This window comes from Staphylococcus chromogenes, from assembly GCF_029024625.1.
Classification (GTDB): domain Bacteria; phylum Bacillota; class Bacilli; order Staphylococcales; family Staphylococcaceae; genus Staphylococcus; species Staphylococcus chromogenes.
The window spans coordinates 1557131-1614801 of the sequence record NZ_CP118953.1; the positions used below are offsets into that span (position 1 = coordinate 1557131).

At 35.8% G+C, this 57671-nt stretch carries 58 protein-coding genes and 1 tRNA gene (1 of these 59 cut by a window edge); 11 read left to right on the forward strand and 48 right to left on the reverse strand.

The genetic code is table 11. From position 1 onward, the window contains the following. Positions 1–125: 125 nt before the first annotated feature. From PYW36_RS07620 to bshC, 20 genes are all read right to left on the reverse strand, one after another. Positions 126–1043, reverse strand: a complete 918-nt coding sequence (locus PYW36_RS07620; protein WP_037573189.1) for an RluA family pseudouridine synthase — start codon at positions 1041–1043, stop codon at positions 126–128. 9 nt (positions 1044–1052) lie between these two features. Then, the gene (gene lspA, locus PYW36_RS07625; protein ID WP_037573187.1) at positions 1053–1532 is read right to left on the reverse strand and encodes a signal peptidase II; all 480 of its coding nucleotides are present in this window, start codon (positions 1530–1532) and stop codon (positions 1053–1055) included. Between the two features lie 119 nt (positions 1533–1651). Beyond that, positions 1652–1858, reverse strand: a complete 207-nt coding sequence (locus tag PYW36_RS07630) for a hypothetical protein (RefSeq protein ID WP_037573185.1) — start codon at positions 1856–1858, stop codon at positions 1652–1654. Between the two features lie 291 nt (positions 1859–2149). Next, on the reverse strand, positions 2150–4897 hold the full coding sequence (ileS, locus tag PYW36_RS07635) for an isoleucine--tRNA ligase (protein ID WP_037573183.1): 2748 nt from the start codon (positions 4895–4897) through the stop codon (positions 2150–2152). Between the two features lie 189 nt (positions 4898–5086). Then, positions 5087–5722: a DivIVA domain-containing protein gene (locus PYW36_RS07640; protein ID WP_037573181.1), complete on the reverse strand. Its 636-nt coding sequence runs from the start codon at positions 5720–5722 to the stop codon at positions 5087–5089. A gap of 23 nt (positions 5723–5745) precedes the next feature. Continuing rightward, positions 5746–6516 carry a YlmH family RNA-binding protein gene (locus PYW36_RS07645; protein ID WP_037573180.1) on the reverse strand — a complete coding sequence of 257 codons (771 nt, stop codon included), beginning with the start codon at positions 6514–6516 and terminating at the stop codon, positions 5746–5748. Positions 6517–6686: 170 nt separating this feature from the next. Next, positions 6687–6980 carry a YggT family protein gene (locus PYW36_RS07650; protein WP_037573179.1) on the reverse strand — a complete coding sequence of 98 codons (294 nt, stop codon included), beginning with the start codon at positions 6978–6980 and terminating at the stop codon, positions 6687–6689. Positions 6981–6991: 11 nt separating this feature from the next. Beyond that, complete coding sequence (locus PYW36_RS07655; RefSeq protein ID WP_037573178.1) at positions 6992–7600, reverse strand: cell division protein SepF; 609 nt, start codon at positions 7598–7600, stop codon at positions 6992–6994. A gap of 5 nt (positions 7601–7605) precedes the next feature. After that, a complete protein-coding gene (locus tag PYW36_RS07660) occupies positions 7606–8280 on the reverse strand; it encodes a YggS family pyridoxal phosphate-dependent enzyme (protein ID WP_037573177.1) in 675 nt (224 codons plus the stop codon). Between the two features lie 25 nt (positions 8281–8305). Continuing rightward, positions 8306–9097 (reverse strand): peptidoglycan editing factor PgeF, encoded by a 792-nt coding sequence (gene pgeF, locus PYW36_RS07665; protein ID WP_037573175.1) that lies wholly within the window; start codon positions 9095–9097, stop codon positions 8306–8308. A gap of 160 nt (positions 9098–9257) precedes the next feature. Further along, positions 9258–10433 carry a cell division protein FtsZ gene (gene ftsZ / locus PYW36_RS07670; protein ID WP_037573172.1) on the reverse strand — a complete coding sequence of 392 codons (1176 nt, stop codon included), beginning with the start codon at positions 10431–10433 and terminating at the stop codon, positions 9258–9260. Positions 10434–10462: 29 nt separating this feature from the next. Then, positions 10463–11902, reverse strand: coding sequence for a cell division protein FtsA (gene ftsA / locus PYW36_RS07675; RefSeq protein ID WP_037573169.1), 1440 nt, complete (start codon positions 11900–11902; stop codon positions 10463–10465). Between the two features lie 106 nt (positions 11903–12008). Further along, positions 12009–12896 carry a cell division protein FtsQ/DivIB gene (locus PYW36_RS07680; protein ID WP_037573166.1) on the reverse strand — a complete coding sequence of 296 codons (888 nt, stop codon included), beginning with the start codon at positions 12894–12896 and terminating at the stop codon, positions 12009–12011. Between the two features lie 14 nt (positions 12897–12910). After that, on the reverse strand, positions 12911–14260 hold the full coding sequence (murD, locus tag PYW36_RS07685; RefSeq protein WP_037573164.1) for a UDP-N-acetylmuramoyl-L-alanine--D-glutamate ligase: 1350 nt from the start codon (positions 14258–14260) through the stop codon (positions 12911–12913). After that, positions 14261–15226 (reverse strand): phospho-N-acetylmuramoyl-pentapeptide-transferase, encoded by a 966-nt coding sequence (gene mraY / locus PYW36_RS07690; RefSeq protein ID WP_037573162.1) that lies wholly within the window; start codon positions 15224–15226, stop codon positions 14261–14263. It lies immediately after the preceding gene. 168 nt (positions 15227–15394) lie between these two features. Further along, positions 15395–17536: a penicillin-binding protein gene (locus PYW36_RS07695; protein ID WP_037573159.1), complete on the reverse strand. Its 2142-nt coding sequence runs from the start codon at positions 17534–17536 to the stop codon at positions 15395–15397. Next, positions 17517–17936 carry a cell division protein FtsL gene (gene ftsL / locus PYW36_RS07700; RefSeq protein WP_037573154.1) on the reverse strand — a complete coding sequence of 140 codons (420 nt, stop codon included), beginning with the start codon at positions 17934–17936 and terminating at the stop codon, positions 17517–17519. The genes PYW36_RS07695 and ftsL overlap by 20 nt, the downstream gene beginning before the upstream one ends. A gap of 17 nt (positions 17937–17953) precedes the next feature. Next, positions 17954–18889, reverse strand: coding sequence for a 16S rRNA (cytosine(1402)-N(4))-methyltransferase RsmH (gene rsmH / locus PYW36_RS07705; protein ID WP_037573944.1), 936 nt, complete (start codon positions 18887–18889; stop codon positions 17954–17956). A 31-nt stretch (positions 18890–18920) separates the two neighbouring features. Further along, positions 18921–19352, reverse strand: a complete 432-nt coding sequence (gene mraZ / locus PYW36_RS07710; RefSeq protein ID WP_037573151.1) for a division/cell wall cluster transcriptional repressor MraZ — start codon at positions 19350–19352, stop codon at positions 18921–18923. Positions 19353–19496: 144 nt separating this feature from the next. After that, positions 19497–21110: a bacillithiol biosynthesis cysteine-adding enzyme BshC gene (gene bshC, locus PYW36_RS07715; protein ID WP_037573149.1), complete on the reverse strand. Its 1614-nt coding sequence runs from the start codon at positions 21108–21110 to the stop codon at positions 19497–19499. A 423-nt stretch (positions 21111–21533) separates the two neighbouring features. Here bshC and PYW36_RS07720 point away from each other — a divergent pair, with 423 nt between their 5' ends. Then, positions 21534–21989, forward strand: a complete 456-nt coding sequence (locus PYW36_RS07720; protein ID WP_037573146.1) for an N-acetyltransferase — start codon at positions 21534–21536, stop codon at positions 21987–21989. Between the two features lie 244 nt (positions 21990–22233). Here PYW36_RS07720 and PYW36_RS07725 read toward each other — a convergent pair whose 3' ends face one another. The 3 genes from PYW36_RS07725 to PYW36_RS07735 all read right to left on the reverse strand — a co-directional run bounded on the left by PYW36_RS07725 (position 22234) and on the right by PYW36_RS07735 (position 22757). Beyond that, on the reverse strand, positions 22234–22365 hold the full coding sequence (locus PYW36_RS07725; RefSeq protein ID WP_103159265.1) for a beta-class phenol-soluble modulin: 132 nt from the start codon (positions 22363–22365) through the stop codon (positions 22234–22236). Between the two features lie 64 nt (positions 22366–22429). Further along, on the reverse strand, positions 22430–22561 hold the full coding sequence (locus PYW36_RS07730) for a beta-class phenol-soluble modulin (RefSeq protein WP_069191677.1): 132 nt from the start codon (positions 22559–22561) through the stop codon (positions 22430–22432). 64 nt (positions 22562–22625) lie between these two features. Then, positions 22626–22757 (reverse strand): beta-class phenol-soluble modulin, encoded by a 132-nt coding sequence (locus PYW36_RS07735; protein ID WP_069191677.1) that lies wholly within the window; start codon positions 22755–22757, stop codon positions 22626–22628. Between the two features lie 464 nt (positions 22758–23221). On the opposite strand from PYW36_RS07735, the gene PYW36_RS11375 reads away from it, so the two are divergent. Both PYW36_RS11375 and PYW36_RS07740 read left to right on the forward strand, forming a co-directional pair. Then, positions 23222–23296 carry an alpha-1/alpha-2 family phenol-soluble modulin gene (locus PYW36_RS11375; RefSeq protein ID WP_107359458.1) on the forward strand — a complete coding sequence of 25 codons (75 nt, stop codon included), beginning with the start codon at positions 23222–23224 and terminating at the stop codon, positions 23294–23296. Positions 23297–23499: 203 nt separating this feature from the next. Next, positions 23500–24804, forward strand: a complete 1305-nt coding sequence (locus PYW36_RS07740; RefSeq protein ID WP_037573144.1) for a TrkH family potassium uptake protein — start codon at positions 23500–23502, stop codon at positions 24802–24804. A gap of 48 nt (positions 24805–24852) precedes the next feature. Here PYW36_RS07740 and PYW36_RS07745 read toward each other — a convergent pair whose 3' ends face one another. Beyond that, a complete protein-coding gene (locus PYW36_RS07745; protein WP_103159264.1) occupies positions 24853–25299 on the reverse strand; it encodes a VOC family protein in 447 nt (148 codons plus the stop codon). A 186-nt stretch (positions 25300–25485) separates the two neighbouring features. Here PYW36_RS07745 and PYW36_RS07750 point away from each other — a divergent pair, with 186 nt between their 5' ends. Next, positions 25486–25932, forward strand: a complete 447-nt coding sequence (locus PYW36_RS07750) for a hypothetical protein (protein WP_103159263.1) — start codon at positions 25486–25488, stop codon at positions 25930–25932. A gap of 1800 nt (positions 25933–27732) precedes the next feature. On the opposite strand, the gene PYW36_RS07755 is transcribed toward PYW36_RS07750, so the two are convergent. Then, a tRNA-Arg gene (locus tag PYW36_RS07755) sits at positions 27733–27806 on the reverse strand. Between the two features lie 361 nt (positions 27807–28167). Here PYW36_RS07755 and PYW36_RS07760 point away from each other — a divergent pair. Continuing rightward, on the forward strand, positions 28168–29415 hold the full coding sequence (locus PYW36_RS07760) for an aminoacyltransferase (RefSeq protein ID WP_103159601.1): 1248 nt from the start codon (positions 28168–28170) through the stop codon (positions 29413–29415). Between the two features lie 153 nt (positions 29416–29568). On the opposite strand, the gene PYW36_RS07765 is transcribed toward PYW36_RS07760, so the two are convergent. Continuing rightward, complete coding sequence (locus PYW36_RS07765) at positions 29569–30426, reverse strand: M23 family metallopeptidase (RefSeq protein ID WP_103159602.1); 858 nt, start codon at positions 30424–30426, stop codon at positions 29569–29571. A gap of 298 nt (positions 30427–30724) precedes the next feature. Here PYW36_RS07765 and PYW36_RS07770 point away from each other — a divergent pair, with 298 nt between their 5' ends. After that, positions 30725–31087, forward strand: coding sequence for a complement inhibitor SCIN family protein (locus PYW36_RS07770; RefSeq protein ID WP_051604953.1), 363 nt, complete (start codon positions 30725–30727; stop codon positions 31085–31087). A 304-nt stretch (positions 31088–31391) separates the two neighbouring features. Further along, a complete protein-coding gene (locus PYW36_RS07775; protein ID WP_037571624.1) occupies positions 31392–31697 on the forward strand; it encodes a hypothetical protein in 306 nt (101 codons plus the stop codon). 237 nt (positions 31698–31934) lie between these two features. Here PYW36_RS07775 and PYW36_RS07780 read toward each other — a convergent pair whose 3' ends face one another. From PYW36_RS07780 to zapA, 12 genes are all read right to left on the reverse strand, one after another. Then, complete coding sequence (locus PYW36_RS07780; protein ID WP_037571627.1) at positions 31935–32438, reverse strand: YfcE family phosphodiesterase; 504 nt, start codon at positions 32436–32438, stop codon at positions 31935–31937. Beyond that, positions 32435–33019 carry an XTP/dITP diphosphatase gene (locus PYW36_RS07785; RefSeq protein WP_037571629.1) on the reverse strand — a complete coding sequence of 195 codons (585 nt, stop codon included), beginning with the start codon at positions 33017–33019 and terminating at the stop codon, positions 32435–32437. The genes PYW36_RS07780 and PYW36_RS07785 overlap by 4 nt, the downstream gene beginning before the upstream one ends. 3 nt (positions 33020–33022) lie before the next feature. Then, a complete protein-coding gene (gene racE / locus PYW36_RS07790) occupies positions 33023–33832 on the reverse strand; it encodes a glutamate racemase (protein ID WP_037571631.1) in 810 nt (269 codons plus the stop codon). A gap of 226 nt (positions 33833–34058) precedes the next feature. After that, a complete protein-coding gene (sdhB, locus tag PYW36_RS07795) occupies positions 34059–34898 on the reverse strand; it encodes a succinate dehydrogenase iron-sulfur subunit (RefSeq protein ID WP_103158731.1) in 840 nt (279 codons plus the stop codon). Further along, on the reverse strand, positions 34898–36664 hold the full coding sequence (sdhA, locus tag PYW36_RS07800; RefSeq protein ID WP_037571637.1) for a succinate dehydrogenase flavoprotein subunit: 1767 nt from the start codon (positions 36662–36664) through the stop codon (positions 34898–34900). Before sdhA ends, sdhB begins: the two co-directional genes overlap by 1 nt. Before the next feature lie 118 nt (positions 36665–36782). Beyond that, the gene (locus PYW36_RS07805) at positions 36783–37394 is read right to left on the reverse strand and encodes a succinate dehydrogenase cytochrome b558 subunit (protein WP_037571652.1); all 612 of its coding nucleotides are present in this window, start codon (positions 37392–37394) and stop codon (positions 36783–36785) included. A gap of 157 nt (positions 37395–37551) precedes the next feature. Next, complete coding sequence (uvrC, locus tag PYW36_RS07810) at positions 37552–39342, reverse strand: excinuclease ABC subunit UvrC (RefSeq protein ID WP_037571654.1); 1791 nt, start codon at positions 39340–39342, stop codon at positions 37552–37554. 125 nt (positions 39343–39467) lie between these two features. Next, positions 39468–39782 (reverse strand): thioredoxin, encoded by a 315-nt coding sequence (gene trxA, locus PYW36_RS07815; protein WP_037571657.1) that lies wholly within the window; start codon positions 39780–39782, stop codon positions 39468–39470. Positions 39783–39857: 75 nt separating this feature from the next. After that, positions 39858–42206, reverse strand: coding sequence for an endonuclease MutS2 (locus PYW36_RS07820; RefSeq protein ID WP_103158730.1), 2349 nt, complete (start codon positions 42204–42206; stop codon positions 39858–39860). Between the two features lie 176 nt (positions 42207–42382). Continuing rightward, positions 42383–44086, reverse strand: coding sequence for a DNA polymerase/3'-5' exonuclease PolX (gene polX / locus PYW36_RS07825; RefSeq protein ID WP_103158729.1), 1704 nt, complete (start codon positions 44084–44086; stop codon positions 42383–42385). A gap of 73 nt (positions 44087–44159) precedes the next feature. Further along, entirely contained in the window at positions 44160–44681 is a 522-nt protein-coding gene (locus PYW36_RS07830) for a CvpA family protein (protein ID WP_037571662.1), read from the reverse strand. Between the two features lies 1 nt (position 44682). Then, positions 44683–44949 carry a cell division protein ZapA gene (gene zapA, locus PYW36_RS07835; protein ID WP_037571667.1) on the reverse strand — a complete coding sequence of 89 codons (267 nt, stop codon included), beginning with the start codon at positions 44947–44949 and terminating at the stop codon, positions 44683–44685. A gap of 198 nt (positions 44950–45147) precedes the next feature. Here zapA and rnhC point away from each other — a divergent pair, with 198 nt between their 5' ends. Beyond that, positions 45148–46083: a ribonuclease HIII gene (gene rnhC / locus PYW36_RS07840; RefSeq protein ID WP_037571670.1), complete on the forward strand. Its 936-nt coding sequence runs from the start codon at positions 45148–45150 to the stop codon at positions 46081–46083. Positions 46084–46306: 223 nt separating this feature from the next. On the opposite strand, the gene pheT is transcribed toward rnhC, so the two are convergent. The 5 genes from pheT to PYW36_RS07865 all read right to left on the reverse strand — a co-directional run bounded on the left by pheT (position 46307) and on the right by PYW36_RS07865 (position 52287). Continuing rightward, a complete protein-coding gene (gene pheT / locus PYW36_RS07845; protein ID WP_103159647.1) occupies positions 46307–48712 on the reverse strand; it encodes a phenylalanine--tRNA ligase subunit beta in 2406 nt (801 codons plus the stop codon). Next, positions 48706–49770 carry a phenylalanine--tRNA ligase subunit alpha gene (pheS, locus tag PYW36_RS07850; RefSeq protein ID WP_103159648.1) on the reverse strand — a complete coding sequence of 355 codons (1065 nt, stop codon included), beginning with the start codon at positions 49768–49770 and terminating at the stop codon, positions 48706–48708. Before pheS ends, pheT begins: the two co-directional genes overlap by 7 nt. A gap of 300 nt (positions 49771–50070) precedes the next feature. After that, entirely contained in the window at positions 50071–50817 is a 747-nt protein-coding gene (locus tag PYW36_RS07855; protein ID WP_103159649.1) for a TrmH family RNA methyltransferase, read from the reverse strand. Between the two features lie 711 nt (positions 50818–51528). Beyond that, the gene (gene rpmF, locus PYW36_RS07860) at positions 51529–51702 is read right to left on the reverse strand and encodes a 50S ribosomal protein L32 (RefSeq protein WP_037571680.1); all 174 of its coding nucleotides are present in this window, start codon (positions 51700–51702) and stop codon (positions 51529–51531) included. A 42-nt stretch (positions 51703–51744) separates the two neighbouring features. Next, on the reverse strand, positions 51745–52287 hold the full coding sequence (locus PYW36_RS07865; RefSeq protein ID WP_037571683.1) for a YceD family protein: 543 nt from the start codon (positions 52285–52287) through the stop codon (positions 51745–51747). 126 nt (positions 52288–52413) lie between these two features. Between PYW36_RS07865 and PYW36_RS07870 the strand changes: the two genes are divergently transcribed. Further along, positions 52414–53559 (forward strand): nucleotidyltransferase, encoded by a 1146-nt coding sequence (locus PYW36_RS07870; RefSeq protein ID WP_103159650.1) that lies wholly within the window; start codon positions 52414–52416, stop codon positions 53557–53559. A gap of 445 nt (positions 53560–54004) precedes the next feature. On the opposite strand, the gene coaD is transcribed toward PYW36_RS07870, so the two are convergent. Together coaD and rsmD are read right to left on the reverse strand one after the other, a co-directional pair. After that, complete coding sequence (gene coaD / locus PYW36_RS07875) at positions 54005–54499, reverse strand: pantetheine-phosphate adenylyltransferase (RefSeq protein WP_103159651.1); 495 nt, start codon at positions 54497–54499, stop codon at positions 54005–54007. Next, positions 54492–55043 (reverse strand): 16S rRNA (guanine(966)-N(2))-methyltransferase RsmD, encoded by a 552-nt coding sequence (rsmD, locus tag PYW36_RS07880; protein WP_037571691.1) that lies wholly within the window; start codon positions 55041–55043, stop codon positions 54492–54494. The genes coaD and rsmD overlap by 8 nt, the downstream gene beginning before the upstream one ends. Before the next feature lie 59 nt (positions 55044–55102). Here rsmD and PYW36_RS07885 point away from each other — a divergent pair, with 59 nt between their 5' ends. After that, positions 55103–55492: a DUF7147 family protein gene (locus PYW36_RS07885; RefSeq protein ID WP_037571694.1), complete on the forward strand. Its 390-nt coding sequence runs from the start codon at positions 55103–55105 to the stop codon at positions 55490–55492. On the opposite strand, the gene PYW36_RS07890 is transcribed toward PYW36_RS07885, so the two are convergent. Continuing rightward, complete coding sequence (locus PYW36_RS07890) at positions 55493–55741, reverse strand: DUF2129 domain-containing protein (RefSeq protein ID WP_103159652.1); 249 nt, start codon at positions 55739–55741, stop codon at positions 55493–55495. Positions 55742–55829: 88 nt separating this feature from the next. On the opposite strand from PYW36_RS07890, the gene PYW36_RS07895 reads away from it, so the two are divergent. Next, entirely contained in the window at positions 55830–56738 is a 909-nt protein-coding gene (locus PYW36_RS07895; RefSeq protein ID WP_103159653.1) for a lysophosphatidylglycerol phospholipase D, read from the forward strand. A gap of 181 nt (positions 56739–56919) precedes the next feature. Here PYW36_RS07895 and PYW36_RS07900 read toward each other — a convergent pair whose 3' ends face one another. Together PYW36_RS07900 and PYW36_RS07905 are read right to left on the reverse strand one after the other, a co-directional pair. Further along, on the reverse strand, positions 56920–57357 hold the full coding sequence (locus tag PYW36_RS07900) for a YlbF/YmcA family competence regulator (protein WP_037571699.1): 438 nt from the start codon (positions 57355–57357) through the stop codon (positions 56920–56922). Next, positions 57350–57671 carry the end of a CAP-associated domain-containing protein gene (locus tag PYW36_RS07905; RefSeq protein ID WP_103159654.1) on the reverse strand. Its footprint extends 752 nt past the window's final position, so 322 of the gene's 1074 nt are visible here — the last part of the coding sequence; the start codon falls outside the window, past its right edge; its stop codon occupies positions 57350–57352. Before PYW36_RS07905 ends, PYW36_RS07900 begins: the two co-directional genes overlap by 8 nt.

Sequence of the window (57671 nt, forward strand, 5' to 3'; positions counted from 1 at the left end):
ACATTATCATGTCTTCCAAGCCTCACAGGACTTCTATTAAAGACGAGTTCGTTTGATTTACTGTTTTTAATGATAACGCTTTTCTATTAAAAAGTCAAAGTATGATTTGTAACTTTTAGAATACTTTAGTTTTCTGCTCTTCGTATATCTTCAATAAGTTTTTCAAATTCTTCAGGTAACGGCGCTGTACGTTCAATATATTCTCCCGTACGTGGATGTGTAAACCCAATCAGCCCTGCATGTAGGGCTTGGCCTCCAATATCCATCGTTTTTTTCGGACCATATTTAGGATCTCCGACAAGTGGATAGCCAATATACTTCATATGGACACGAATCTGGTGGGTACGTCCTGTTTCAAGTTGACATTCCACTAATGTATATTTATTGAAGTTTTCAATGACATTAAAATGTGTAATCGCTTCTTTACCATTATCGACAACATCCATCGCCTGACGATCTTTTGGATTTCGCCCTATTGGGGCATCAATCGTTCCAAATTCATGTGGAATATGGCCATGAACTAAGGCCGTATATTTACGTGTCACTGTTTTAGCCATGAGTTGTTCGACAAGATTTCGATGTGCAACATCATTTTTAGCCACCATTAAAAGGCCTGATGTGTCTTTATCGATACGATGGACAATCCCAGGACGAATTTCGCCGTTAATGCCTGATAAATCTTTAATTTGGTACATTAATCCGTTAACGAGTGTCCCTGAATAATGACCTGCAGAGGGGTGTACCACCATACCTTTAGGTTTATAAACAATCGCAACATCTTCATCTTCATAATAGATATCTAAATTAAGATTTTCTGGTTGAATGTCTGCTTCAACCGCTTCAGCTTCCGTAACTACAATAGCATCACTAAGCTTTACTTTATAATTTGATTTTACACGTTTCCCATTGACTTCAACTTGACCTCCTTTAATCCAATCTTGGATTTGACTACGAGACCAGTCTTGATTCAATAGAGGTAAAACTTTATCAATTCGCTGCATATCTAGTGCAGTATCTTCTATTTTGAATTCATGTGTGACCATGATTTTCACCTATCCTTTTTTGTGTTGAGGCGTAAAAATCAACACAATAATTAACATAATGACCCCAATGGTCAAACTTGAATCTGCAATATTGAATATGGGGAAATCATAACCGAAAATTGTCGTATCAATAAAATCAACAACTTCACCATTGAGCACACGGTCAATGAAATTCCCTAAAGCGCCAGCAATCAGTAAACTAATGGCGAATTGCATTAAAAATTGGCCTTTCGCTTCTTTAATGTAAAAATAGATGAGCGCAATGAGTATCACAATTGTAATGATGTAAAAGAATGGCATATGTCCGCTCAGTATTCCCCAAGCGGCGCCATCATTACGATGAGAAGTAATGGCTAAAAAATTGGGGATCACCGTAAAAGATTCTCCAAGCGTCATCTGAGCGACAATGAGCCATTTCGTCAGTTGGTCAGCGAGTAAGATGACGATGATTATGAAAATAGATATTCCCAAAAAGTACTTTTTGTTCATCTTGATTAAATCCTTTCTATTACATTTCTTTATTATAACATGAAATGTTCAAGGTTTTTATGTGATTTAAGCCTGACAGTGATAATCTTAAAAGCCATTCCATTTATTTCATAACTCTCTTAATCTTTTGAATGTGTTATTTTAAATACCATTGATACGATAATACCAATAAAATACCCCAATACTGTAGTAACTAAGACATCTAAAAAATTTGAAAAACCAAGCATATTACCATAATAAATTTGGTTAAACGTTAAATGTTTAACTGTTTCAGCTAGAAATACGACAAATGCGGAGATAAATCCCGATACAAAATGTTGTTTCACTATGTCACTCCTTTATCTAAAATCTATACCTACGATGTGTTGTTAGTTGACGAAGATTAACGATAAAAGCGTAACATATATTGATGAAAAAATTACTAAATCCTAGATTATCTTACATTAATATTACCTTAAATGTCCTTTTAACCCTATTGCTTGATGAAACAATGATATTTTTACTTTGCGTCTAAGGTTTACATCAAAAAACTGTCGACAAAGGAATTGCCTTGTCGACAGCTTGGCATCATGCATCATAAACTTCTCTCATGTGGAGGAAAAAATGCTAATGATAGTTTATATTAATGTTTTTACGACTTGTTGGCAACGTGGACATAAATCAGTATATTCACCCACTGAACCTAATTCTGTAGAGTAATTCCAACAACGCGCACATTGTTCCCCATCAGCGTGAACGATGGCAATGTTTGCGTGTTGATAATCTTCTCCTTCTGGGTTATCCACAACTTCAACTTGTGAAACGATAAACAATTGATGAAGATGATCAAATTGTTTTAAGAAGTCGACCGTATCAAAAGAGGAACTATTACCAATTTTCACTTTAGCTTGTAAAGATTTTCCAATTACTTTTTCATTACGTGCTTTTTCTAACGCACGGTTGACATCGTCACGTAAAGTCATAAATGTTGTCCATTTTTCAATAAGCGTATGATCGACTTCGTGACGCTCTGGTAAATCAGACAAATGTACACTTTCTTCTTCTTGATGCTCAATATATGACCATACTTCATCGGCAGTATGTGGAATGATTGGTGCCAGTAATTTTGTTAAATCGATTAAAATTTCATAAAGCACCGTTTGCATACTGCGACGTTGATGCGCATCTTTTGCTTCAATATATAAAATATCTTTACCGTAATCTAAATAGAAGTTACTTAGTTCTACATTGATAAAGTTTTGAACTTCTTGATAGATATCCAAATAGTCAAATTGATCATAGTGATCGAGTGTACTATTTTTAAACTCTCTAAAGCGATTTAAAATGTATCGATCCACTTCAAATAGGTCAGTTTCAGAGATGCGGTCTGTATTTGGATTGTAATCGTTAACGTTACCGAGTAAGAATCGAAGTGTATTACGGATTTTACGGTAGACATCTGCGACTTGTTTTAAAATCTCTTCAGAAATACGTACATCTGCCAAGTAATCTACTGAACTCACCCATAATCGTGCAATGTCTGCGCCTTTTTGTTTCACGATTGTATCTGGGACAATGACGTTGCCTAAAGATTTACTCATTTTTTTACCTTCGCCATCCATGACAAAACCGTGAGATAAAAGCATCTTATACGGAGAAACACCACGCGTTGCAACAGCCGTTGTAATAGAAGAGTTGAACCATCCTCGATATTGGTCACTGCCTTCAAGATACATATCTGCTGGGAAGCTAAGCTCTTTACGCCCTTCAAGTACACCGCGATGTGAAGATCCTGAATCGAACCAAACATCCATAATATCTTCTTCTTTTGTAAAGAGACCATTCGGGCTACCTTCATGCGTAAATCCTTCTGGTAAAAGGTCTTTCGCTTCACGTTCAAACCATACATTAGAGCCGTGTTGTTCAAATAAATCAGCCACATGGTTGACAGTTTCTTTTGTCATAATGATGTCGCCATTTTCTGCATAGAAAACCGGTAGTGGGACCCCCCACACACGTTGACGTGAGATTACCCATTCACCACGATCACGAATCATATTGTAAATTCGTGTTTTACCCCAGTCGACTTTAAATTTAGTTTGGTCAATGGCTTCAAGAATATCTTCACGTACCTTTGAAATAGAAGCGAACCATTGTGGAGTCGCACGGAAAATAACAGGTTTTTTCGTACGCCAGTCGTGCGGATAACTATGGGTAATAAAGTTTAGTTTCAGCAAGGCTCCTTTTTCAGTCAATAATTCTGTAATCTCTTTATTGGCTTTATCATAAAACATGCCTGCAAATTGGCCTGCTTCTTCTGTGAAAACACCTTTATCGTCAACTGGACTAATTACTTCTAAGCCGTATTTTTGTCCGACAATATAGTCATCTTCACCGTGTCCAGGTGCTGTATGTACACAGCCTGTCCCCGCGTCTGTTGTAACGTGGTTTCCATTGATAACAAGAGAAATGCGGTCAATGAATGGATGTTGTGTTTCTACATATTCTAATTCAGAACCTTTAAATTCTTTTTCACGAACTACAGTTTCTTTATCCCAGTCTAAAGCTTCTGCAACTGCATCTACTAACGCTTCTGCAATCACATATTTTTCACCTTCTACATTCATTTGAACATAGGTTAAGTCTGGGTGAACTGTAATGGCAACATTTGCGGGTAATGTCCAAGGTGTTGTTGTCCAAATAATAAATTTAGCATCCTCATCGACAGTTCCTTTTGCGTCTTTCACAGCAAAAGCGACATAAATTGAAGCTGAACGTTTATCATGATATTCAATCTCAGCCTCAGCTAATGATGATTCACTAGACGGTGACCAATATACAGGTTTTTTCCCTTTATAAATTAAGCCTTTATCTGCCATTTCACCAAATAAACGAATTTGCGCTGCTTCATATTCCGGTTTCAATGTAATATAAGGATGATCAAAATCACCATTGACACCTAAACGTTTAAAGTCTTTTTTCTGTAATTCGATTTGTTCTAACGCAAAAGCTTCACATTTTTTACGAAAATCTGAGATAGACATTTCTTTACGTTTAACGCCTTTTTTTGTTAAGGCTTGTTCAATCGGTAAACCATGTGTATCCCAACCAGGTACGTAAGGTGCATAGTAACCTTGCATCGTTTTATGACGAATAATAAAATCCTTTAAAATTTTATTCAACGCATGCCCCATATGTAAATTACCATTGGCATATGGTGGACCGTCATGTAAAATGAATGGCGTTTGACCTTCATTTTTTTTCAACATTTTTTCATATAACTTTTGTTCTTCCCATTGTGCTTGAATTTGTGGCTCTTTATTCGGCAAGCCGCCACGCATTGGAAATTTTGTTTTCGGCATTAATAACGTGTCTTTATAATCCATAAATTTGTTACACTCCTTTATATACAAAAAGAACTCTAAGCTCAATTAAAGGGACGGCAAGGCCGCGGTACCACCCTTATTAACTCAGCTTAGAGTTCTCTCGTAAAATTATTGATAATTACAATGTAGTGATACAAGAAAAGTGTTTACATTAGGCTCTCACCCTCCCTAACTCGCTGTCAGCATCACTTACTTTTCTTGCTTGTCTTCATCGTTTGATTTATTTGATTCTTCTTCTGAAGAGGCGTCTTTTTGATTCGCATCTTTATCATTTTTTTGTGCTTGTTGTTTTTCTTCAGGCGTCACATCTTGTTGATTTAAATGTTGAAAGTTTTCCTCAGTCACTTGTTGTGCATCTAAATCATAATTGAGCAGATATTCCCAGTCATCACTCTTTAATAAGTCAAGTTGTGCTTCGACTAACATTTTAAAGCGTGAACGGAAAATTTTAGACTGGCGTTTCATATCTTCCGTTTGGAATGAAAGTCGTCTTGATTTTTCAATGCCATCATTCACAATTCGATTCGCCTCAGCTTGTGCTTTTTGGATAATCGCATCGTGTTCTTTTTGAGCAGCTGCCTTTGTTTCATCTGCAGCACGTTGCGCACTTACGATTGCTTCACCTACTGATTTTTCAACATCTTTAAATGATTTGATATGAGCATCTCTTTCTTGCAATACATTTTCAAGTTGTTTTTTATCCTCTTTTAAACGTTCGATTTCTTGACTCAGTTGTTCTAAATACTGTTCAACTTCCGTAGGTTCAAAACCGTTTTTTGTACGTGTAAAAGATTTATTTTTAATCTCACTGGGTGTAAAAGCCATATCGCTTCCTCCTTCATCATACACTATTTAAATAACGTTTGATAGGTTAATTTTAATTTATCTTTTTTCGTTCGTTCACCAATTTCTATCATTTTCGCTCTTCCATATCCTTGAATCGAAATTAAATCTCCTTCATCAAGTTGAAAATCTACAGCTTCCACTATCGTATGATTAACTTTCACGCGTTTGCGTTGAATTAAAGTTTGAGCAATTGTGCGTGATTTTCTTATCATTTCTTTTAGAACCACATCTAATCTCAATGCGCTTACTGTCGCATGATGTGTTTGCCATTGCTCTTTTGATTCTACCATATTTTCTATAGGTATCGCATTTAGTTTGACTGTTGCTCTTTTGATATGTGTTAATTCCATCATAATATAAGATTTAATTTGATTTGTCAAAACGAACTGGAGTTGCTCTCCCACAATAATGTCTCCAATTTGATCGCGTTCAATGCCAAATGACATAAGTGTACCTAACAAATGTTGATGTTGAATGGTCACGAACTTTTCAGGGTACTCAACTTGAATGAGACTTATTTCGAAATCGTCGGTCGTGGGTTCAAAATAATGTGGTGCTATAATCGCTCTTTTTCTCTCACTTTGTGGCCCTCCAAAAAAAGAACAATTCAAATCAGGAAAACTTCCGGTAACAACTTTTAGTATATATTGTTCTCTCGGGTCTAAAAAACTAGTTAATACAGGGCTATACTGACGCTCGGATTGACGCGCTTTGTCTATGAGATGATCAATCGTCGGTCGTTCTTCTGGCCTAAAATGTTGATAAAGCTCCATGGATTCTCTCCTTCATACAATCATAAATGGGCAAAATAAGGGGCTTAGACTCTAGCACGTCTTCGCCCCTTGATTAAGATATGGAAGTATTGCGACATATGGCAACACTTTATTGGTTAAGTGACACTTTTATAAAGATACATTATTACTTTGTATCCCAATCCAATGCTTTATAAATAAAAGTGTGTATAGATGAATTGGAAAATTGCATAAATTCCTCTTTGAAATAGGTTCAACACGATAAATGCCACAATTGGCGAGATATCTATCATCCCTAGTGGAGGAATAATTCTTCTAAATGGCTCTAAAAAGGGTTCGTAGAGTTTCGCCATAAATTGACCAACCGCACTCTCACGTGCACCAGGAAGCCATGACATAAATATATAAATAATCATTCCATAAGAATATATTCTAACGACAAAAATAATGAATTGGAATATCGTTTCAAGTATTTGAATTGACATAGATGTCTCCCTTATTCATATTGATTTTGGTTTTCCATAGCATCAATGTGCTCTGAAATACTACCTGCAACTTCAACATTATCAGGTGTGCATAAAAATATATCTGCACCTACACGTTGAATATCGCCGCCAATTGCATAAACAGTACCACTTAAAAAATCGATGATACGTTTTGCAGATACTGCATCTATTTGCTGTAAATTTACCAATGTCGCACGACGATTTTTAAGTTCATCTGCAATATCTTGTGTGTCAGAAAACACACGAGGCTCAAATAAACACATTTTCGAACTGCCATTGTTAAATGCATCTTGTGATTGTGTCATGCTCACCACGTTCCCTTGCTGTGTAGTTGGTTCTTTAGCAATTTGGTATTTTCGTTCGTTTTGCATATTTTTTATTCTTGAAGGTTGTTTTTTAGGGACCGATTGAAGCGCTCTTTGACGTTCTGTAGCTGTTGGCGCTTGTTGATAGTCTTCGGCAGCAGTTGCTTTATTTTGTTCAATTTCTCTTTGTCTTTCTCTTTCACGCGCTCTTTCACGACGTTCTTCTTCTTCAATGAAGTCATCATCTTCATCTTCAATTGCGAAAAAGCCATTGAATAAATCTTTGATAGCCAATACCCTCACTCCTCATTTCCTACTAAACTTGTTCCTATACGCACATAAGTCGCACCCATTTCTGTTGCGATTGCGTAGTCATTACTCATCCCCATAGAGAGTTCTGTACAAGGGGCGTAATCTAAATTTAATGATTGCACCTCAACACGCTTGATTTTCAATTGTTCAAATATACTTTTTAAGCGCGCTTCATCATCAATATAAGGAGCCATAGTCATCAGTCCAACCACTTGGATATGGTTGTATTGTGCAAGTTCTTGAATGAAGGGAATAACTTCATCCGAAGATAAACCGTGCTTCGAAGTTTCTCCAGACACATTCACTTGCACAAAGCATTTTACAGTATGCGTTGCTCGCTTACTAATTTCTTTAGCCAAACTTTTACGATCCAATGCATGTAAATAATCAATTTCGTTGATAACCTCTTTCACTTTTCGTGATTGAAGTGAGCCGATAAAATGCATTGTCACATCATCCGGTAGCGCCTCTTTTTTAGCTAAGAACCCTTCAATGCGATTCTCACCAAAATCCCGAATGCCCGCATCGTATGCTTCTTTAGCTCGCTCTATTGTAACATATTTCGTGACCGCAATCACGCGAGGTAATATGTCTAAACCTGCCTTGGAGGCATGGGTTTTTATTTCATTTTGAATGTGTTGATAGTTATCTTGAACTGACATACATATTGTCCTTTCTTAATCCTGATTAATGTTGTCCAATAAAAGCCAACATTCTACCTGTATTACCTTTCTCTACCCGATATGAGAAAAACAACTCCAAGTTTTCGGAAGTCGCATATGTGGTACGGTAAATATTTTCATGAGGAACACCTAAATATTCACATAACAATTGATTGGCAAGTTTCAAATCAATACCATGACGATTAGAACCTCTTGTCTCAATATACTTTGATTCATCAATCGGTAGCATTTTAAATTGAGATAAAATATCATCATTAATTTCATAGGAATTTGATGTTGAAGGTCCGATAACCACGTATAAATCGTTTAAATCAAACGGATATTGTTTAATTAAAGCTTCTACAATACGCTTTACAGTCCCTCTCCAACCCGCATGGACTAAACCAATGAAATGATGTTTTGGGCTATAAAAATAAATGGGAACACAATCGGCATAACACATCGTTAATAATACATCCCGATCAAACGTATATAAACCATCAACGCCAAACAATTCCGTTTCGGATAATGTGTTAATATTTGTTCCTCTATCCTTTTGATGAACTTCCACGACTTTAGCTTCATGAGTTTGAATTGGAAAGACCCAATGTTTTGTTGGAAAACCAATTTCCTGCGCTAATATTTTTTGATGTTCGGTAATATGATTGGGATCATCATCAATGTATCGCGCCATATTAAAAGCCTGTTTAGGAAATGGACTTAAACCGCCTTGACGTGTTGACATTCCAATCAATACCTGATGATTTTGGCTCGGTACATAACTCAAATAATGTCCTACGGGTGAAAAAGCGTGCATTTCATTGCCTCCTAATTTGTAACTTTCAACTTACAACGAATTATAAACAAAAAGCTAGGACAATGAAATATTCACCTTTGTCCTAGCAATACCTATCTACTATTGGAGTACACGCATTAATTTGCTAATTGAAATCCATGAGCATATGTTTGCACATGTATTAGCGACGTGTTCTTCTTGAACGACGTTCTTCTCTGTTACGAATAAAACTTGGAATATCGTCATCATTTGTACTATGCGCACGTTGTGGTTCTACATCTCTATCATCTTGTAAAGATGAAGAAGGTTGTCCACCGTTAAAACCAGGTTCTCTCGTAGGTGTGCTATGTGCACTGCTTCCAAAACTTGATGTACTTTGTTGTTTACGTGCTTGAGAAGATGGTTTATCTTCAAAGCCTGTAGCAATAACAGTCACAACAATTTCATCTTGTAATTCTGGATTGATAACGGTACCGAAAATCATATTAACATCTTCATCAGCTGCATCTTGTACGATGTCGGCTGCTTCCTGTGCTTCGAATAAAGAAAGTGACTCTCCACCAGTAATATTCATTAAGACACCTTGAGCCCCTACAATCGATGTTTCTAATAATGGAGAAGAAATTGCTTTTTTCGCTGCTTCTACAGCTCTATTTTCACCTGAAGAAACACCAATACCCATTAATGCTGAACCTTGGTTAGACATGATTGTTTTTACGTCAGCAAAGTCTAAGTTTACTTCACCTGAAACGGCGATAAGGTCTGAGATACCTTGAACACCTTGGCGTAATACGTTATCTGCTTCTTTGAAAGCTTCCATCATTGGCGTAGATTTATCAACGATATCTAATAAACGATCGTTAGGAATAACAATTAATGTATCTACAGCTGCTTTCATAGATTCAACACCCGCAGCAGCTTGAGTTTGGCGTTTGCGCCCTTCAAAACTAAATGGACGTGTAACTACACCTACAGTAAGCGCACCCATTTCTTTAGCAATTTTGGCTACAACTGGTGCTGCACCTGTACCTGTACCGCCGCCCATACCAGCAGTTACAAAGACCATGTCTGCACCTTGAATTGCATCTTCAATTTGTTCGCGTGATTCTTCCGCGGCTTTTTTACCGATTTCAGGGTTCGCACCTGCACCTAAACCACGTGTTAATTTTTCACCAATTTGAATTTTAGACTCTGCTTTAGATAAGTTTAAAGCTTGTCCATCTGTGTTAATTGCGATAAATTCAACATTATTCATTCCATGATCAATCATTCGATTGACAGCGTTATTACCGCCACCACCGACACCGATGACTTTTAGCGTCGCCAAATGATTAAATCCTTGTTCAAATTCTAACATTTACAATTCCTCCTAATCTTCGTAGCCAATTACTCAAATAATGATTTCATAATTTTTTTGAACTTACTTTCTTCTTGGTGATGCGGTTCACCGTTTATTTGTCTTTGATTTCGTTCAGCCTCTACTTCATAATCATCATATTTTTCGTATGTTTCATTTTCATGATAACTTGCATCATGATTTGGTATTTCAGTATCCATTCTTTCGTCTGGGTGTTTTTTAGTTTTCTTTTTAAAGAAACCGTCAAATCCACCCATTCGAGATTCATGACGTGGAGCCTCATCGATAATCACTTCTTCTTCAATTTCCTCGTCATCATGATTATTAATTGTAACATAATCCAATAACTCATCAAAAGCAATACTACTAGAAATTGTAGAAATTGCAGATGAAAATTCAGGTTTACGAATTCCCATTTGTGACGGAGTATGGATACGCACTTTTTCGCTTACCATGTCTGTCAATAATTCTTTAATCCCTAAAAGATTTGCTGAACCGCCAGTAACAACAAAACCACCATTCACTTTTGTCAGTTGTAATTCTTGTAATACATCAAATACTTCAAAGAAAATGTCTTCTACTCGCGCTTCAATAGCATCACTTAATTCTTTTTGAGTGAACTGGGCTGGTTCTTCACTATCAAGTTGTTCAACAGTAAATACATCTTGATCTGATGCTGAATCATAAAATGCATGTCCATATTGTTGTTTAATTTTTTCAGCAGTTTCATATGTAGTATTTAAAAATTGCTGTATGTCTTCTGTAATATCTCGTCCCGCCATCGTAACAACATCAGCGTCTACGAGTTCTCCTCTTTCATAAAAAGCAATTTGCGTTAAATCTTCACCAATATCAATGACGCAAGCACCTAACTCACGTTCAGTCGGTGTTAAAATTGAACGGTAGTTATATGCATCTGAATAGACATCTAAAACATCTACGCCACTAGCTTCGACACATTTAATCATATTAATGAGTAATGTTTGTGGTACCGCAATAACGCCTGCATCCACTTCTAGAGAGTGACGGGCAACAAGTTCTTTAGGATCTGTAACTTCATTGTTACCATCAACCACAAATTTAAGTGGAAAAGTATTAATCACTTCTGTGTTAGGTTCTACATTTTTTTCACGGATACCTTCTAATACGCGTTCAATATGCGTTCCTTTAATTTCTGTATCTTCATGGAATTCAAGTGCATTTGATTCATCAAACACTTCTGTTCCCACGATAGGTAACTTAAGGAAGACCTCTTTAATATCGACACCTGATGCAATAGATGCTTTTTTTATCGTATCTTTAATTGCTTGTTTTGCAATATCGAAATCATCAATTAATCCATTCTTAATGCCACTTGTGTAGGTTTGCCCTGTACCTATCACATTTATACCATTATGAAATTTTTCACCAACGATTACTTTAACGCTTGATGAGCCTATATCTACGCTCACATAATAATGCTCTTCCATAGATAGGCACCTCCTGACATAATTCTTATTCACACTATAAACAGTTTACAATAACACACTTTCAATGTGAACTATAAACACGTTTATTTTGGAACTTTTTTGACTTTTATTCTTTTTCGTTCTCTTTAATTTTATTTAAAGCTTTTTGTAAGTCATCTTTCGCTTTATCTTCATTTGCCGTACCTGATTGAAGCTCTTGTGAACTTGCCGAACCGTTGTCCCCCTGTTTCTCATTTTCATAGGGGATAAACGTCGCGCCAACAGACAAATCGATATATCCTGATTTTTTTAACTTACCTGTGTCATCCTTTTCAAGTGCTTGTGACATACTAGGATAATAAGATAGTTTTTTAGCTATTGTCGTCGTTTTACCTAAAACTTCAATACCATCCCTCATATATAATCGAATAAGGTGAGGTTGATCTTTTTCAGGTGCGGCATTAATTTCAGAAATTTGTCCTCTAGTGGTAGCGTCCATTTTTTCAAGGGCTTCAACAATTTTTCTTTTTTCTTCACCTTTGAAACCATTTAAATAAGGGACTTCATTAGGGACTGATCCTTTAAAATCTTTTAACACTTTACCTGTTTCAATGACAGGGACATTTTCATCTTTTTCTTGTGTTATTCCAACTACATCATGCTCTTTTACATCAACAATAAGTTGATTCGGAAAAGCTTTATGAATATCAACAGATTTGATTAAAGAATTTTTTTCGATGCGTTCAATAGCCCCATTGGCATCATAAGAGTAAACTCTTGGGCGTTGGTCAATCTGAAGTTGTTTTTTTATTTCAGCTGTAGAAACAAAATGGTTGCCATTAATTTGCGCGTCGTTCACCTTGCTTATTGGCGTAAACATAAACAAAGCGATACATATCACAATGACGATGAGACCTAAAACTAAATTGCGTTGAAAACGACGCCGTTTCTGTAACTGTTGCCGTCTCTTCTCTTTTATATAGGCATTATCTATTTTTTGAATCGGTTCACTCATTTAAGTCACATCCTTTAATGTGATGGCAGATGCTTACGGAAGGCAGTGATGAAAGCTTCTCCACGTTGCTCAAACGTTTCATATTGATCCCAACTTGCGCATGCTGGAGAAAGTAATACAACATCATTCGGTTCAATCACATCTTGTAATAAATCAACAGCTTCAGACACATCTTTCGCTTTAATTACATATTTTCCTTGACTTTCTCCTAATTGTACAAATTTCTTCTGCGTTTCACCAAACGTGACCATCACTCGCACATTTTTCATATAAGGAATAAGCTCGTCAAATTGGTTACCGCGGTCTAAACCACCACATAACCAAATGATAGGCTGTTTAAAAGAATTTAATGCAAACTGTGTTGCTAATGTGTTTGTTGCTTTTGAATCGTTATAGTACTTGTTTGTTTTATTATTTCCAATGTACTGTAAACGATGTTCAATACCTGAGAAAGTCGTTAGAGATTGTACAATGGCAGATATCGAAACACCTGCTAATATTGCAGCCATGACTGCTGCCAAAATATTCTCTAAATTGTGTTCACCCGGCAACACAATATCATCGAGGTGAATTAAATGGATACCTTTATAAACAATATAATCATTTTCGACGTAAATTCCGTCCACAGGTTGTTGTGTTGAAAAATAGATAATTTTTGATTTTACATTTGTTGTATCAATTAAATGTCTTTGATGATAATTGAAAATTAAATAATCGCTTTCGGTTTGATTTTCAAAAATCCGTCTTTTAGCGTTTTGATAATTTTCTAATGTTTCGTGGTAATCTAAATGTGCGGAGTAAATATTTGTGATAATCGCTATATGTGGTCGGTATTTTTCTATTCCTAAAAGCTGAAATGAAGAAAGTTCTGTAATTAAGTACTCATCTGCACGTACATCTTGTGCAACTTTAGAGGCGACATATCCTATGTTTCCAGATAATCGCCCTGATTCTCTACTTTTATTGAACATATCACCAATCAGTGAGGTTACTGTCGTTTTTCCGTTAGTTCCGGTGATTCCTATAATTGGTGCCTCGGAAATTAAATAACTTAATTCCACTTCGGTCAAAATTTTTAAGCCTCTTTTTTGTGCTTCTTCTAAAATCGAAATCGTGTAAGGAATACCTGGATTTTTGAAGATGATGGGTGATTCATCCAATAATGCAATAGGGTGCGCACCACTCACGACTTGAATCCCCATCGCTTCTAAGTCATGAGCATGTGCATCTTGTGATAAATCTTTACCGTCATTGACTGTCACATCAGCCCCTAATTGATGAAGTAATTTCGCGCACTCATATCCACTTTTGGCTAAACCAATGACTAATACTTTTTTTCCTTTTAACCCTGTATAATTTAACAATTAGCTCACTCCTATCCATAAACCAATGAGTCCAGAAATTAATCCCACTGTCCAAAATACACCTACCACTTTCCATTCACTCCAACCTTCTAGTTCAAAGTGGTGATGGAGTGGACTCATTTTGAATATACGTTTTCCAGTTAATTTAAATGAAGTCACTTGAATCATCACTGATAAAGTTTCTAACACAAATACAAGTCCAATGAACAATAATGAAATTTCTTGATTTAACATAATCGAGATTGTCGCAAATATACCACCTAATGCCAAGCTTCCTGTATCGCCCATAAATACTTTTGCAGGATTAATATTGTATGGAAGAAAACCGGCAAGCGCTGCGATCATAATAATACAAAATAATCCGATAGAAGGCTGGTCCAAAATAAAGCTCATGATGGCATACATTGTAAATCCAATGATAGATAACCCTGTGGCTAAACCATCAAGACCGTCCGTTAAGTTGACTGCATTTGAAAAGCCGACCTGCCAGAAAACGATAAAGACAACATAGGCGATAGAGAGTGGAATACTCACATCTGTAAACGGCAAATTAATATTTGTAGAAAAATCAAACGCATTCATACCTTTTGCGACCATAAAAAAGATGACCGCAATTACAATTTGCGCAAGAAACTTTTGCTTACTCGTTAACCCTTGATTGTTCTTCTTCACGACGATAATGTAATCATCAATAAATCCAATCAATCCAAAACCTAAAGTCACAAATACCAATAATAATAAGGGACTTGCTTGGTCTACAAAAACACTTGCAATTAGCGTCGTTACAATCGCACTAATTAAAAATGTAAGTCCCCCCATTGTCGGCGTCCCTGTTTTTTTCATGTGACTTTCAGGACCTTCTTCGCGAATACTCTGGCCAAATTTCATTCTTTTTAATGTAGGTATTAGTACTGGTACTAACACCGCAGTGATAACAAATGCAATTATCGCAATAATAAAGCTCATCTTAGTTCTCCTTTTTATTCATTAGATTATTAGTCATTTTTAATATATATATAATTAGGAGTGAAACTGAAATCAAACTTTCATTTGAACTCAATGTTTCACCCCCAAGCGTCAATCCTATCATCGCTTATTCATTCTTTTGCACATTTTTGTCTTCATTCATAGATGTTATTGTGCTTTCAACTCTACTTCAACCGTTTGCTTTTTATCAATAGCTGCTTGTGGTGAAATGGATTGCGACTTCACAAAACCACTGCCTTTCACCTTCACTTTAATGCCTGTCAGTGATTGGAAGGCAATGACATCGTCACGTGTCCATCCTGTCATATCCGGCATCGTTAAATCTCCATCTGTCATAATGAGCACGTTACTGTTTGGCAGAAGTTTTGCTTTACTGTCTGGGCTCTGATTAACAACTTTTTCACCTTTGCCAATGACTACAGGATTAAACGATTTTCCTTTCAACGCATCTTCAGCTTTTTGAACTGATTGATTCGTCACATCAGGAACTTCATTAATTTTACCACTATTTTGCACTTCTTCATTCCCTACATTTAAATATTGAAGTGAGTTTTGCATAATTGGAATAAACGCACGGCTCACGCCCATTTCATACGCTTCTTGGTCTCTTTTTTGTGCCAAACTCATTCCGGCATAAACAACAATACGCGGATCTTTACTTGGTGCATGCCCCATGAAACTTACAAAATATGGATTAGGTCCTTGTACATAACCGCCATTTTTTTCATCTGCGACTTGTGCAGTCCCAGTTTTACCGCCAATACGATATCCGTCGACACGATAATTTTTTGCGTGGCTGTCTTCGCTGTTTACAACTTCATCGAGTTGCTTTTTCACTTTTTCTGCGGTGTCATTCGTAATCGGTTTGCCAACTTCTTTTCGACTACCTTTATAAAATGTTTTATCGTCATTTGGATTCATAATGGATTGAATGAAATATGGACGAATCATATTTCCTTTATTAAAAAATGCAGATTGTGCTTGCAACATTTGTGCCGGTGTGACAGTGGTAGATTGACCAAAAGCTGATGTTTTTTGCATTAATTCGTTATCCCAAGCAATATGACCTGTCGCTTCACCATCAAATAAACTGCCTGTCGTTTTACCGAAGCCAAATTTTTCGTACCAAGCTTGCATTTTATCGGCACCGACTAAATCTTGTAATTTCATCATCAAAGTATTGGAAGAATATGTGAAACCTAGTCCCATATTAATTTCTCCCCAACCTTTTTTGTTCCAGTCATAAATTCTAGACCCTTGAATATCGCGGTATCCAGATTCATATTTTTTCTTAGGATCAAATTTTCCTTCTTGAATAGCTGCTGCAAGTCCGAAACTTTTAAAGGTAGAACCTGGTTCATACGTATTTTGGAATAAATCGTTAGCCCATTTTTTTCCAAACCCTTCTCCAGTTTCAGGGTTGAATGTTGGACGTTGACTAAAGGCGAGGATTTCACCCGTTTTGGCATCCATAACTACCGCAAAAACATCTTTAGGATCATAACGTTGCACCATATCATCTAAGGCTTCTTCTACAAAGACTTGAATATTAGAGTCAATCGTTAAATGAACATCGTCTCCACGTTCAGGTGAGACTTCATTTTTTGAGTTTGGCGTAATAAATCCCCAAATATCAGTAGTAAATGAAGAATGACCTTTTTTACCAGATAAATAGCTGTCAAAGATTTTTTCAACACCTAATGCACCTTTAAGTTCACCAGTGTCTGGATTTTTTTGTGCTAAACCTATTAAATGAGAGGCAAAATTGCCATTCGGATAAAAACGCTCAACTTCGGGATAAAGGGTAATCCCTGGCAAGTTCATTTTCTCAATTTTTTCTTTATCTTGATAAGTTAATCCTTGCCCCGCTTTTCCAAATTCAACTTGAAAAGCTTTTTTTGCTTCTAATCTTTTCTCAATTTCTTTTTCGGGCATATCAATGACTTTTGCTAATTTTTTGGCTGTATCTTTTTTATCTTTTACATGGCGTGGCTTTTTAGAATCTTTACTCGCTTTAGGGTCAACAACCGCAGCCAATCTGAAGCGATCGACGTCTTCGGCTAGAATTTTACCATTACGATCATATATCTTTCCTCGCTCCGCTTGTTCTTCTAATTTAGCTAAATATTTATGATTCGCTTTAACAATCAAATCTTCACCAGAAGAATGGCCAGTGAGCATTACAAAACTGTATCTTAAAACCAATAGAAAAAAGAGCAGTCCAAAAAAGCATATAAGGAGGACTGCTCCTAGTTTATTTTTTTTTATCTTAATTTTGCGTTTCGGCATTTTTACGCACTACCTTTACATTGTCATTCTTAAGACTCATACCTTGCTTATGAGCTTTTTCATAGATGCGTTGATATGATGCGTTTTGCTTTGTTTCAGCTTCTAATGCGCTATTTTGGCTCGTTTGTCTTTCAATTTTTTGGTCTAAATTTGCTATCTTGCCATTCGTATCATAAGCATCCATTTTCAAAGATAGTATATAGATGCTGATAACGGCAATGATAGTTATCAACGATATGTATAACATCTTCTCAAATCGAGTCAGGCCGACAACAACAGTCTTTTTTACTTGTTGTTTGCGGGTTTTAGGTTGCGTTGAAGGTCTAGGTTGTGGATTAGGTCTAACCTGTGGTTGCGGTATATCATGTTGATATGGTTCATATATTCTCTCTACTGCCATTTTACTAGTTCGCCCCTTTATTTCAGTATTTCAGCCACTCTTAATTTTGCGCTTCTTGCGCGATTGTTCATTTCCAAATCCGTATCACTTGCGACGATAGGTTTACGATTCACACGCTTTAACTTAGGTGTATATTCCTCTGGAACTACCGGAAGTCCTCGTGGAAGTTCCGGTCCTTTTTCATACTCTTGAAACATTTGTTTACATAAACGATCTTCTAATGAGTGGAATGTGATAACTGAAATACGACCATTCACTTTCACATGATCGATGGCTTGTTCTAAAGAATCTTCGAACGCTGACAACTCATCATTAACAGCTATACGTATGGCTTGAAATATACGTTTTGCCGGATGACCACCTTTACGTCTTGCTTTAGCTGGAATGCCCTCTTTAATAAGTTCCACAAGTTCTAAAGTTGTCTCAATGGGTTGTATCTCACGTCGTGACTCAATTTTGCGAGCGATTTGCTTAGAAAACTTCTCCTCTCCATAGCGGAAAAATATTTTAACCAAATCCTCATAAGGCCATTCGTTAACGACTTCATAAGCTGAAAGCGACTGTGTTTGGTCCATTCTCATATCAAGCTTAGCATCATGATGATAACTAAACCCTCTCTCAGGAACATCGAGTTGTGGACTCGAAACTCCGAGATCATACAAAATGCCATCCACTTTATGAATGCCTAGCTCATTTAAAACTTCAGCTAAATTCCGAAAATTATTATGTACAAATGTCACTTTGTGAAGTTCTTCTTTTAGTTTTTCCTTTGCATTGTTAATTGCTGTCATGTCTTGATCGATAGCGATTAATTGCCCTTCATCAGATAATTGATTGAGCAAATAGGCCGAGTGTCCTGCGCCACCTAGCGTGCAGTCAACGTAGACACCGTTTTCTTTAATATTTAATTGGTCTACCGTTTCTTTCAATAACACACTAATGTGATGAAACACAACGAACCCTCCATTTTCACTTTTAGCTACTTTAAAAATCAAAATCAATTAAATCTTCTGCAATCTCTTCAAAACTGTCTTCAGATTCATCATAAAAATCATTCCAAGTTTGACGATTCCAAATTTCTATGCGATTGGAAACACCAATCACCGTACAGTCCTTTTCGAGATGTGCATATTCCCTTAATTTTGCAGGAATGTTAATTCTACCTTGTTTATCAATCTCTACTTCGATAGCTCCAGAGAAGAACATACGCATGAATTTTCGTGCGTCTTTTTTAGTCATAGGTAAGGCTTTCATTTTTTCTTCAATGGTTTGCCATTCATCGAGAGTATATCCAAACAAACATTTATCAAGGCCTCTAGTGATAATAAAACGTTCATTAAGGACAGAACGAAATTTAGACGGTACAATCATCCGTCCTTTAGCATCGAGCTTATTTTCAAATTCACCCATGAACATCTTATTTCACCTCACCTTATTTATAATTTACCACATCTCCCCACTATCCTCCACTAATTCTGTAAAAATGTCCAAATTTTATCAAAATAGACACAAAAAAAGAGGCTCGCATTTTTACGAACCTCTTTCAATCTCTTGATAATACTATATTTCTATAACTAATTGTTCATAAGTGTAAGTCAGTGGAGGGAATGTGGAGGATTGATACATATCCCACCCAAAAACATTCAAAAATTGGAACGGATTGAGCACGCGTTCCTGTAATCCGCCCATTGGATGGAGAACTGATGTAAGTTGATTAAAATGTCGCATACTAATCTCATTTTCTTTTTCAATATTTGTCAAATATCGTTGTTGTAAATAACGGTATTGATGCAATTGAATTTTGTGGTTTTTCGATAACAATTTGCGATTATCTTCAGTTTTAGACATTTCTTGTTCCATTCTTTCATAGAATGCTTCTTGTTGATGGATCATTTCTTCGATTTCTTCTAATGCACGATCTGAGGCTTTTGCTCTAACAAAGCGCTCTTTAGCCCCCTCTGCCCCTTGAGCAATCACTTCTGAAATATTCAACTGATATTGTTGTAAAAGTTTATTTGCTTTCGGAGTAAGATAAGTTATTCTCATTCGTGGTAAGACGATAGGCATCTCGATTTCTAAATGATGAAAGACTTCATTCAATTCAGCCCAATATTTAATTTCGCTAGGACCACCTACAAACGCTACTGTATTAAACAGCCATTCCTGCATCAAAGGTCTAGTGACCACATTATTAGAGCATTTTTCAGGGGTTTGCTCAATAAACTGCATAACTTCATCAAAAGTCATACTTTCATTTGATTTACTTAAAAAATATGCACCTTCTTCATATTTGAGTAATTGTCGTTGTCCGTCAACTTCTACAAACAAATGCACATTCGAATCCGTCTCAATCATTTTGAGCAACCCATTCTGAAGTGTCTTACTTTGCCCTTGTCTAAAGGCTTTATCCACCTTTAAATGCTGTTCAAACAATGATTTTAAAAACGGTCTTTCCATCTGACGTAGTTTTGGATAATTCGCATCTATAAGGAGGACGCCATGTTTTTGGAAACAACGATGTACAATTTGTTTAAATAAGTCTGTCCAATGATTGCTTTTTTCTATCATGTCCTCAAGATCATTAATTAAAGTCTTGGTGTGAAGCGTTTCTGGCAATTGAGAAAAAAAGTGATTTACCAATGTCTTTAATGATGCTTTATCCGGTTTATAATTTGAAACCGATGTTTCAGGTGGGGTTAAAGTATGATATTTTACTTTATCTAAAATTCCTTTTTCTTCATTATATGCATACGTATGGTTCACTTCATCAAAATCATGATCTTCACCTGCAATCCAAAATATTGGTACGACAGGTTGTTGATATTCCTGAGTTAATTGTGTCGATGCGACAATGATTGATAAGATTTTATGGAATGTATAGAGTGGCCCTGTAAGAACTCCTGCCTGTTGACCGCCTATCACTACTTTTTCACCATTTGCAAGATGATCTAAAGATTGACGTTGTGCCTCAGACAAAGTTAAATCAGACATGTACTGACGAATAATTTGTGCCAGTTGTTGCTCTCTCCCATTATTTTGCTGTGTCATACGCATCTTAAAACTTTCATCTTTATTTGGATCAAATTGGTAAAATTGAATCAGATTTTGCTCGTGATTCATATACTTTGAGATAAATTGATCCTTTTCATTGATTTTGACTTTATTACAATCCATGCTTTATCTCCCTTAAATCGTATTCTTTAACAGTATAATCTTTAAACAACCACATGACAATGATATGGCTTACAAGTTAAACAGATAGGCATCCTCAATGTAATATTTATTTAAACTCAATACATAAAAGAAGGATTCAGTGTCATCTTCGCAATAATCATCTAAAAAGTATATTTTGAAGTTATATTATAAATGGAGGTGATTCAAGATGGATTTAATTATTAAACTTATTAAACAAATCATCGCAATCTTTACTTCTGGTGGAAAACAACCCATCGACAAATAAGCCTTAAAAATCAATATCCATTCTCTTTCACGATATCAACAGGCTCGTACGCTCAGCGGCGAGCCTGTTGATTTTGCTTTTCAAGACGTAAATAAATACGATATAATTGAAATAATAAAGACAAGGGGGTCATTACGATGACAAAGGTTGTCCACCTAGATATTAACTATCGTACAGAGGAACTTTTCGAAGAATTCCGAAACTTCGGAAATAAAGATCTATATATGGTCGATGAACTTCATGGCGAGATGATAGATGCCAGTTCAGATTCACCATTTTATGGGATTTATGTCGGAGAAAAAATCGGTGCACGTATGGCACTCTACCAAAAAGGTGAAGTCGAAGAAACCTATTTCCCAAATTATGACGATTATCTCGTAGTGTGGAAATTGGAGGTGTTGAAAGCTTATCAAGGAAAAGGATATGGCACAGCATTATTGAATTATGCAAAATCTTTCAATGAACCCATAAAAGCCATTGCGCGATTTGAATCAAAATCTTTCTTTATTGATAATGGCTTCAAGGATCTCGAAGCCAAAAATGATGATGGCCATGATATTTTAATCTGGGATCCTCAAGAGCAAAACAATTAAAAGTACTAAAATTATTTAGCATTGTATTCATATCAAGAAAAATATATACAGTTAAGCATAAGTAATAACATACAATTTCTGTAAATACCTATACTTATACAAATGAAAGCCATCGAAATCTCCCTAAAGGTAAATTTCGATGGCTATTTCTGTTAAAATGACTCGTTGCCTCTTTTTCCTTTAATAAATATAAAAAAGTGGTGAACCTCTATTTTCAGAGAGGCTCACCACTTCTTATATTATATTAACCAAAGAAACCAGAGATAACATCGATACCTTTTGCTAAGATATCAGCGATACCTGTACCCATTGTTACCCAGTCATGGTTGATTCCTGCTTGAACTGTATCTTTAATAGCGTTAATTAAATCTGACATTGTTATGCACTCCATTTCATATTTAATAATTTATCAATCATCACTCATCATTAATGGCTAATTATTAACCGAAGAAACCAGAGATTACGTCGATACCTTTTGCTAAGATATCAGCGATACCTGTACCCATTGTTACCCAATCGTGGTCAATACCTGCTTGAACCGTATCTTTAATAGCGTTAATTAAATCTGACATTGTTATGCACTCCATTTCATATTTAATAATTTATCAATCATCACTTGTCATTAATGGCTAATTACTAACCGAAGAAACCAGAGATTACATCGATACCTTTTGCTAAAATATCAGCGATACCTGTACCCATTGTTACCCAATCGTGGTCAATACCTGCTTGAACTGTATCTTTAATTGCATTAATTAAATCTGACATGAAATGACACTCCTTAGTTTATAGATTTTCCAAAACAAAATCACATCTAATTAAATCGCGTTTCGTTTTGTTATCTACACTATAACCAACTTCATTGTTTAATTGTGTTCTAATTCGAAACTCGTTATTTTTTATACTTATCTGTCAAAAAAAGCACTTTCCAAAACGGTTAGGATGCCTAACTGTCTAAGCGAATTTACAAAGCCTTTACAATAGAAATACTAACGCATAGAGCGCCTTGGAACACAAAGCTTTCTAATACTTCTTCTTTACACTAAACGTCAAATTTTACTGTGATAATCAAAAAGATTACAGTTACGTCTTCATTTTTATGCCTAACTGTCTTTTTCGAATGCTTTTTTGAACAGTTACGCACAAAAATCACAAAAATAGGAACTGATGCGCTATATTCATCTCCTTTTGATTATACTAAAGGTGTAAATTAATAAGAGGAGGTTATCAATATGATCTGGACTGATATCATTCTTGGAATTATTAAATTAATCAAAGGCTTAGTAGACACATTTGCTAAAAAATAATTTTACAGCGTGACTATAAACCAATGTATCTAAGGGTACATTGGTTTTTTTATTTGCTAATGAATGCTCTCTTTTAAAACATTTTTACACACTCCTACCTTTCACTTTAGCCTCTTGTATTTTCTTCTTTCATTAATTAAAATTTACTTGCTTATCATAGTAATCGTGGTATGATATTCCCAAAAAGAACTGAGGCGCTAAAGATGCATAGTAAGCAACAACCTATATTGATTTATTTGTCATTATTCTTGTCGACGACTTTAATCGGTAGTATTTTGCTGTACCTTCCATGGACAGGCCAAAAACCGATTTCTTTTTTAGATGCTATGTATGTGGCTACAAGTGCTTTTACTGTTACAGGACTCTCCACCGTTGACATCACAAAACAATTTAACATTTATGGGGATATTATTATTATGCTTCTTATTCAAATTGGAGGTATGGGTATCGTCGCAGTTTCAATGCTTGCATTAAAACTAACTCAGAAATCTTTATCCGTGCGAGAAAATATCCTCTTCCAATTAGAACTCAATACTGAGGATGCTCGCAATTATACTTTTTTTATGAAATCTATCCTATTGTTTAACATTATTTTTGAAAGTATTGGCACATTTATACTATCATTTGTTTTTGTGCCCCAATATGGGTGGGATCGTGGCATATTCATCAGTCTCTTCACATCAATTTCTTCACTCAATAATGCGGGTTTCGCATTGTTCTCTGACAATTTAATTTCATACGCTACGAACCCAATTGTTAATATTACTGTTGCTTTATTAATTATATTTGGAGGTCTCGGTTATATCGTCCTTTTAGATTTAGTGACGTTAAAGAAAGGTCGACGCTTGCAATATCATTCAAAAATGACACTCATGGTTACACTTATATTAATTGTCGTAGGTACGGCTTGTTTTTGGCTACTCGAATACCATGGCGTTTTAAAATCAATGACCCTCCCCCAACAACTACAAGCCTCTTTCTTCCAATCAGTAACTACGAGAACAGCGGGCTTTAATACGGTGGATATGAGTCAACTCGCGCCTGGTACAATGCTACTCATGATTATTTTTATGTATATTGGTGCAGGGCCAATGAGTGCAGCTGGCGGTATTAAAGTGACAACGTTCGTTTTAGTCATAGTGTTTGTTATCACAATATTAAAAGGGCATCAACACGCTCAAGTTTTTAATCGAACAATAGTACGTAAACAAATGGAAAAAGCATTGGCCATTGCCATTTCAACAGGAGCTTTTGTCGTTTTGATGATATTGTTAATTTCAATTGCACAGCCTAATTTAAACTTTGAAGACTTAGCTTTTGAAGTGGTTTCTGCATTCGGAACGGTTGGTTTATCGACTGGCATTTCAACTGAATATGGGCCAATCGCTAAGATAATAATTATCATTACCATGATTGCTGGAAAAATAGGTGTACTCACCCTACTAAGTGTGATACAAAAACCAACAAGAGAAACCTTTTATTATGCAAAAGGTCAGTTGTATTTGTAAAAGAAAAACCGTTCCCTCACATACTTCATGAGGAAACGGTTTTTTGTATTATTGGCGTTTCGTTCCATCTTCACCATGCAACATCCAACGTACGCCATATTGATCTTTAAGAACACCCATTTTTCCACCCCAGAATTGGTCTTCAAAAGGCATTTCAACAGTCACGCTTGGATGTTCTTTGACACGATCATATAACGCTTGGATTTCCTTTTCATCTTCTTTGTTATTGATATCGTAATTTAACATTAATGAAATCGCACCATTAAATTTATCGCTACCTCCAAAAGAATCAGAGGCAAATAATTGTACATTTGCAATTGAAAATTCAGAATGCATTGTGGCATTCTCAGCTTGACTTGGATCTACGCCAAATTGTTGCGCCTGTTCTTCACTTACAGGCAAACGTAAAATATCAGTAGCTCCAAAAACTTCTTCATAATAAGCTAAAGCCTCTTTCGTATTTTCAAAAGATAAATATGGATATAAAGCGGTCAAAATAATCTCCCCTTACTCAGATGAATTTAATGTTATTCAATATTCTCATTACTATACCTTTATTCGTTTAATCCAAAACCATTTTCTGAGTTGTTTAAATTGAAAACGATACTTATTTAATGGCACTTCCACTCATCTACAAGTATAATAGTTATACAAGTATTTTAATCCGGAGGCTTTCATATTATGGTTTTTATTTTAATTGTGATTATCATTGCGCTTTTCATTTATCAACTCTTTTTGATGAACAAAATCAATAAGACCCGGCGAGAAATGGGCGGATTGCCTATTGCTAGCCCTTTTCCTCAACACCAGCGTCTTCCATTATCTCAAAAACGCAACCCTATTGTAGTTGTGAGTACCACTTGTACCGTTTGCCAACGTTTGTTTAAAGAATATAATCACAAAACGCACGGCGATAAATTAACATTCGCTTTTGTAGACGATACCTCAACTGTCACTCAATTTTTGAAACAACATCCACATATGTCTTCCGCATCTGTTGTTTCTTTTTATGATCGTGACCAATTATTTGTAAAAAACACACCGTTAGCCTATATATTAAATTCAGATGGCTACGTTGTAGATAAACAGTCCATCGTGAGTTTAAAAGAGTTACCTATAAACAGTTAAAAAACAAGTAAGGTTTGATGCTATGTATATATTTTTATTTTTACTTTTCACAATCATCGGTACACTTAGCATTTTATTATTCATCACCCTTGCCCTCAATCAGCAAGGTGGCTTTAAATTTTTTTGGGACGTTGAGCACATTGAAAATCTTCAAAGATATGTAATTTACCTTTTCATTATCGGCATACTGTCACTCGTCTTTGCCATTTACCTTTTATTGAAGATTTTATCCGATATCAGTTCATAAAGGACAAATCCAAATTGTAAGTAAAAGCATTCTCACATTTCTCGCAGTTTAAATTGTATATATGAAAAAATCTCAATATTTGACAAAATTACGGTTAGAACCATTATTTTGTGGTATAGATGATTAGCTCAAATAATCACTTTATTAGAGTCAATAAAAATACTGTAACCGCTAAGGTTACGGTGTTTTTTATTTTAATATAACAAATTTATTTAATAAACAGTTGTTCTGTCTTTGTTCTTATTTCAGTCATGCAATTGTTATGAAAAGCACTATTGAAAATTTCTAACAATGTACTACCTCTATTTTGTAAGTAAATCGTCTTATAAAAATGTGTAAATCAAATCATTTCTCTTCTATTTGTCTCTTTTATCTAAGCTTCCAATAGGGTTTTATTTTCTATCATTTTAAACAATGATCGTTGTATCCTATATGTTTTTATAAAGTAATAAATATTTCATGTTAGGTGATGACGAAAGGTATCCAACTCTTTTTTGATATAACATCCAACCCACGAGTAAAATGAGGCCTAATCTTTTCAACCAATGACGAATTCTTTTTTAGTCGCTTTTCTAATTTTTATTTGTACTTTCATAATTTCACTGTGAGATTAATACGTTAACTTTAATAAGATATGCACTGAAAATGCCATTTATTTAATCTCATATACCCCTCCTCAGCCCCTTGCTATATTACAATACAAAATAACTTCATATAAATGTTTTTAATAATTATATATAGATACTTCCAGTATAGACCTATTTACTAAATTTAAATGCTTTAAAGCGTAGTTCTGACCAACGATAATATAATTGTTTTAATCCAGAATTTTGAAAATGTTGAAGTGGCATTAATAGTAAATGAAAATTCAGTACAAATTAAACAAGTAGGTTTTTCGAATGATGTCACCGTGAATAGTCAAAACAAAGAAATCACTATAAACATAGTTGATGTTTTTGATGAAGATTAGCAAAAAGGGACTGGAACATAAAGATTACCAATAATTAGAAAGCCATCAAAATTTATCTAAGAATAAATTTTGATGGCTATATTGATACAAATTAGTTCATAAAAATTGAATTGATAATGCAATTTTATAACTTTAGAGCGGTGAATAATTAAAGTAAATTTGATTGATTCCTAAGCCGAGACTTCTGAGGCATCTAGCCGAAACCGAAAATCCATTTTAAGATTGAGATAGTCTCAATCTTAAATTATGGATCACCTATTCACGTATGTTCATAGGTGTACTGAAAACGTAACTCATTTCATTCGTAACGTTTTCATGCAGAGGTGAGGCGCCTAGAAAAGCGAGGCTTTTTGGAACAATCAAATACATGAAATCAATTATATCCCAGCTTCTTCATCGCTAATCTTAGTATGTTTTTGATGAAGCTCATCAGTTGAGATAAAGCTCAAATAAAAATCGTCATAACAAATGTTTTAAAAATCACTAAAATAAAAAGAGCAAGGCCAATGTGTCAGAGAATGATTTTCTTGACACGTATTTGACACTTACTCTTTCAAAACCTCGTTACACCGAGGTTAAGTAGCGTCCTGGGAGGGATTCGAACCCCCGACCGATGGCTTAGAAGGCCATTGCTCTATCCAGCTGAGCTACCAGGACATTTTTAACACAAGATTAATTATATCTAATCCATCGCCATAAATCAATATGCGCATTAAAAATTTTATTGTGTTTTAACACAATTCACAAATTTTTACATATTTTGTTACTTCAGGATATGATTGTACCTTTCCACTTTGAAAATTTGTTGTTTTTTATTTAGTCTAATTAGTTAGTCCATGACTTTTATGCCCCCGCTTATGTCACCCTCTTTGATATTAAAAGACTAAAAGGCTCCTCAGAGTATCATAATCATTCTATTTATGATATGGTATAAACTATATTATATGCAATTTTAAACTTCTCTATAATAGATTGATATATAGTTATATTATCCGTCCTGTTGAAAGGGAGTGCTCACTTGGAATTTTTAGAACTTTCCCCCGAAGAATATCAAAAATTTATCGAATCTCACTTTAAACAATATACTCAATCATTAGAACAGTTTTATGCAAGAAAACAACATGGAAGTCAGGTCCACTTATTAGGTGTAAAAAATAACGAGGGTGCAGTTATAGCTGCAGGTTTGTTTACAGCAGCCCCCATTTTTAAATATTTTAACTATGTCTATAGTCATCGGGGACCTATGATGGACTATAAACATCTTGAACTAGTCCAATTCTATTTTAAACACCTTAAAGCATTTTACAAAAAAAGACGTACTATTTTTATGTTAATTGACCCTTATGTTCCTTTGAATGATAGAAATTTCAAAGGTGAACTTTTAAAGCATTACGATCAATCCAAATGGATGAACGTTCTTAATCAGTTAGGTTATCAACATCAAGGTTTTACCTCGGGCTATTCTGAGATGAGTCAAGCACGTTGGCTCAGCATTCTTAACCTAAAAGATAAAGATGAACATATGTTACTTAAGCAAATGGAATATAATACCTCACACAGTATAAAAAAAGCTCTTGAGATGGGAGTAGAAGTTCGCGACCTTTCTATTAATGAAATTGATACATTTTATCAACTCTATCATAAAGCAGAAATTAAACATGGCTTTTCATTGTTTTCTAAACCTTATTTCGAACAATTTCTACGGAATTATCCTAAAATTGCCTCAGTGAAATTAGCCTATATTCAATTGGATGATCATATTCATTTATTAAAACAGAAATCACAAGAAGTCCAACAAAAAATTGAAGGAATGCTTCCTAAAGCAGGAGCTACCCTTTCACGAAAAAAACAAAACAAACTTCAGGAACAACAAATTATTTATGATAAATTGCAAGAAAATATTTCAGAAGCTTATCAACTGCGCTCTGATTATGGAGATACCTTAAATTTAGCTTCAGCCATATTTGCTCAAACAAAAGATGAACTCGTATATTTATTTAGTGGTTCTGATCCAAAGTTCAATAAATTTATGGGTAATTACGTCTTACAATGGAAAATGATTCAACATGCTAAACGTGCTCAAATTGACAGATATAACTTTTATGGGATTACAGGAGATTTTACTCCAGATGCTAAAGATTACGGAGTTCTCCAGTTTAAAAAAGGATTTGGCGGTTACGTAGAAGAACTCGTTGGCGACTTTATATGCCCAACACGCCCACTCCTTTATCGCTTATATCAACTAAAACAATCAATAAAAAAATAGATATTCAGTAATGTGAAAAAAGGCGTCTATTCACTTTATTTAATAGCCATCAAAATATATCTTTAGGTCTATTTTGATGGCTATTGTCATGCATTTTTCAAAACTATATCATTTATATCTAAACAGTCGCATATGTAGTTGTAAAGATGCTCTTCATTTCATCTGTTCTAATCCTGAAATACAATCACCTTTTTCATAGTTTTTACCATCAAAAAAGTCGATTTTTAATGCTTTTGCATGTAGGATATCCTCGTGGTTCATAACTTGAAAATGAAGGTGAGGTTCCGTTGAATTTCCTGTATTTCCACATTGGGCAATCATTTGACCTTTGTGAACGAAGTCTCCTGGTTGAACTAAAATAGACTCATTTTTAAGATGCGCCAACAAACTAAATTCACAATGGTTATGTTGAATAATAGCGTGATTTCCTAAGAAATGCTTCTCATCTAACTCACCTACGGGTTGATCTTCTAGATTGTTTACTACTGTAATCACCTTCCCTTGTAATGGGGCAACGATTGTACTTCCAAAACAATAAAAATCCTCAAGCGTTTGTGGAGGTAAGCGATGTGTTTCTCCATTTTTAAAAATCGTTAAATCATAGGCATAACGCTGATTTTCATAGGGGAAATGATAATTTAATAAAGTATTATCCCCACCCCAATAGACTTCAAATTTATACTTTACTGGCATGATGTACTTATTTTTTGTTTTAAACTCATTATGATTAATAGCGTCAATCGGTAAAATGTAGATCCCTATCACTTTTGATTGATGTATTGTCATCGTAATGCCAAATGTACGTTCTAAGTTATACCAAATCACTTCTCCTGAGCCTTTTTTACGATAATCTAAATAGATTTCTGATTGTGCCGATGCCTGGGCGTATGTTTTAAAAATATGCTTAAATTGCCGATAACTCACGTGCAGCTTCAATTCTTTTGAAAATAAACGATAGATTTGCCTCGGTCGATTTGAATTAATATATTGTGTGATGTCTGCGATAAACAAAAATTTGACCCCTTTATCCTGTTTTTTTATAATTTATCAAAAATTAATATTAAAGTTAAGTCATATTTGGTTTGTTTATTTTAAAACGTAAACTTTGGTAAGCCTCTGTGTTGTCCTCAAAACAACAAATTTCTTTTTTCAATACGTAGCGATCTTTAAAATGTATTCAAGTGAAAATCATACTATTCATTTATTAAAGATGAATTAAAGTGGAATTAATGTTTTTATAGAAATTCTCCTTTTATAATGTACAAGTAAAGAAAATTTTATCACCAAGACAAAAGGAGTCTATACATCCATGAATATGAAATCACTTATTATTACAGGATTTGCAGCCACAATGTTAGCTACAACTTTTTCAACTACAGGCGCCACAGAAGCACAAGCAAGTACGACAGCACAAAATCAAAGCTTCACAGATAACACGTATGAAAATAAGAAAATGGAACAAGAATTACAGTCATTATATAAAGATGTGAATTCTAAAATTTTACTTTCTGTAAGCCAATCTCCATATTTCAAGAGAGAACTTACTGCAGCAAAAGCTAAAGCGAATATTGCATTAAAGAAAAAAAACTATGCAAAAATGGCACAAGCGAAAGCTGAACTAGAACGCCTTTATGATGAACTAGATAGATCACTCTACCCTGATAACTACTAAACCGTACTTCTGAATATCGGAAACTATAAAAGCCAAACCTTTGTGTATCTTTACAAGGTTTGGCTTTTATATAGTTTAAGTGACAAGTAGATAAATTTATGAGTACTAAAATTAAATTACGCTTTGAAAATAAAATAGATATCTTTATGACTATGATTTAGGAATCCGAACTATGTTAATGTATTTAACTGTTCTTAACTATGAGCGTTCAATAATATTTATATAAAAAGGAAATAAAGAATTTTTTAATAACTCGTCGAGAAATATGATAATATTATTTCAAAAGATAATAGAAGGTGGCACAATGAATGAAACAAAAAATCAACCCTTCACTATATTAGCTTCAATGCTCATAATCAATTCAAATTATGTCCCCGGCAAACTTTTTATAAAAAACGATGGTGTTTATTTTAAAGGAAATGGGCAATTAGAAAACAATGAAATACGTTCACAATTCCTATTTGACGATATCAAACATATTAAATTTGGTTTTTCTTTTAAGCCTTATAGAATCGTTATTCAAACTTATAGCGATTCTCAATACCTTTTTGATTTTGTTCCTAAACAAGAAGGTAAAGTATTTGTTCAAACTGTAAAGCAAAATCTATAATTTAAAATAACGTATATTGCACTAATATTCTATTCTAAATATGAACTAAGTATAACCATCTTAATATTTTACTTTTAAGTCCTATCAAAATGAACCCGAATGATAGATGCCCAATGACATCACACATTTTTCTTCTCTTTAAAGTTAACGAGACTTTCAACCATAGTTAAAGGGCTAAGCATTGTTTAAATGCTCAACCCTTCCCTTTAAAAATAAAAATCCAATTTACCGGTTATATTAATATTTAAATGGTACAGTGCTTAAAATATCATGTTGACGATTGCGAAAATTAAGTGTGCCTTCGCCTTCTTCTAATTTGATTTCTGCATAAGTTTCTTCTTCAGTACTCCGTGACTGTGAAATACTTCCCGGATTTATCACGTGTACGCCGTTAATATATTCATAACGCGCCACATGAGTATGACCATAAAAAGCAAATATCGCATCGTTTTCTCTTGCCTGTTGTGCTAAAAGTACGCGCCCTTGATTGACATTCATGCGATGGCCATGGGTATAAAAAATACGTATATCTTGAAGCGTCAATATGTCATTTTCAGGAAATTCAGGATAAAAATCCATATTACCTTTCACGCGATAAAATAAACTTAACTCCGTATCATTATAAGTGAACTCTGAGTCGCCGAGATGAAAATAAGCATCTGCGTCATCATGTTTTTCGTAAATATTGTGCAATATTCCAGCTTCTGAATGGTTATCACTCACTAAGATGAGTTTCATTATGATTTCTCCCCTTTAATAAATGCTTGGAGTTGATCGATTGCTTTACGACGATGTGAAATTTCGGATTTTTCTTCTGCTGTTAGTTGAGCCATTGTTTTATTTTTGTCTGGAACATAAAAAATGGGATCATATCCAAATCCATTTTCTCCAATACGTGCGAGTGTAATTTCTCCATTAACAGTGCCTCTAAAAGTCTCTGTTTTTCCATCCACTGTTGTCATACTTATGACACATACAAAGCGGGCGGAACGATCTGTTTTATCTTCTAATTCTTGTAAGAGTTTTTCAATGTTGGCTTGATCATCTTTAGCTTCGCCTGCATAACGCGCTGAATAAACTCCAGGTGCCCCCTCTAGTGCGTCTACTTCTAATCCACTATCATCGGCAATGACTGTTTTATTTAATGCTTTTGCGGCTGCTTCAGATTTTAAACGCGCATTTTCTTCAAATGTTACGCCCGTTTCTTCTACATCAAAATCTTCAATAAGTTCATTAATTCCTATAACATTGTATTCTGAAAAGATCACTTTAAAATCATTAATTTTTCCTTTATTAGATGATGCAATAACGATATCTGACACTTGCTATTCCTCCTGCCCTAAATAGATACGTTCTACATGAACGTCGGGGTGTTTCAACCACTCTTTAATGATAAATTCCACATGCGTTACGTCCCCATTGGCAAAGAAGCGATGCTCTGGATGAGGGTTGTAATGCGCATGTTCATGACTAAAAGTAAGTAATGCGCTGACTTCACGCGCTGTTTCTAATCCCGATGAAATCACTGTCTTTGTTCGGTCAAAATAGTCATTAATCGGTTGATAGAGTAAGGGGTAATGGGTACAACCTAATATCACTGTATCAGCTTTAATATGACGCCAACTTTTTAAAGTTTGATGTATAATGATGTTTGTAATTGTAGGATCTTTATACTTCAATTCTTCAACAAGTGGAACAAAACCAGGGCATGCCACCCCATGCACTTCCACGTTTGGATTAATACGTTTTATATGTTGGCGATACGCTTCAGATTTAATCGTCCCTTCAGTCCCTAACACCAATACACTTTGGTTTTCAGTAGTCATAATTGCTGTCCGCGCACCAGGTTCTATAACACCAATTACTGGAATCTTTAATTGCTTTTGCAATGGTTCTAAAGCGACAGCTGTTGCCGTATTACAAGCAATCACTAGCATTTTTATATCATATTGTGTTAAATAGTCCGCCATTTCAATCGTAAACTGACGCACTTCTTCTTGAGATCTTGGTCCATAGGGACAACGGCTCACATCACCAAGATAATAGATTGTTTCATTTGGCAATTGTCGCATAATCTCTTTTGCAACTGTGAGACCCCCTACTCCGGAATCAATAACACCAATAGGTCTCTCCATGTTCTTCATCCTATTCTTTGTTTACTTGTTTTCCATTTTACCATACACCGTGAATACTGATAAGTCACATCGTATGTGTGTGCCGGCATTTATTAAAATGTTGCGTTTCCTTAAAATTAACGTATCAAAAAATGGCTAGGACCTAAACGTGTCCTAGCCTACAACTGTTTTATATTATTTATACCTCTGTAAAGCTTTTAGAGGTTGTTCATCAAGCACTATTACTTTAGTTTACTTTGTGATCAGAACCAAAGAATGATTTGAACATATGGAATGATGACTCACGGTTCATTGCTGCAATAGAAGTTGTCAATGGAATGCCTTTTGGACAAGCTTGAACACAGTTTTGAGAGTTACCACAAGCTTGTAAACCACCTTGGTCCATTAAAGCATCTAAACGTTCATCTTTTGTCATTGCACCTGTAGGATGTAAGTTAAATAAACGCACTTGTGAAATGGCTTGTGCACCAACGAAATCATTCTTAGAAGTAACGTTTGGACAAACTTCTAAACATACGCCACATGTCATACATTTAGACAATTCGTAAGCTGTTTGACGTTTTTTCTCAGGCATTCTTGGACCTGGGCCCAAATCATACGTACCATCAATTGGAATCCAAGCTTTCATACGTTTTAAATTGTCAAACATACGAGAACGATCCACTTGAAGGTCACGAATAATAGGGAAAGTATTCATCGGTTCTAGACGAATAGGTTGTTCTAATTGATCCACAATTGCAGAACATGATTGACGTGCACGACCATTGATGACCATTGAACATGCCCCACATACTTCTTCAAGACAGTTCATATCCCAAGTGACAGGTGTCGTCTTTTCTCCTTTGTCATTGATAGGATTACGACGGATTTCCATTAAACATGCAATCACGTTTAAATTTTCTCTGTACGGAATTTCAAATGATTCTTCGTAAGGTTGAGAGTTCGCATCTTTTTGACGCTTGATAATTAATTTGATGGTTTTATTGCTTTTGTTATCATTTGATTGTTGTACATTTTCGTTTGATGTTTGGACTTCCTTTTGTTGAAGTTCTTTAGTTTCAGCCATTATTTTTTACCCCCTTTTGACTTACTAGTATAGTCACGTTTACGAGGTTCAATTAAGCTCACATCTACTGGTTTGTACGTAAATGTAGGTGCTTCCGTCGGACCGTTATATGATGCAAGGGTATGTTTTAACCATTCTTCATCATTACGGTTCGGGAATTCTGGTTTATAGTGTGCACCACGAGATTCATTTCGGTTATAAGCACCAATGGTAATCACACGTGCTAAAACGAGCATGTTCCATAATTGACGTGTAAAGAACACCGCTTGGTTACTCCAGCTTGATGTATCTTCCATATCGATGTTTTCATAACGTTTCATTAACTCAACGATTTTCTTATCTGTTTCGAGTAAGCGATCATTATGACGAACCACTGTCACGTTAGCAGTCATAATTTCACCCAATTCACGGTGTAATTTATAGGCGTTTTCAGACCCTTTCATATTTAAAAGTTTGTCAAAACGCGCTTGTTCTTCATCGATACGTTTTTGATAAATACTATCGTCTAAATCGACATAAGAAGTCTCAACATTTTCTACATATTTTACTGCGTTTGGACCCGCAACTGTTCCACCGTAAATAGCAGATAATAATGAGTTGGCACCAAGACGGTTACCACCGTGTTGAGAAAAGTCACATTCGCCCGCTGCAAAGAGACCTTCTATATTTGTCATTTGATCATAGTCCACATATAATCCACCCATTGAATAGTGAACGGCTGGGAAGATTTTCATCGGAACTTTACGTGGGTCATCACCTGTAAATTTCTCATAAATTTCGATGATTCCGCCAAGTTTAACATCTAACTCATGTGGATCTTTATGCGAAAGGTCTAAATACACCATGTTTTCGCCGTTAATTCCTAATTTTTGATTAACACATACATCAAAGATTTCACGTGTTGCAATATCACGTGGAACAAGGTTTCCGTAGTCTGGATATTTTTCTTCTAAGAAGTACCATGGTTTACCATCTTTATAAGTCCAAATACGACCCCCTTCACCACGTGCTGATTCACTCATTAAGCGAAGTTTGTCATCCCCTGGAATTGCAGTAGGATGAATTTGAATAAATTCACCATTGGCATAATGTACACCTTGTTGATACGCAATAGATGCTGCAGAACCCGTGTTAATCATAGAGTTCGTTGTTTTACCGAAGATAATACCTGGACCACCTGTAGCCATAATGACTGCATCAGATCCGAATGACTTGATTTCTGAAGTGGTAATATTTTGAGCGATAATCCCTCTTGCTTTATTTTCATCATCTTTGACGATACCTAAAAATTCCCAACCTTCATATTTCGTAACAAGCCCATCTACTTCGAAGCTACGCACTTGTTCATCTAATGCATATAATAATTGTTGTCCAGTCGTTGCCCCAGCAAAAGCCGTTCTATGGAAGAGTGTTCCACCGAAACGACGGAAGTCTAAAAGACCTTCTTTCGTACGACTGAACATTACACCCATACGGTCTAATAAGTGAATAATTTTCGGCGCCGCTTCTGTCATCGCTTTAACTGGTGGTTGGTCAGCTAAAAAGTCACCGCCGTATACTGTATCATCAAAATGAAGATATGGTGAGTCACCCTCACCTTTCGTATTTACCGCACCGTTAATCCCACCTTGTGCACATACAGAGTGAGAACGTTTAACGGGAACGATAGAGAACAAGTCAACGTGCGCACCTTGTTCCGCTGCTTTAATTGTTGACATAAGCCCCGCAAGGCCTCCACCGACAACAATAATTTTCTTTTCTGCCATAGAATTGTCACTCCCCTGAAATGATTAAAACGTTAAGACTAAAAACGCTTGTGTCAATTCTAAATCAAGTGTTTTATGTTTGTCTTATTGATCTCTTTTGTCTCGAGTTAACTTGCACTTATGCAAAAGCTAAAATCGCACTTACACCGATGTAAGCTAAAATAATAAACACAATTAATGATACCCATGTAAATACTTTTTGTGATTTTGGTGATTGTAAAATACCCCAAGTTACTAGGAATGACCAAAGACCATTCGCAAAGTGGAATACAACTGCAATGATACATACAATATAGAAAATCATCCAAATAGGATTTGATACAATTTGGTGTACCATGTCAAAATTTACTTCGTGTCCAAAAAACTTTTGAATACGTGTTTGCCACATATGTATCATTACGAACAAGAATGTTAATACACCTGATAAACGTTGGAACAAGAATAACCAGTTACGTGTGTATGAATAATGCCCGATATTCTGACTGGCTGTAAATGCGATGTAAAAACCATAAATAGCATGGAATAAAATCGGAATGTAAATCATAATAATTTCTAATGCGTATAGAAATGGTAATGATTCCATAAATCCTGCTGCTTTGTTAAATGCTTCTACCCCTTGTGTCGCTTGATGGTTCACTGTTAAGTGTACAATTAAAAATGCACCTAATGGAATAACGCCAAGCAACGAATGTAATCGTCTTAGGTAGAATTGATTCTTCGTTTGTGCCAAAAGGAAGCCCCCCTGCGTTACTAGATTTTTGACCTCTTTTTTGTACGTTGACTCAAAGAAAACGTTTGCATATCTTAATAAAAAAAGAAATCAACTCCCTTTTATTGTAACACTAAATGTGACAAATTTGGGTATGAGAATGATTCTCAACCCAAATTTATCCATTTTCTTCATGAAGTGCTTGGTAAAGCGATTCAGCCGTCTTTTGAGGCAATCCTACCGATTGTAATTCTTCTATTGAGGCTACTTTCATTTTTTTAATAGAGCCAAAATGACGTAACAGTTTTGTTTTTCGTTTCGGTCCTACACCTTCAACTTGGTCTAAGACAGATTGCATTCCAGTTTTACGACGGGTTTGTCTGTGGAACGTAATCGCAAATCGATGCACTTCATCTTGAATACGTTGTAATAAGTAAAAGGCTTGTCCATTCTTTTTCAATGGAATGACTTGGGCTTGCTCACCATACAATAGTTCAGAAGTTTGGTGTTTATCATTTTTTTGTAAGCCAGCCACGGGGATATCGAGGCCAAGTTCATTCGTCAACACATCTATCACACTGGACATATGTCCCTTACCTCCATCAACAATAATAAGATCAGGTAAAGGAAGGCCTTCATTCAAAACTCTCTTATAACGTCTTCGAACCGCTTCTTGCATAGATTTATAATCATCTGGTCCTTCAACAGTCTTAATTTTATATTTTCGGTATCCCTTTTTATCCGGTTTACCATCCACAAAGGAGACCATAGCTGATACCGGGTCAACTCCTTGTATATTGGAGTTATCAAACGCTTCAATACGAATAGGCGTCTGAATCCCCATTGCCTCCCCTAGTTGTTCAATCGCTTTAATGGTTCTCGATTCATCTCTTGCAATCAATTCAAACTTGTTTTCTAATGCAACTTTCGCATTTTTATTCGCAAGGTCCACCAGTTGTTTCTTTTGTCCACGTTGAGGATTCAATACTTTCGTCTCCACAACTGAGGTAATCATTTCACGATCCAGTTGCTTTGGAACGTGAATCTCTTTAGGGATAAAATGTTGATTCAATTGATAAAATTGACCAATGAACGTATAAAATTCTTCTTCAGGTGTTTGTTGTAACGGAAACATTGTGGCTTCTCGCTCTATTAAATTTCCTTGGCGTACAAAAAACACTTGAATACACATCCATCCTTTTTCAACATAATAACCAAAGACATCTCTGATGGTTTGGTCAGAGGACATAATCTTTTGTTTTTTCGTTAAATTATGAATGTGATCGATTAAATCTCGGTATTCTTTAGCTTGTTCAAATTCAAGATTTTCACTCGCTTGAAGCATCCGTGTCTCTAATTGTTTAAGAATGGTTTTATCTTCTCCATTTAAAAAGTCACTAATTTCACGCGTCATTCTATCATATTCTGATTGTTTTACAGGGTAAACACAGGGCCCTAAACATTGGCCAATATGATAATACAAACATAAACGGTCTGGCATTTTATCACATTTTCGAAACGGATAAATACGATCTAGTAGCTTTTTTGTTTCATGCGCTGAATAGGCATTCGGATAAGGTCCAAAATATTTTCCGCTCCCTTTACGCACCGTCCGAGTAACAACAAGCTTTGGATGCCGTTCTTTTGTAATTTTGATGAAAGGATAGCTTTTATCATCTTTTAATAATACATTATATCTCGGTTGATATTTTTTAATTAAATTGAGTTCTAATAATAACGACTCGGTTTCACTGGAAGTCACGATATATTCAAAATCGACGATTTCTCGAACAAGTCGTGTTGTTTTTAAATCATGTGCACCTGTAAAATAAGAGCGCACCCGATTGCGCAAACGCTTTGCTTTACCCACATAGATAACCTGGTCTTGTCGGTCTTTCATTAAGTAACATCCAGGTTCCATGGGCAAAACGGAAAGTTTTTGCTTAATTTTTTCCTTTACCTCATTCATAACGTGTTCACCTACCTCATGTGCGTTATACATGAAAAGGCTGGGTTGAAATCTTTGTCAGATTCCTAGCCCAGCCTATAAAAGAGCGTCATCATCATTTCAATGTGAACCGCATCTTTAATTGATTATAAGTGTTTATCTAAAACTTGTGCTAAGTTTTCTTTTGGTTGGAAACCAACAACTTTGTCTACAGCCTCTCCGTCTTTAAATACAATTAAAGTAGGAATGCTCATCACTTCATATTTTGCTGCCGTTGCTTGGTTTTGGTCAACATCTAATTTTAAAACGTCAGCTTTTCCATCATAATCCGCTGCTAAGTCTTCTAAAACAGGTGCAATCATTTTACAAGGTCCACACCAAGTTGCCCAAAAGTCTACTAATTTTACACCTTTATTAATTTGTTCCTCAAAATTTGAATCGTTTACTTCGATTAATGCCATAGGATGTTGCCTCCTTGAATTTCTTGATAGTCAAAGTATATCAAAATCATGTTTTGATTTCATTACTATTGCTCATTATTTTAAAGTTGCTACTGTGACCCCAAAGCCACCCTCACTTGGCATGCCTGTTCGGAAACTGGACACACTTCGATGTTGTTTCAGATGTTGTTGTACGCCTTTTTGAAGGGCGCCTGTCCCTTTACCATGAATAATATAAACATCTTCATAGTTGCTTAAAACTGCTTGATCTAAATATTGATCGAGTGCACTTAAAGCTTCTTCATATCGATAACCTCGTAAATCTAACTCCATTTTAACAGTAGAACGATTAGAACGTGTGACCATTTTAGACGGCTTTTCTTTTGCTTTTTCTTTTTTCTCTAAGTCTTTAATCGGCAACTTCATTTTAATAATGCCCATTTGGACGACCGCTTCATCATCACTGAGAAGTTCAAGCACTTCTCCTTTTTGGCCATAAGAAAGCACTTTGACTTCGTCGCCTTGTTGGATGGCATCATGACGTTGCTTTTTCACGTCTTGCTTAATGGATTTGGCTTCATACTGATCATCTAATTGTTTCTTTTTATCAATGAGCTCATGTTCTTTAACTTCTGCACCCTTTTTATCTCTCATTTCACGTAAATCTTTTAATATTTCATCAGCTTCTTTAGTCGCAGCATGCACACGTTGATTCGCTTTTTCTTTCGCCTCTTCCATTAGGCGTGATTCATAGTTTTGATATTGTTCGTATTTTTGAGAGAGTTGTTCATGCAATGCTTCTGCTTCACGTACAAGGCGTTCAAGTTCAATACGTTGATCATCAACTCGTTTGGCATTGGTCTCTAATGAAGCAATCATTTCATTGATTTCTTGTTCATCTTGGCCAACCATCGATTTTGCATGATTAATAATTTTTAAACTTAATCCTAAACGTTTAGAAATATCAAAGGCGTTTGAGCGACCCGGCACACCCATTAACAATTTATACGTTGGACTGAGTGTGTTCACATCAAATTCAACACTCGCATTCATCACACCTTCCCGATTATAGCTATAAGCTTTGAGTTCGGGATAATGCGTTGTCGCCATTACATGAGCCCCTAGGTTGTGCACATGATCTAAAATACTCATGGCAAGTGCTGCCCCTTCACTTGGGTCAGTTCCTGCGCCTAGCTCGTCAAATAAAATTAAACTATTGGCGTTCGCTTCATCTAAAATAGAAATGATGGTCTTCATATGTGATGAGAATGTCGATAAGGACTGTTCGATGGATTGTTCATCTCCAATATCACAAAAAACATGTTCAAACACACTTAACTGACTGCCATCTAAAGTAGGAATAAGCAAGCCAGATTGTGCCATTACAATGATAAGACCTAATGTTTTCAGTGTGACTGTTTTCCCCCCAGTATTAGGGCCAGTAATAATAACTGTTTGAATCTCTTCCTCAAACGCTATCGTATTTGCGACAACCGTATTTAAATCGAGCAAGGGATGAAAAGCCTTAGGTAAATAGATTTTTTTAGTTTCAGAAAAGGTAGGTTTTGTCGCTTTTATTTTTGCGCCATATCTTGCTTTTGCGATAATAAAATCTAAGTGTCCCATAATCGATTCAGATAACATACATTGTTCCGCTTCATCCGCAACTTCTGCAGTTAATTGCGATAAGATGCGTTCCATTTCCACTTTTTCATCATTTCTTAACCGACTCACTTGATTGTTGAGTTCAACAACCGAAGAAGGTTCAATATAGAGTGTTTGGCCTGAAGCAGATTGATCATGCATAATACCTGAAAAGTCTTGACGGTATTCTGCTTTTACAGGAATAACATGACGTTCATTTCTCACTGTGACAATGGCATCAGATAATTTTTTTTGATTTCCTGTTGATTTTACAATACGATCCAACTGCGCTTTAATACGTTGATTTGTTTTCGAGATGTGACTTCTTATAGATTGTAACTCATAACTAGCAGAATCGTATAAATCAGTCGCATCACATTTTTCTTTAATAGATTGATATAAGTGCGTTAACACAGGTAATCGTTGCATATTGCCATCTAAAATAGGATAGTTAACTTTTTCATCTTCTTCGAGCAGCTGATGATAAAACGTTTTAAATTGATTTTGAACTTGGATTAATTGTTTAATGGCATTCAACTCTTGAACGTTTAAAGTTCCCCCGATTTGAGCACGCTTAACATAAGGCGCAACTCGCGTGAGACCACTTAAACTTGGCAATCGATGTTGGTTGTATATTTGGGAAAGCTCGTCCGTTTCCTCCATTTGGTGAACGACCGTATCAAATTCAGTAGCTGGCGTTAAGTCTCGCACTTTTTCAGCACCTAAATCACTAATCACTTCATTTAAAAGTGCTGATTTCACTTTATCAAATTCTAATATTTCCAAAGTTTTTTGTTTCATAGTATCCCTCAATTTCTATAAAGCCGCTGTTACTTCCGCACTATTGATTTACAATGCACCTATATTTTAGAAAACGATGTGCGATGCGTACTCCTTTTGTCTAATGTCTTTGTTCTTACGCATGACATTTTAATAGGTCCACTCCTAAAATGATGACGCTTTTATCTCAAATAAACTTACATTTTTTTCTGATTAACAAAATCTTTAAATGTACTTCGTGACATTGCATTGATTACTTGCGTCTTTTTCACAAAGCCTTTTTGAGCGGTAGCCACACCATATTTCATGAATTCCAAATGGTTCGTATGATGCGCATCTGTATTAATGGTTACTTTAAGGTTAGGATTGGCACGTAAAGTTGCTGCATTTAAATCTAGGCGCTTAGGATTGGCATTAATTTCCAATACTGTATTTGTATCTGAACACATTTTTATCAACTTTTCCATATCGACTGGATAGCCGTCTCGACGACCAATAATTCTGCCTGTCGGATGGGCAATATGTCGAACATATGGATTGTAACAAGCGGTTTCTAATCGTTTCATAATTTCTGATTCTGACTGATTAAAGCTTTGGTGAATAGCTGCAATGACATAATCTAATTGTGAAAGCACCTCATCCTCATAGTCCAAAGATCCGTCCGGTAAGATATCCATTTCTGTTCCTGAATAAATATCAATCTCTTCATACTCTTTGTTGAGTGCTTTAATTTCTTCATTTTGCTTGAGTAAACGTTCGATACTAAGCCCATTTGCAACTTTAAGACTTTTGGAATGGTCTGTAATACACATGAAATCATACCCTTTTCGTATGTTCGCTTCAACCATTTCACGTAAAGACATTGCACCATCACTCGCCGTCGTATGCATATGAATATCTCCTCGAATATCTTCGAGTGTAATGATGTCAGATAAATCTTTATCAAATTCAGAACCATCTTCTCTCATGCTTGGCGCAATCCAATTAACGTTAAAATGTTCATATATTTTTGCTTCACTATCAAATTGCAGTAATTGACCATCTGCTTGCTCTATTCCATATTCACTAACCTTTTCCTCTCGCGCCTTTGCCAGTTGACGGATGCGGATGTTATGTTCTTTTGACCCTGTGAAATGTTGTAGTGTGTGGAAAAACGAACGAGGTTCAATCATTCTAAAATCGACACCTATTGTTTCATCGTCATACTCGAGTTCTAATGAAACTTTTGTTTTCCCAACAGCTACTTCTTTTAGTTTATTAGGAATTTCAAGCAAAGCTTTTTGTACTTTTAAGGGGGCCTCTGTGCTAATAATATAGTCTAAATCTTTGCTCATTTCTTTCATACGTCTAAAGCTCCCCGCAACTTCGAACGCCTCTATCTCTGGAATCGTCTCCAAATGAGCTTGGACCACACGATTTAACCCGCGCATAGTATCAATAGGATAGTGGTCTTTTTTCGCACCCATCGCTTTCACAGCTTCTAATATGTTTTGTTCAGTCTTTTTAGCAAATCCTTTCAATTCACTAACTTTGCCTGCTTCACATGCAGCTTGTAATGAGGATTTGTCAGTAATATGGAGAGTCTCATAAAGTTTTGCAATTTTTTTACTGCCTAAACCTTGAATTTTAAGCAAAGGAATAAGCCCTTCCGGAACTTCTTTTTGCAAAGTTTCTAGTGTTGGAGAGGTGCCTGTTTTGCGATAGGTATCTATGACTTCACCTACACCCTTCCCGATATTCTTAAGTGCTGTGACGTCATCAATTTCATCTAATGTGCACTCGTCTGTCTCAAGACTTTGTGCGGCTTTTCGGTATGCAGAAACTTTAAATGCATTTTCGCCTTTCAATTCCATATAGGTTGCTATTTTTTCAAGTAAACGTATCACATCTTTTTTCGTCATTGAAATCACCTCATAAAAAAGAGGATGAAACGATGATTCAATCTACTATGTCGTTCCAACCTCAAAAGTTAGTTTAAATTAAGTTCATTGTATATTGTGAAAGGATAGGGAGCTTGGTAATAAGCCATTGTGCGAATGGCGTATGTTGAAGTGCTAACTGTATATTTGCGTCTGGATACAAGGCCATTAAAATAAAAATAAAATGAAGAACAATCCCTGCCGAAATCACGCTCACACCTACGCCCACCACACGCAATACCAAAGAATTCCGATGGCGATAAATCAATTTGGCAAACGTATCCAATACAACATGTGCAATCACTTTGACGATAAATACAATCAGTAATAAACTGACCAGAGCATTAAAATGAGATTCAGGCTGGTCAAACTGAATCGCGTATGTCGTATCAAAAGCATCCGTCTTAGGGAATGGAATAAATAATCTCAAATAATCATTGAGTGGTTTATAAAATTGAAGTCCTACCCACAAAGCAAATACGGTACTCATCAGATGCAGCACACTGGCCGTCATCCCTCGATAAAAACCGATAGCGGCATAAATGAGAATGAAAATCCCGCTAATTAGGAGAAACATTTCATTCGCCTCTATGTTTTAATCTTTGAATTTCTTCTCTTAATCTCGCGTTTTCTTCCTCAAGAAGCACTAATTCATGTGTCACATTGACAGCTGTTAAAACCGCTTTTCGTACTGAATCTAATCCAGCATTGCGTTGTCCTAATGACTTTATTTTATCATCAACTAAATCAGCAACATAACGAATGTGCTCAGGGTCATCTTCTCCAACGATCGTATAGTGCTGGTCATTTATTGTTACGTTTATTCTGTTTTTAAACTCACCCATATCCGTTCACCTAGCCCTATAATTTAATTTTATTCATCAACGTACATTATACACGAGACGGAAGAGTTTGTGTATCATGGATTCATATGAATTCATTCTTTTCATATGACTTTTTTGTAGCAATGGCATACCCACTCCCTTCACGTTAAAAATTTATGATAGGATAAGCAATAGAAATATGAATAAAAGAGGTTACTTATGGCAAATTTAGTTCAAACATTATCTCAAAATGAGATTGAAAAGTTAATTCAAAAAATTAATGCCGATACTTCTAATTTAGCGCCCGGAATGATTGCAAAAGCAAAGTATCAAGGGGTAACGATTAGTATATATAAATCGCGCAAGGTCATGTTTCAAGGACAAAACGTCGAAGCTGTCGCACAAAAGCTCCTTGGTCCAAAGAGTGTATCTATAGCAGCAACCAAACCAGTCACTCCTCAAAAACATTCCGTGAACTACAATCAAATGAGCTGTATCGGCAGTGACGAAGCGGGAAGTGGCGATTATTTCGGTCCTTTAACGGTTTGTGCATGCTATGTGAGTAAAGAAAATATCGCCGTTCTCAAAACTTTAGGGGTGGACGACTCTAAAAAGTTGAATGATCGTAAAATCGTGGAACTTGCAGAACAATTGGTGACTTTTCTTCCCCACTCCCTCATCGTTCTAGATAATCCAAATTATAATGAACGCCAAGCGATGGGATGGTCACAAGTGAAAATGAAAGCTGTTTTACATAATGCTTGCATTCAAAACGTCTTAAAAAAAGTAGAACAAAGTGATATCGATGCCATTGTCATTGATCAGTTTGCGCAGCCCGGCGTTTATAAACGCTATGCGTTAGGAGACATCCCTCTTGAAAAACGGACGCATTTTGAAACAAAAGGTGAATCCAAATCGTTAGCTATCGCTGCAGCAAGTATTATTTCAAGATATGCTTTTGTTAAACATATGGATTTACTTTCTAAAAAAATGCACCAAACGATTTTGAAAGGGGCAAGTGGCAAAGTCGACCTTTTGGCAGCGCAAATTATTGAGAAACAAGGACTCCCTCAACTTGACGCCATCACAAAAAAACATTTTGGTAATCGAGAGAAAGCACTTAAATTAGTACAAAAAAAGCGCAAGGATATATAATGAACAATTATTACATCATAGACATATGATTGAAACATAACCTACTTTTAAAGAGCGTAAGAGTTGAAATATCTAGATCATCAATCATTTGAACGCCATCAAAATTTATCTAAGAATAAATTCTGATGGCTATTTTAATACCTTATAAAGAAAATAATACATAGATGTAAAAAACTGTTCACAAAGCGCATGACTTTGCGAACAGTTTAAATTATGATAATTTTTATCCTCTTAGTGTGGCCCCTTGGTTTTCAAGCTCAGATAAAATTGTCTCATGGACTTCGGCCACTTGTGCTTCTGTTAATGTATTTTCAGTATCTAAATATTCAAGTCTGATCGCGACAGATTTTTTACCTGCCTCCATATGTTCACCGTCATAGACATCAAACACTGATGCCTCTTTTAATAAACGTCCACCCGCTTGACGAATCGTTTGAATCAAACTAGAGACACGGACCTCAGTATTGACTACGAGTGCAATATCACGAGTGACCCCTGGGAACTTAGGAATTTGATGATAATTAATGTAGCCGACTTGGAATTTCATTAATTTTTCATAGTTTAGTTCAAATACATACGTCCGACCTAAATCGTATTGTTTGGCAACAGTTGGATGAAGTTCACCTATGAAACCTATTGTTTCACCTTGACACAACACGTTTGCTGTACGTCCAGGATGTAAACCATCCACCTGTGCTGTTTCATACTCAAAACGTAATGCCAGTTTATCTGCAATACGATCGACAACGCCTTTTGTCAGATAAAAATCTACAACTTCTTTTTTACCTTGCCAAGGATTTGCCACGTACTCGCCTGTCATAATACCACTTAAATATTCGACTTCATCCGGCATTACGCCCTCACCATTACTAAAAAAGACATTTCCGATTTCATATAGCGCCACATTTTGATTTTTACGTGCGACATTATATTGAACCGCATCAATTAAATGTGGAAGCAAACTTTGACGTAATGTTGAATGGGCTTCACTCATTGGCATCAATAATTTAATGACATCGCGCTTTTCTGTAGTAAACGCTGTTGCACGCTTTTCGTCTACAAGTGAATACGTAATCGCTTGTGATAAGCCCGCACCTTCTAACGCTCCTCGAACAACACGTGTTTTGCGTTGTCGATCTGTTAGAGCACCACTTGTCACTGATTCAAATACAGGGAGTGACGATGGTAGATTATAATAGCCATAAATACGTGCGATTTCTTCGATAATATCTGCTTCAATGGTAATATCAGGTCGTCTTGATGGCACAGTGACTTCTAACACTTGATTTTTTACCGTTGTTTTAAACCCTAATTGTTCTAAAGCTTCAATCATTTCATCTTCAGACACGTTAAAACCAATGGTACGGTTCACTTTGTCAACGGTAATTTCTATTGTTCTTGTCAATGCACCCAACTCTCCTGCAAATACACGTTCTGCCATGACTTCACCTTGAGCTAGGGTTTCTAAAAGCACACAAGCACGATCTACTGCTTCATTCACAAATTCTGTGGCTAATCCTTTTTCAAAACGACTTGAAGACTCACTTCTTAAGTTCAAGCGACGTGACGTATGGCGAATCGAAACAGGATTAAAAAGTGCCCCTTCTACTACAACATTTTTTGTATTTGTCGTTACTTCTGAAAAATCTCCACCCATCACGCCACCAAGCGCAATAGGTTCCTTTCCATTCGTAATGACAATATCGTTCATTTTAAGTTGACGTTCTTGATTATCTAATGTGGTCATTGTTTCACCATCATGCGCTTGACGGACTACAATTTCATTAGAACCCATTTGATTTTGGTCAAACATATGCAGAGGTTGACCATATTCAAGTAACACATAATTAGAGATATCAACTACATTATTAATCGGACGAATGCCCGCTTTCATTAAACGAGATTGCATCCATTCCGGAGAAGGTGCAATTTTCACATTTTTAACGATACGCGCACTGTAATAAGGTACCTTGTCCTCATTTTCAATTTTTACTGTTAATTCATCATGTGCATCACCTGTCTCAGAAGCCACTTTCGTTTCAGGTTTACGCACAGTTTGATGATAGAGTGCACCTACTTCATATGCCGTGCCTATCATACTTAAAGCATCCGAGCGGTTAGGTGTTAAATCAAATTCCATCAATTGATCGTCTAAATACAATGCTTTCAACGCATCTGTTCCCGGTTCAATCTGAGAACTAAAATTATAAATTCCTTCTTCAAATGCCTTAGGTACTACATTACTTGCTAACCCAATTTCTTGTAATGAACAAATCATTCCTTCTGAAACTTGACCACGCAATTTAGCACGTTTAATTTTAATGCCTCCTGGTAGACGGCCGCCTACTTTAGCAACAATTACGGTCTGACCCGCATCTACATTGGGTGCACCACAGACAATTTGAATAGGTTCACTCTCACCAATATTCACTTGGCAAATGTTTAATTTATCTGCGTCTGGATGTTTTTCAATTGATTCCACATAACCGACAACTAAGTTTTTAATATCCGCAGTGAAATCTACAATATCATCAACTTCTATGCCTGTGCGTGTGATGCGTTCAGCTAACGCTTCAATTGACACATCGATATCTACATAAGATTCTAACCATTCTTTTGAAATTAACATGTTGTTTCACCTCTATCTTCCACTGCTTTAAATTGTTCTAAGAAACGGACGTCATTCGTATAAAAATGACGAATATCTTCAATGCCGTATTTCAACATCGCGATACGATCAGGACCCATACCAAATGCAAATCCTGAATATCGTTGAGCGTCAAATCCAGCCATTTCCAATACATTTGGATGAACCATACCTGCACCTAAAATTTCAATCCATCCTGTATGTTTACAAACGTTACATCCTTTGCCTTTACATTTAAAACAAGAAACATCCACTTCGACAGAAGGCTCTGTAAATGGAAAATAACTTGGGCGTAAACGGATTTCGCGATCAGCACCAAATAGTGATTTTGCTAATAACTCTAAAGTCCCTTTCAAGTCACTCATTTTAATATTTTCATCGACAACCAGTCCTTCAATCTGTGTAAACTGATGACTGTGTGTAGCGTCATCTGAATCACGACGATACACTTTACCTGGACAAATAATTTTCACAGGTCCTTCACCGTTACGTTTTTCCATTGTACGCGCTTGGACAGGTGATGTGTGCGTACGCATTAATATTTCTTCTGTAATGTAGAAACTATCTTGCATGTCTCTTGCCGGATGAGATTTAGGAAGATTTAATGCCTCAAAATTGTAGTAATCCTGTTCAACTTCATAACCTGTCACAATTTCATAACCTAATCCTAAAAATAAATCTTCTATCTCTTCAATTGTCCGTGTGAGCGGATGTTTTGCACCATTCGCAATTTTACGACTTGGCAATGTGACATCAATAGATTCTTCCGCTAATTGTTGATTTAAACTTTCTTCTTCTAATGCAACTTGTTTTTCTTCAATCGCCATCGTAATCGCTTGACGAACTTCATTCACTTTTTGACCATAAGCTGGTTTTTCTTCTTTAGGTAAGTCTTTCATATTTTTCATGAGGCCGGTCACTTGACCTTTTTTACCTAAATAATTTACTTTCACATCTTGTAATGCTTTTTCGCTATCTACCTGTTGAATGGCTTCAAGTGCTTCAGTTTTAATTTGCACCATTTCATCTGTATGTGACATGTTTATCCTCCTTAAAAATAAAAAAACTCCGCCCTTGACTTGGGACGAAGCTTTTCCGTGGTACCACCCAGTTTTATGTAGAATTCACTACATACACTCTGAATTTATGTTGATAACGAGTCATAAACCCGACTTAAATCTCTTTAAGTAGCTAAAAAGGTGAAAAAAACGCTACACAATAGAGGTGACTCTCAGTTATTGTCTACCTTCCCTTGACTATTGTATCGTATCGTTTCTGTCTTTTTATTGGCATTCTTATTTATCTTAATACGTTAATTATATACATGAGTAAAATGAGGGTCAACCCTTTAAATGAAACATTAAAATGCCTGCTGCAATGGCGACATTTAAACTTTCCGCTTTACCATATATGGGGATAGTAATATTTTGAGTAGTCGTTTGTAAAATCTCATCCGAAATTCCTTCCCCTTCATTTCCTAACACTAAAGCAAATGATGACTGCCTTTTTTCAACCTCATGATAGTTTACAGCTTGATTTAAAGTAGTTCCATAAACAGGACCTTCAAATTGTTGAATGAAATGAATGATATTTTCTTCTACAATGATAGGTATATGGAAAACACTTCCCTGACTTGCACGTAAAACTTTATCAGAAAAAGCATCCGCTGTCCCTTTGGTCATCACGACAGCATCAAGCCCAGCCGCATCGGCCGTGCGAATTAACGTACCGACATTTCCCGGATCTTGTACGCGATCTAAAATCAACACTTGCTTCAAAGAGGATGATTCAATCTGAGGTTTTTGAATAATCGCAAAAATACCTTGGGGAGTTACGGTTCCTGCTAAGGATTCAGCGACTTTCATATTAATTTCATAAACTTGTTCGGCAGCGGCTAATAACTTAGCATCGACGCGTTGCACATCAAATACAAATAATTGTTCTATTTTTAATCCACTTTGATACGCTTCTTCAATAAGATGAAACCCTTCTAAAACAGCTTTATTTTGTTTGTCACGTTCTCGTTTCTTTTTTAATTTTAAAAATTGTTTTACTTTTGCATTTTGACTGGACGTAATCTGTTCCATATTTAAACCTCAACTCTTTTTTTTAATTTAAAATTATTTTAACACAGTCCCTTCAGTTCTTCATGAGAACATACGTCCCTTATATCAATCGCAACTTCCCAATAAGGAGTAAGACAATAATAAATTGCTCAACCCCTTTTTTGTTGTGAGAGTATAAATTCTTGAACGTTGTTGGTTATTTTAATACTACTTAAATCACTAAAATTGAGTCGTAAAATAGATTTTATAACGCTTGTGAATATAATAGCGTATTTGATTAGTTCCTAAGCCGAGACTTCTGAGGCATCTAGCCGAAACTGAAAATCCATTTTAAGATTTTTCAATTACTGCAATAAAATTAGTGGCAGTAGCTGACTGGATTGCGTATGCTCTTTTCAAGCTTTACGCAACTTAAAATAAGGACCACCTATTCACGCATGTTCATAGGTGTACTGAAGACGTAACTCATTACATTCCTAACGTCTTCATGCACCGGCAGGCATTACTACGAAATCAAATAAATTTCTGTAATGCTCCCAGAAAAGCGAGGCTTTATGGAACAATCAAATACATGAAATTATTTATACATCAGTCCGATTTATTATAGAACCCAAAAATAACGGCTAGTGAACAACTCACTAACCGTTAAAAGTATAGAACCTAAAAATATAGTATCCAAACTAAAAAAATCGCTTTGACTTCAAAAGCCAAAGCGTAACAAATGCGAATCAATTATTTTGAAACGACTTCTTCACCTTTGTATGAACCACAGCTTGGGCATACGCGGTGTGATAATTTTAATTCACCACAGTTAGGGCATTCTTGCATACCTGGTACTGCTAATTTAAAATGTGTACGGCGTTTGTTTTTTCTCGTTTTAGAAGTTCTTCTTTTTGGTACTGCCATGATTAATCCTCCCTTTTATTCATTACATATGACGCATTGATTTTAGCGTGCGCGATCACTATCATCATAGAACTGTTGTAATTTTTGAAGCCTTGGATCGACTTTCTTATGCGACTCATCTTGTGAAGGGTCGTTATCCAAAATTTGTGTTTCGTCAACAACTTCCCAACCTTGACCCCCTGTTAGCATTTCATCGCTATCCTCAGCAATGACACGCATAGGTTTTTCTAACATCACAATTTCTTCTGCGATTGCACGAAGATTGATGATGCCATCCGTCGCAAGATGATAATGTTCATCGTCCTCATCTTCGTATAAACCATCTAAATCAAACACTTCCACCGATGTCGTATCTAAAGGAACCTCAACGGGCTTTAAAGTACGAGCACAAGCCATCGTATATGTTCCTGTTAAATGTACGTTTGCAACGACTTCATTTGATTTTACGTTTAGTTCACCCTCAATGTGAATCGGAGACAAATCTAAAAGATCTAATGCTCCAACTAAATCGTTAAATTCAACAGTTTGATTAAATTTAAAAGGTTGTCCTTGGTATTTTCTTAATTGTGTTATTGACCATTTCATATGGCTTCACCTCTAACAAGCACAAAATTTATTTTAACTTTTGACGTGAAAGTTGTCAAGATTTTTTCTTAACATCTTTACTTCTGTTACAATACTCATAATGAGACACGAAAGGAAAGAACGCAAATGAAAAGTGTTGCGCTTATTACAGAGTATAACCCCTTTCATAATGGGCATTTATATCACGTTCAACAATCTAAGTATAACACAGATGCTGATGTTGTGATTGCGATTATGAGTGGACAATTTATGATGCGCGGAATGCCCGCAATGTATTCCAAATTCATACGTACACAAATGGCTTTGACCGGCGTAGATTTGGTCGTAGAGTTACCGTTATTAGGCTGTTTATCTTCGAGCGACCGTTTTGCTGAAATGGGAGTTAAAGTCGCAAATTATTTAGAAGCAGATACGTTATCCTTTGGCAGTGAATCAGGCAACCTCCATGAACTCCAAAAAGTCTGTTCACAATTAATCGCGCTCGAACAAGATAGTCATTTTCAGACGCAATTAAAAGAAGGTAAACATTATGCAAGAATCATAGGTGAAAAGATGCGTCACCCGCTTCTAAATTCGCCCAACAACATTTTAGCCCTATCTTATTTAAAACAATTGCATTTACAACGTAGTCCCATTCAACCCATTACAATTCCAAGAATCGAGACGCAACATCATCAACATGAACTTACACATGAGACTTTAGGTAGTGGTTCCGCGATACGTAAAGATATTCTATCCAACGGTGCACAGTGGCAACATTGTGTTCCATCTGACAATATAAATTTATTTCACAATCCATTCAACGACTATACAACATTATTTCAAATGATTAAATTATCTATTCTACAACAAGATGTTCAATCGCTCGCCTCTATTTATACGATGAGCGAAGGCTTTGAACATCGTTTAAAACGCACGATACACCAAGCTAATGACTATGATACATTGCTTAAATTATTAAAAACGAAGCGCTACACTCATACACACATCCAAAGGGTTTTAATGAACGTTCTTCTTCATTTTACTTACAATGACGTCAATACAGATGTCAAAGCAGTTAGAATCTTAGGAATGAATGTAAAAGGACAAGCTTATTTAAAACAAGTGAAACAGCGTCATCCCGATAAAAAATTTATTACAAACGTCAATAAAGCGACAGCAGACTATTTTAAAAACGAAATTAAAGCAACGCACATTTATAATCTATTGACAGGAGAACAAAAAACAGACTTCAACACACCTGTCATTATCCATAACAATTCAGTTGTTTAGAAAAGTTGCTTCTTTGATTAAAATACAGCCTTTGAATTCTCGAATATACACAAAAAGGGAAGTTGGAAATAAAGATTACCAATAATTAGAAAGCCATCAAAATTTATCTGAGAATAAATTTTGATGGCTATTTTGATACAACTTAATTCAATAAAATTGAGTTGATAAAGTTTATAACTTTAGGGTTGGGAATAATTATAGCAAATTTGATTGTTTCCTAAGCTGAGACTTCTGAGGCATCTAGCCGAAACCGAAAATCCATTTTAAGATTGAGATAGTCTCAATCTTAAACTATGGATCACCTATTCACCCATGTTCATAGGTGTACTGAATACGTAACTCATTTCATTCGTAACGTATTCATGCAGTGGTGAGGCGCCTAGAAAAGCGAGGCTTTTTAGAACAATCAAATGCATGAAATCAATTATGTCCCAGCCCCATTTCTCTATTCATTCTCAATTTTAAATTTCTTCAATAGTGCTTCTTCAACGGGTTTGGGCACAAATTCTGAAATATCCGCATCATATTGTGCAACCTCTTTCACAACACTTGAACTGATAAACGAATAATCTGTGGATGTCATCATATACAACGTTTCAACATTTGGATTCAGTTTCCGATTCATCGAAGTCAGGCGAAGCTCATATTCAAAATCACTCACCGCACGCAACCCACGTATAATAGTTGTTGCGCCAATTTTTTCACAAAAGTCCACTAATAATCCCCCATAAGAATGTACGTAGACATTGTCTAGATGCGCAACTGATGCTTCAATAAGGGCAATACGTTCATCCGTTGTAAATGTCCCTTTTTTGCTACTATTGCGCAATACACAAATATGCAATTCTTCAAATCTTTCAGCACTTCGCTCAATGATATCAATATGTCCATATGTAATAGGATCAAAACTCCCTGGTATGACCGCTTTTGTATTAGCCATGACTTTCTCCTTTTTCTAATAAACATGTATCAGTTAAACCATAATGATAACGTTTAATTTCTTTAAACCCTTGTAAATTGATTGATTCACGATGACTAAACTCACACACGATAATACCATTATTTTTTAATAAATCAAATTCGTGGATACGTGCTAATGCTTGATCAATTAACCCTTTATTGTAAGGAGGGTCTAAAAATATGATGTCAAACTGAATGTCTCTTTTACTCAACGCTTTTAGTGCGCGATCCGCATTGTTTTTATAAACTTCCACTTGATTTTCTAAGCCTAGCTTCTTAATATTTTGGCGAATGACTTTAACCGCTCCAATATTTTGATCGACAAAAATCACTTTTTCCATTCCACGCGAGAGCGCCTCAATCCCTAAGCCGCCACTTCCAGCAAACAAATCCAGTCCAATACCTTGTACTTCATGTAAACTATTAAAAATACCCTCTTTCACTTTATCCATCGTCGGTCTTGTGTTACGCCCCTCGAGCGTTTCTAATAGTTTACTTTTATGTTTCCCTGCAATGACGCGCATATACTTACACTTCCAATCTTATTTCATTTTTAATATAATCTGCATGAAGGAGGAACACTATGAAACAATCATTTATTGTGCTCGGCCACGGTCTTACAGATTTGTATGAATTTAAAACACTTATCGAATATAATCATCAAAGAATTGAACGATTAGTTTTTTTCCACACCCCAAAGTCTCAAGAAAAACGCTCGTCAGTGGCCTTAATCATGAAACCCACTGAAGGAAGGTACTTCCAAGGCATTTATATTATGTTAGATGCTCTACGTTATCCTTACCCAGAGTCCAATCGCAAATATGAACTTATCCAGTCTTTTGCAGAACCTTACCAAATAGAAATGGTCGGCGTAGATGTCCACGCCCCTGATGAATATCCAGAGTTAGAACTCTATTTTAATTATTTAAAGAGCGTGTTAAGACTGCAACACTGGCTTCCCCCACTAGAATAGTTAAAACTCATATTTTTCTTTTTCATAAACTTTTTTGATAGTTTTGTATGGGGAGCTGACGATATTCGTCACATATTTAAGTTTCATTAGTTTTTGGACTGTTTGATCTACTTGTTCTTGATCAACATACATGGCCACATATTTGTGTGATTTACTCACGGCTACAATATGACCGTATTTACGAATATGACGTTCATGCTTCATATTTTTTAAGTAAATAATTAATTTTTCTCGTTGTACGATTTCCATTTTTTCACCTCGCACTTTCACGTTTATATCGTACCATGTAAAACTTTAAAACGAAAAGGTAAAATTTTTCATGAAGTAGGTGTATACTATGTCAAACTTTATAACAAAATTTGGAAGCGCGTCACAAAAACGATTTAATTGTAAATTATTCCACATTAAAACACAAACGAGAGACCAACATCCTTATTTTCAAAAGCCCTCTCCATATATACTCAGTCATCGTGGCGGCGCGTTTGAACGCCCTGAACATACAATCCTCGCCTTTGACCATAGTGCAAAACTTGGTTTGACAGGTTTTGAAATTGATATCCGTTTGTCAAAAGACCGACATATTATTGTATTTCACGATGCCGATGTTAATCGCACCACAAATGGTTCTGGGCGTGTGGCACAACACACTTTAGAAGAGTTAAAGCGATTAGATGCTGGTTTTCACTTTAAAGACATTAATGGTAAATTTCCTTACCGCGGACATTCAAAAGCTAAAATTGTCACGTTAGACGAATTACTCACACGTTATCCTAACCAATTGATTAATATCGATATTAAAGATCATCCCCATACACCTGAAGGTGAGATTGCCGCAGAAAGGTTATATCAAACGATTATTAAGCATCAAGCCCAACAACGCGTGCTCGTAACGAGCTTTCATAAAGCACAAATCGCGCGCTTCAACCAACTTCAAACAAATGAAATCGCGACGGGCGCTAGTCAATCTGAAGTGACAGAAGGACTTTTAAAGTTTTACATCGGACTGCCTCATTTATATGAAGGTCAAGCGTTGACGTTTCAAATGCCTTTATCGCATAAGGGCATCTCACTCACATCTTCACGTTTAATTCGCTGGTTGAATTCCCGTCATATTGTTCCAGGCTATTACGGGGTCAATAGTATTGATTTAATGGTAGATCTCGTTGAAAAAGGCGTTCATACCATCGTGACAGACCGCCCGACATTAGCCCAACAATTTTTATCCAGAAAATTTTCTAAAAATTAGATTTAGACTAAGGGCGATGCTAACGTGTTGCGCTTTATGATTATTTTATACTTTTCCACACAAGACCCTACGATGCGTATGACTTAATTGAAATAATGCTAAAATAAGTCATTTATCTCTATAAAATTTGACTTTAAAATAAACATTCCATAGAAAAAATGAAACCCCGCTAAGTCTTTACTTAGTGGGGTTTACATTGACATGCATCTCCAGTAGCACAACCGTGCGCCAATTTATCGAACAATGGCGTTCCTGCTTCAACTTTTACATGTTCGGAGATACTCGTAGCAATCACAGTCACCACTTCATCTATAAGGCGTTGAAGTTCAGTTTCTGCTTGCTTAAACGCAACAACACTCGGATGCATTTCATAATTTCTTTTAGCACGTCTTGTAGCGAGCATCACTTGCTGATAATCTGGATGATAACGACCAAATCTTTGGACTTCATTATATTTTATACGTTCTTTTAAAAAGGCTTGATACAGCTGTTGGGCTTTTATATCACTTTGAAGCGTCTGTTTTGTTTTCTTATAGTTCTCACTTTCTTCTGACGCTCGTATCATATCTCCTAAATGATCTGTTTGATCTAAAATATTCATAAGGGATTCATTAAACACTTTGATCTTCCTCCTCTAGAAAGATGAGAATGAAATATTGACGATCAATTTCTCCTCCCATTTTCGAATACTTCTCATTAAGCATACGCGAACGGTGAGCATCTGAGTTCATCCAACTATGCGTTAATGTCGGGACATCATTAAAATTATAGGCGACGTTTTGAGAAACACTTTGATAACTTAAATCCGTTTGATCGAGGACATCTATTAAACTGGATTCTGTAAACGTATGGTTGCCGCTTGCAAGTGTATTAAATAAATTAACGTTCGCCACACTTTCTAGTTTCCCTTCAACTTGTAATGGGCGACGATGA

Bases quoted from the DNA above. Each gene is read 5' to 3' on its own strand.
- PYW36_RS07620 (WP_037573189.1), bottom strand. From the start codon at position 1,043: ATGGTCACACATGAATTCAAAATAGAAGATACTGCACTAGATATGCAG.
- lspA (WP_037573187.1), bottom strand. From the start codon at position 1,532: ATGAACAAAAAGTACTTTTTGGGAATATCTATTTTCATAATCATCGTC.
- ileS (WP_037573183.1), bottom strand. From the start codon at position 4,897: ATGGATTATAAAGACACGTTATTAATGCCGAAAACAAAATTTCCAATG.
- PYW36_RS07640 (WP_037573181.1), bottom strand. From the start codon at position 5,722: ATGGCTTTTACACCCAGTGAGATTAAAAATAAATCTTTTACACGTACA.
- PYW36_RS07645 (WP_037573180.1), bottom strand. From the start codon at position 6,516: ATGGAGCTTTATCAACATTTTAGGCCAGAAGAACGACCGACGATTGAT.
- PYW36_RS07650 (WP_037573179.1), bottom strand. From the start codon at position 6,980: ATGTCAATTCAAATACTTGAAACGATATTCCAATTCATTATTTTTGTC.
- PYW36_RS07660 (WP_037573177.1), bottom strand. From the start codon at position 8,280: ATGTCAGTTCAAGATAACTATCAACACATTCAAAATGAAATAAAAACC.
- pgeF (WP_037573175.1), bottom strand. From the start codon at position 9,097: ATGCACGCTTTTTCACCCGTAGGACATTATTTGAGTTATGTACCGAGC.
- ftsZ (WP_037573172.1), bottom strand. From the start codon at position 10,433: ATGTTAGAATTTGAACAAGGATTTAATCATTTGGCGACGCTAAAAGTC.
- ftsA (WP_037573169.1), bottom strand. From the start codon at position 11,902: ATGGAAGAGCATTATTATGTGAGCGTAGATATAGGCTCATCAAGCGTT.
- PYW36_RS07680 (WP_037573166.1), bottom strand. From the start codon at position 12,896: ATGAGTGAACCGATTCAAAAAATAGATAATGCCTATATAAAAGAGAAG.
- mraY (WP_037573162.1), bottom strand. From the start codon at position 15,226: ATGAGCTTTATTATTGCGATAATTGCATTTGTTATCACTGCGGTGTTA.
- PYW36_RS07695 (WP_037573159.1), bottom strand. From the start codon at position 17,536: ATGCCGAAACGCAAAATTAAGATAAAAAAAAATAAACTAGGAGCAGTC.
- ftsL (WP_037573154.1), bottom strand. From the start codon at position 17,936: ATGGCAGTAGAGAGAATATATGAACCATATCAACATGATATACCGCAA.
- mraZ (WP_037573151.1), bottom strand. From the start codon at position 19,352: ATGTTCATGGGTGAATTTGAAAATAAGCTCGATGCTAAAGGACGGATG.
- bshC (WP_037573149.1), bottom strand. From the start codon at position 21,110: ATGGATTGTAATAAAGTCAAAATCAATGAAAAGGATCAATTTATCTCA.
- PYW36_RS07720 (WP_037573146.1), top strand. From the start codon at position 21,534: ATGACAAAGGTTGTCCACCTAGATATTAACTATCGTACAGAGGAACTT.
- PYW36_RS07725 (WP_103159265.1), bottom strand. From the start codon at position 22,365: ATGTCAGATTTAATTAACGCTATTAAAGATACAGTTCAAGCAGGAATC.
- PYW36_RS07730 (WP_069191677.1), bottom strand. From the start codon at position 22,561: ATGTCAGATTTAATTAACGCTATTAAAGATACGGTTCAAGCAGGTATT.
- PYW36_RS07735 (WP_069191677.1), bottom strand. From the start codon at position 22,757: ATGTCAGATTTAATTAATGCAATTAAAGATACAGTTCAAGCAGGTATT.
- PYW36_RS07740 (WP_037573144.1), top strand. From the start codon at position 23,500: ATGCATAGTAAGCAACAACCTATATTGATTTATTTGTCATTATTCTTG.
- PYW36_RS07750 (WP_103159263.1), top strand. From the start codon at position 25,486: ATGGTTTTTATTTTAATTGTGATTATCATTGCGCTTTTCATTTATCAA.
- PYW36_RS07770 (WP_051604953.1), top strand. From the start codon at position 30,725: ATGAATATGAAATCACTTATTATTACAGGATTTGCAGCCACAATGTTA.
- PYW36_RS07775 (WP_037571624.1), top strand. From the start codon at position 31,392: ATGAATGAAACAAAAAATCAACCCTTCACTATATTAGCTTCAATGCTC.
- racE (WP_037571631.1), bottom strand. From the start codon at position 33,832: ATGGAGAGACCTATTGGTGTTATTGATTCCGGAGTAGGGGGTCTCACA.
- sdhB (WP_103158731.1), bottom strand. From the start codon at position 34,898: ATGGCTGAAACTAAAGAACTTCAACAAAAGGAAGTCCAAACATCAAAC.
- sdhA (WP_037571637.1), bottom strand. From the start codon at position 36,664: ATGGCAGAAAAGAAAATTATTGTTGTCGGTGGAGGCCTTGCGGGGCTT.
- uvrC (WP_037571654.1), bottom strand. From the start codon at position 39,342: ATGAATGAGGTAAAGGAAAAAATTAAGCAAAAACTTTCCGTTTTGCCC.
- trxA (WP_037571657.1), bottom strand. From the start codon at position 39,782: ATGGCATTAATCGAAGTAAACGATTCAAATTTTGAGGAACAAATTAAT.
- PYW36_RS07820 (WP_103158730.1), bottom strand. From the start codon at position 42,206: ATGAAACAAAAAACTTTGGAAATATTAGAATTTGATAAAGTGAAATCA.
- polX (WP_103158729.1), bottom strand. From the start codon at position 44,086: ATGACGAAAAAAGATGTGATACGTTTACTTGAAAAAATAGCAACCTAT.
- PYW36_RS07830 (WP_037571662.1), bottom strand. From the start codon at position 44,681: ATGTTTCTCCTAATTAGCGGGATTTTCATTCTCATTTATGCCGCTATC.
- zapA (WP_037571667.1), bottom strand. From the start codon at position 44,949: ATGGGTGAGTTTAAAAACAGAATAAACGTAACAATAAATGACCAGCAC.
- rnhC (WP_037571670.1), top strand. From the start codon at position 45,148: ATGGCAAATTTAGTTCAAACATTATCTCAAAATGAGATTGAAAAGTTA.
- pheT (WP_103159647.1), bottom strand. From the start codon at position 48,712: ATGTTAATTTCAAAAGAATGGTTAGAATCTTATGTAGATATCGATGTG.
- pheS (WP_103159648.1), bottom strand. From the start codon at position 49,770: ATGTCACATACAGATGAAATGGTGCAAATTAAAACTGAAGCACTTGAA.
- PYW36_RS07855 (WP_103159649.1), bottom strand. From the start codon at position 50,817: ATGGAACAGATTACGTCCAGTCAAAATGCAAAAGTAAAACAATTTTTA.
- rpmF (WP_037571680.1), bottom strand. From the start codon at position 51,702: ATGGCAGTACCAAAAAGAAGAACTTCTAAAACGAGAAAAAACAAACGC.
- PYW36_RS07865 (WP_037571683.1), bottom strand. From the start codon at position 52,287: ATGAAATGGTCAATAACACAATTAAGAAAATACCAAGGACAACCTTTT.
- PYW36_RS07870 (WP_103159650.1), top strand. From the start codon at position 52,414: ATGAAAAGTGTTGCGCTTATTACAGAGTATAACCCCTTTCATAATGGG.
- coaD (WP_103159651.1), bottom strand. From the start codon at position 54,499: ATGGCTAATACAAAAGCGGTCATACCAGGGAGTTTTGATCCTATTACA.
- rsmD (WP_037571691.1), bottom strand. From the start codon at position 55,043: ATGCGCGTCATTGCAGGGAAACATAAAAGTAAACTATTAGAAACGCTC.
- PYW36_RS07885 (WP_037571694.1), top strand. From the start codon at position 55,103: ATGAAACAATCATTTATTGTGCTCGGCCACGGTCTTACAGATTTGTAT.
- PYW36_RS07890 (WP_103159652.1), bottom strand. From the start codon at position 55,741: ATGGAAATCGTACAACGAGAAAAATTAATTATTTACTTAAAAAATATG.
- PYW36_RS07895 (WP_103159653.1), top strand. From the start codon at position 55,830: ATGTCAAACTTTATAACAAAATTTGGAAGCGCGTCACAAAAACGATTT.